At 66.0% G+C, this 55,849-nt stretch carries 54 protein-coding genes and 2 tRNA genes (1 of these 56 only partly in view); 27 read left to right on the top strand and 29 right to left on the bottom strand.

Translation table 11 applies throughout. The annotated features are described in order from the left end of the window. The 7 genes from AC5P6A_RS09945 to AC5P6A_RS09915 all read left to right on the top strand — a co-directional run. Window positions 1-248, top strand: partial view of a TonB-dependent siderophore receptor gene (locus tag AC5P6A_RS09945; protein WP_346715053.1) — the final stretch only. The gene continues 1,810 nt to the left of window position 1, outside the view; 248 of the gene's 2,058 nt are visible here — the last part of the coding sequence; its start codon lies off the left edge, out of view; its stop codon occupies window positions 246-248. Between the two features lie 182 nt (window positions 249-430). Beyond that, window positions 431-2,608, top strand: coding sequence for a YccS family putative transporter (gene yccS / locus AC5P6A_RS09940; protein ID WP_346715052.1), 2,178 nt, complete (start codon window positions 431-433; stop codon window positions 2,606-2,608). A gap of 141 nt (window positions 2,609-2,749) precedes the next feature. Then, the gene (locus AC5P6A_RS09935) at window positions 2,750-3,544 is read left to right on the top strand and encodes an SDR family NAD(P)-dependent oxidoreductase (protein WP_111098931.1); all 795 of its coding nucleotides are present in this window, start codon (window positions 2,750-2,752) and stop codon (window positions 3,542-3,544) included. Between the two features lie 99 nt (window positions 3,545-3,643). Then, window positions 3,644-5,533 carry an MFS transporter gene (locus AC5P6A_RS09930; RefSeq protein ID WP_329843321.1) on the top strand — a complete coding sequence of 630 codons (1,890 nt, stop codon included), beginning with the start codon at window positions 3,644-3,646 and terminating at the stop codon, window positions 5,531-5,533. Between the two features lie 182 nt (window positions 5,534-5,715). After that, a complete protein-coding gene (locus AC5P6A_RS09925) occupies window positions 5,716-6,003 on the top strand; it encodes a CD225/dispanin family protein (RefSeq protein ID WP_005419784.1) in 288 nt (95 codons plus the stop codon). Between the two features lie 34 nt (window positions 6,004-6,037). Further along, entirely contained in the window at window positions 6,038-6,316 is a 279-nt protein-coding gene (locus AC5P6A_RS09920) for a CD225/dispanin family protein (RefSeq protein WP_005419785.1), read from the top strand. 43 nt (window positions 6,317-6,359) lie between these two features. Beyond that, window positions 6,360-6,785, top strand: a complete 426-nt coding sequence (locus tag AC5P6A_RS09915) for a DUF2752 domain-containing protein (RefSeq protein ID WP_155030222.1) — start codon at window positions 6,360-6,362, stop codon at window positions 6,783-6,785. A 563-nt stretch (window positions 6,786-7,348) separates the two neighbouring features. On the opposite strand, the gene ampE is transcribed toward AC5P6A_RS09915, so the two are convergent. From ampE to AC5P6A_RS09890, 5 genes are all read right to left on the bottom strand, one after another. Next, complete coding sequence (gene ampE, locus AC5P6A_RS09910) at window positions 7,349-8,236, bottom strand: regulatory signaling modulator protein AmpE (RefSeq protein ID WP_021203729.1); 888 nt, start codon at window positions 8,234-8,236, stop codon at window positions 7,349-7,351. Window positions 8,237-8,382: 146 nt separating this feature from the next. Then, window positions 8,383-9,288 carry an NAD(+) diphosphatase gene (gene nudC / locus AC5P6A_RS09905; protein WP_233653647.1) on the bottom strand — a complete coding sequence of 302 codons (906 nt, stop codon included), beginning with the start codon at window positions 9,286-9,288 and terminating at the stop codon, window positions 8,383-8,385. 160 nt (window positions 9,289-9,448) lie between these two features. After that, the gene (gene erpA, locus AC5P6A_RS09900) at window positions 9,449-9,841 is read right to left on the bottom strand and encodes an iron-sulfur cluster insertion protein ErpA (protein ID WP_329843323.1); all 393 of its coding nucleotides are present in this window, start codon (window positions 9,839-9,841) and stop codon (window positions 9,449-9,451) included. Between the two features lie 31 nt (window positions 9,842-9,872). Further along, the gene (locus AC5P6A_RS09895) at window positions 9,873-10,337 is read right to left on the bottom strand and encodes a bactofilin family protein (protein ID WP_006398829.1); all 465 of its coding nucleotides are present in this window, start codon (window positions 10,335-10,337) and stop codon (window positions 9,873-9,875) included. 4 nt (window positions 10,338-10,341) lie between these two features. After that, on the bottom strand, window positions 10,342-11,085 hold the full coding sequence (locus AC5P6A_RS09890; protein ID WP_019661496.1) for a DUF6776 family protein: 744 nt from the start codon (window positions 11,083-11,085) through the stop codon (window positions 10,342-10,344). 179 nt (window positions 11,086-11,264) lie between these two features. Between AC5P6A_RS09890 and AC5P6A_RS09885 the strand changes: the two genes are divergently transcribed. Genes AC5P6A_RS09885 through AC5P6A_RS09875 form a run of 3 tightly spaced genes read left to right on the top strand, consistent with a single transcriptional unit; the run spans window position 11,265 to window position 16,046 of the window. After that, window positions 11,265-11,882 (top strand): DUF4126 domain-containing protein, encoded by a 618-nt coding sequence (locus AC5P6A_RS09885; RefSeq protein WP_019661497.1) that lies wholly within the window; start codon window positions 11,265-11,267, stop codon window positions 11,880-11,882. A 44-nt stretch (window positions 11,883-11,926) separates the two neighbouring features. Beyond that, entirely contained in the window at window positions 11,927-13,813 is a 1,887-nt protein-coding gene (locus tag AC5P6A_RS09880) for an EAL domain-containing protein (protein WP_164144954.1), read from the top strand. A 1-nt stretch (window position 13,814) separates the two neighbouring features. Then, on the top strand, window positions 13,815-16,046 hold the full coding sequence (locus tag AC5P6A_RS09875; RefSeq protein WP_134735177.1) for an ATP-binding protein: 2,232 nt from the start codon (window positions 13,815-13,817) through the stop codon (window positions 16,044-16,046). Window position 16,047: 1 nt separating this feature from the next. Here AC5P6A_RS09875 and bfr read toward each other — a convergent pair whose 3' ends face one another. The 3 genes from bfr to AC5P6A_RS09860 form a co-directional block, all read right to left on the bottom strand. Next, on the bottom strand, window positions 16,048-16,518 hold the full coding sequence (bfr, locus tag AC5P6A_RS09870) for a bacterioferritin (RefSeq protein WP_005414691.1): 471 nt from the start codon (window positions 16,516-16,518) through the stop codon (window positions 16,048-16,050). A 141-nt stretch (window positions 16,519-16,659) separates the two neighbouring features. Further along, a complete protein-coding gene (locus AC5P6A_RS09865; RefSeq protein WP_019661500.1) occupies window positions 16,660-16,869 on the bottom strand; it encodes a (2Fe-2S)-binding protein in 210 nt (69 codons plus the stop codon). 108 nt (window positions 16,870-16,977) lie between these two features. Then, the gene (locus AC5P6A_RS09860; protein ID WP_019661501.1) at window positions 16,978-17,598 is read right to left on the bottom strand and encodes an RNA pyrophosphohydrolase; all 621 of its coding nucleotides are present in this window, start codon (window positions 17,596-17,598) and stop codon (window positions 16,978-16,980) included. A gap of 121 nt (window positions 17,599-17,719) precedes the next feature. On the opposite strand from AC5P6A_RS09860, the gene AC5P6A_RS09855 reads away from it, so the two are divergent. Both AC5P6A_RS09855 and AC5P6A_RS09850 read left to right on the top strand, forming a co-directional pair. Next, window positions 17,720-17,796 (top strand) — tRNA-Met (locus tag AC5P6A_RS09855). An 83-nt stretch (window positions 17,797-17,879) separates the two neighbouring features. Further along, window positions 17,880-19,442, top strand: a complete 1,563-nt coding sequence (locus AC5P6A_RS09850) for a tyrosine-type recombinase/integrase (protein WP_495222307.1) — start codon at window positions 17,880-17,882, stop codon at window positions 19,440-19,442. On the opposite strand, the gene AC5P6A_RS09845 is transcribed toward AC5P6A_RS09850, so the two are convergent. Together AC5P6A_RS09845 and AC5P6A_RS09840 are read right to left on the bottom strand one after the other, a co-directional pair. Further along, entirely contained in the window at window positions 19,439-20,149 is a 711-nt protein-coding gene (locus AC5P6A_RS09845; protein ID WP_478428711.1) for a hypothetical protein, read from the bottom strand. The two genes, AC5P6A_RS09850 and AC5P6A_RS09845, sit on opposite strands and share 4 nt — an antisense overlap. Then, window positions 20,146-21,510: a hypothetical protein gene (locus AC5P6A_RS09840; RefSeq protein ID WP_495222306.1), complete on the bottom strand. Its 1,365-nt coding sequence runs from the start codon at window positions 21,508-21,510 to the stop codon at window positions 20,146-20,148. Before AC5P6A_RS09840 ends, AC5P6A_RS09845 begins: the two co-directional genes overlap by 4 nt. A 120-nt stretch (window positions 21,511-21,630) precedes the next feature. On the opposite strand from AC5P6A_RS09840, the gene AC5P6A_RS09835 reads away from it, so the two are divergent. Together AC5P6A_RS09835 and AC5P6A_RS09830 are read left to right on the top strand one after the other, a co-directional pair. Further along, window positions 21,631-24,891: a site-specific DNA-methyltransferase gene (locus AC5P6A_RS09835; protein WP_495222305.1), complete on the top strand. Its 3,261-nt coding sequence runs from the start codon at window positions 21,631-21,633 to the stop codon at window positions 24,889-24,891. Between the two features lie 7 nt (window positions 24,892-24,898). Further along, window positions 24,899-27,721 (top strand): BPTD_3080 family restriction endonuclease, encoded by a 2,823-nt coding sequence (locus AC5P6A_RS09830; RefSeq protein ID WP_495222304.1) that lies wholly within the window; start codon window positions 24,899-24,901, stop codon window positions 27,719-27,721. Window positions 27,722-27,726: 5 nt separating this feature from the next. On the opposite strand, the gene AC5P6A_RS09825 is transcribed toward AC5P6A_RS09830, so the two are convergent. Continuing rightward, window positions 27,727-28,404: a recombinase family protein gene (locus AC5P6A_RS09825; RefSeq protein WP_495222303.1), complete on the bottom strand. Its 678-nt coding sequence runs from the start codon at window positions 28,402-28,404 to the stop codon at window positions 27,727-27,729. Between the two features lie 803 nt (window positions 28,405-29,207). On the opposite strand from AC5P6A_RS09825, the gene AC5P6A_RS09820 reads away from it, so the two are divergent. After that, window positions 29,208-29,282: transfer RNA gene (locus AC5P6A_RS09820), tRNA-Gln, on the top strand. Between the two features lie 284 nt (window positions 29,283-29,566). Here AC5P6A_RS09820 and rpsI read toward each other — a convergent pair. Both rpsI and rplM read right to left on the bottom strand, forming a co-directional pair. Further along, entirely contained in the window at window positions 29,567-29,959 is a 393-nt protein-coding gene (gene rpsI / locus AC5P6A_RS09815; protein WP_019661502.1) for a 30S ribosomal protein S9, read from the bottom strand. A 2-nt stretch (window positions 29,960-29,961) separates the two neighbouring features. Continuing rightward, a complete protein-coding gene (gene rplM / locus AC5P6A_RS09810) occupies window positions 29,962-30,390 on the bottom strand; it encodes a 50S ribosomal protein L13 (RefSeq protein ID WP_005414692.1) in 429 nt (142 codons plus the stop codon). Between the two features lie 197 nt (window positions 30,391-30,587). On the opposite strand from rplM, the gene coq7 reads away from it, so the two are divergent. Beyond that, window positions 30,588-31,232 carry a 2-polyprenyl-3-methyl-6-methoxy-1,4-benzoquinone monooxygenase gene (coq7, locus tag AC5P6A_RS09805; RefSeq protein ID WP_019661503.1) on the top strand — a complete coding sequence of 215 codons (645 nt, stop codon included), beginning with the start codon at window positions 30,588-30,590 and terminating at the stop codon, window positions 31,230-31,232. Window positions 31,233-31,316: 84 nt separating this feature from the next. Here coq7 and AC5P6A_RS09800 read toward each other — a convergent pair whose 3' ends face one another. Both AC5P6A_RS09800 and speD read right to left on the bottom strand, forming a co-directional pair. Beyond that, the gene (locus tag AC5P6A_RS09800) at window positions 31,317-31,637 is read right to left on the bottom strand and encodes a DMT family transporter (protein ID WP_005419816.1); all 321 of its coding nucleotides are present in this window, start codon (window positions 31,635-31,637) and stop codon (window positions 31,317-31,319) included. Between the two features lie 167 nt (window positions 31,638-31,804). Next, complete coding sequence (gene speD, locus AC5P6A_RS09795; protein ID WP_019661504.1) at window positions 31,805-32,599, bottom strand: adenosylmethionine decarboxylase; 795 nt, start codon at window positions 32,597-32,599, stop codon at window positions 31,805-31,807. A gap of 149 nt (window positions 32,600-32,748) precedes the next feature. On the opposite strand from speD, the gene crp reads away from it, so the two are divergent. Together crp and AC5P6A_RS09785 are read left to right on the top strand one after the other, a co-directional pair. Beyond that, window positions 32,749-33,438 (top strand): cAMP-activated global transcriptional regulator CRP, encoded by a 690-nt coding sequence (gene crp, locus AC5P6A_RS09790; RefSeq protein ID WP_010482649.1) that lies wholly within the window; start codon window positions 32,749-32,751, stop codon window positions 33,436-33,438. A 62-nt stretch (window positions 33,439-33,500) separates the two neighbouring features. Continuing rightward, entirely contained in the window at window positions 33,501-34,262 is a 762-nt protein-coding gene (locus tag AC5P6A_RS09785) for a sulfite exporter TauE/SafE family protein (RefSeq protein WP_346474725.1), read from the top strand. A 77-nt stretch (window positions 34,263-34,339) separates the two neighbouring features. Here the strand turns inward: AC5P6A_RS09785 and AC5P6A_RS09780 are convergent, their stop codons facing one another. The 10 genes from AC5P6A_RS09780 to AC5P6A_RS09735 all read right to left on the bottom strand — a co-directional run bounded on the left by AC5P6A_RS09780 (window position 34,340) and on the right by AC5P6A_RS09735 (window position 42,906). Beyond that, window positions 34,340-35,056, bottom strand: coding sequence for a haloacid dehalogenase-like hydrolase (locus tag AC5P6A_RS09780; RefSeq protein ID WP_019661506.1), 717 nt, complete (start codon window positions 35,054-35,056; stop codon window positions 34,340-34,342). Next, on the bottom strand, window positions 35,053-35,847 hold the full coding sequence (gene trpC / locus AC5P6A_RS09775) for an indole-3-glycerol phosphate synthase TrpC (RefSeq protein ID WP_019661507.1): 795 nt from the start codon (window positions 35,845-35,847) through the stop codon (window positions 35,053-35,055). Before trpC ends, AC5P6A_RS09780 begins: the two co-directional genes overlap by 4 nt. A gap of 75 nt (window positions 35,848-35,922) precedes the next feature. Beyond that, a complete protein-coding gene (gene trpD, locus AC5P6A_RS09770; RefSeq protein ID WP_111113252.1) occupies window positions 35,923-36,954 on the bottom strand; it encodes an anthranilate phosphoribosyltransferase in 1,032 nt (343 codons plus the stop codon). A 16-nt stretch (window positions 36,955-36,970) separates the two neighbouring features. Next, window positions 36,971-37,558, bottom strand: coding sequence for an anthranilate synthase component II (locus AC5P6A_RS09765; RefSeq protein ID WP_019661509.1), 588 nt, complete (start codon window positions 37,556-37,558; stop codon window positions 36,971-36,973). 2 nt (window positions 37,559-37,560) lie between these two features. Then, the gene (locus AC5P6A_RS09760) at window positions 37,561-38,340 is read right to left on the bottom strand and encodes an SIMPL domain-containing protein (protein WP_021202668.1); all 780 of its coding nucleotides are present in this window, start codon (window positions 38,338-38,340) and stop codon (window positions 37,561-37,563) included. Between the two features lie 67 nt (window positions 38,341-38,407). Further along, window positions 38,408-39,883: an anthranilate synthase component I gene (gene trpE / locus AC5P6A_RS09755; protein WP_346715044.1), complete on the bottom strand. Its 1,476-nt coding sequence runs from the start codon at window positions 39,881-39,883 to the stop codon at window positions 38,408-38,410. Between the two features lie 309 nt (window positions 39,884-40,192). Beyond that, window positions 40,193-41,122 carry a lipid kinase YegS gene (yegS, locus tag AC5P6A_RS09750; RefSeq protein ID WP_346715043.1) on the bottom strand — a complete coding sequence of 310 codons (930 nt, stop codon included), beginning with the start codon at window positions 41,120-41,122 and terminating at the stop codon, window positions 40,193-40,195. A gap of 224 nt (window positions 41,123-41,346) precedes the next feature. Then, a complete protein-coding gene (locus tag AC5P6A_RS09745; protein ID WP_026347198.1) occupies window positions 41,347-41,829 on the bottom strand; it encodes a GNAT family N-acetyltransferase in 483 nt (160 codons plus the stop codon). Between the two features lie 12 nt (window positions 41,830-41,841). After that, complete coding sequence (rpe, locus tag AC5P6A_RS09740; RefSeq protein ID WP_241874740.1) at window positions 41,842-42,519, bottom strand: ribulose-phosphate 3-epimerase; 678 nt, start codon at window positions 42,517-42,519, stop codon at window positions 41,842-41,844. Window positions 42,520-42,576: 57 nt separating this feature from the next. Continuing rightward, entirely contained in the window at window positions 42,577-42,906 is a 330-nt protein-coding gene (locus AC5P6A_RS09735; protein WP_008265098.1) for a J domain-containing protein, read from the bottom strand. 141 nt (window positions 42,907-43,047) lie between these two features. Between AC5P6A_RS09735 and AC5P6A_RS09730 the strand changes: the two genes are divergently transcribed. The 8 genes from AC5P6A_RS09730 to AC5P6A_RS09695 all read left to right on the top strand — a co-directional run bounded on the left by AC5P6A_RS09730 (window position 43,048) and on the right by AC5P6A_RS09695 (window position 50,851). Continuing rightward, window positions 43,048-43,974: a phosphoribosylaminoimidazolesuccinocarboxamide synthase gene (locus tag AC5P6A_RS09730; protein ID WP_021202666.1), complete on the top strand. Its 927-nt coding sequence runs from the start codon at window positions 43,048-43,050 to the stop codon at window positions 43,972-43,974. A gap of 136 nt (window positions 43,975-44,110) precedes the next feature. Further along, complete coding sequence (locus AC5P6A_RS09725) at window positions 44,111-44,596, top strand: Mpo1 family 2-hydroxy fatty acid dioxygenase (RefSeq protein WP_159360655.1); 486 nt, start codon at window positions 44,111-44,113, stop codon at window positions 44,594-44,596. A 332-nt stretch (window positions 44,597-44,928) separates the two neighbouring features. Further along, entirely contained in the window at window positions 44,929-47,757 is a 2,829-nt protein-coding gene (locus AC5P6A_RS09720) for a monovalent cation/H+ antiporter subunit A (RefSeq protein WP_346715042.1), read from the top strand. Continuing rightward, a complete protein-coding gene (locus AC5P6A_RS09715) occupies window positions 47,757-48,149 on the top strand; it encodes a Na+/H+ antiporter subunit C (protein ID WP_019661517.1) in 393 nt (130 codons plus the stop codon). The genes AC5P6A_RS09720 and AC5P6A_RS09715 overlap by 1 nt, the downstream gene beginning before the upstream one ends. Further along, window positions 48,146-49,681: a monovalent cation/H+ antiporter subunit D gene (locus tag AC5P6A_RS09710; RefSeq protein WP_180876470.1), complete on the top strand. Its 1,536-nt coding sequence runs from the start codon at window positions 48,146-48,148 to the stop codon at window positions 49,679-49,681. The genes AC5P6A_RS09715 and AC5P6A_RS09710 overlap by 4 nt, the downstream gene beginning before the upstream one ends. After that, window positions 49,678-50,184 carry a Na+/H+ antiporter subunit E gene (locus AC5P6A_RS09705; protein WP_021202662.1) on the top strand — a complete coding sequence of 169 codons (507 nt, stop codon included), beginning with the start codon at window positions 49,678-49,680 and terminating at the stop codon, window positions 50,182-50,184. The genes AC5P6A_RS09710 and AC5P6A_RS09705 overlap by 4 nt, the downstream gene beginning before the upstream one ends. After that, window positions 50,181-50,465 (top strand): K+/H+ antiporter subunit F, encoded by a 285-nt coding sequence (locus AC5P6A_RS09700; protein WP_005411334.1) that lies wholly within the window; start codon window positions 50,181-50,183, stop codon window positions 50,463-50,465. The genes AC5P6A_RS09705 and AC5P6A_RS09700 overlap by 4 nt, the downstream gene beginning before the upstream one ends. Beyond that, window positions 50,462-50,851 (top strand): Na+/H+ antiporter subunit G, encoded by a 390-nt coding sequence (locus tag AC5P6A_RS09695; protein WP_012481450.1) that lies wholly within the window; start codon window positions 50,462-50,464, stop codon window positions 50,849-50,851. The genes AC5P6A_RS09700 and AC5P6A_RS09695 overlap by 4 nt, the downstream gene beginning before the upstream one ends. An 83-nt stretch (window positions 50,852-50,934) precedes the next feature. On the opposite strand, the gene AC5P6A_RS09690 is transcribed toward AC5P6A_RS09695, so the two are convergent. Both AC5P6A_RS09690 and AC5P6A_RS09685 read right to left on the bottom strand, forming a co-directional pair. Continuing rightward, window positions 50,935-51,900, bottom strand: a complete 966-nt coding sequence (locus tag AC5P6A_RS09690) for a sodium:calcium antiporter (RefSeq protein WP_227845018.1) — start codon at window positions 51,898-51,900, stop codon at window positions 50,935-50,937. 73 nt (window positions 51,901-51,973) lie between these two features. Beyond that, entirely contained in the window at window positions 51,974-52,630 is a 657-nt protein-coding gene (locus AC5P6A_RS09685) for a hypothetical protein (protein ID WP_180876467.1), read from the bottom strand. Window positions 52,631-52,755: 125 nt separating this feature from the next. Between AC5P6A_RS09685 and AC5P6A_RS09680 the strand changes: the two genes are divergently transcribed. Beyond that, complete coding sequence (locus AC5P6A_RS09680; RefSeq protein ID WP_021202659.1) at window positions 52,756-53,295, top strand: hypothetical protein; 540 nt, start codon at window positions 52,756-52,758, stop codon at window positions 53,293-53,295. Between the two features lie 48 nt (window positions 53,296-53,343). Here AC5P6A_RS09680 and hmgA read toward each other — a convergent pair whose 3' ends face one another. Both hmgA and hppD read right to left on the bottom strand, forming a co-directional pair. Then, window positions 53,344-54,651: a homogentisate 1,2-dioxygenase gene (hmgA, locus tag AC5P6A_RS09675; protein ID WP_346715040.1), complete on the bottom strand. Its 1,308-nt coding sequence runs from the start codon at window positions 54,649-54,651 to the stop codon at window positions 53,344-53,346. Window positions 54,652-54,736: 85 nt separating this feature from the next. After that, entirely contained in the window at window positions 54,737-55,849 is a 1,113-nt protein-coding gene (hppD, locus tag AC5P6A_RS09670; RefSeq protein WP_021202657.1) for a 4-hydroxyphenylpyruvate dioxygenase, read from the bottom strand.

Below are 55,849 nucleotides of genomic sequence, written 5' to 3'. Positions count from 1 at the left end.
GGGTGGACGGCCTGGAAACGTATGCGGCCGTGCGCTACTACGGCGATGTCTGGTACGACGCCGACAACACCCTGAAGCTGCCCGACTACACGCTGGTGAATGCCGGCGTCGGCTACCGGCTGCTTGCCTCGGGCCACCCGGTGACCCTGCGTGCCAGCGTCGAGAACCTGGCCAACCGGAAGTACTGGTCCAACGCTGGCGCCGGCCTGCCGCGTACGTTCGCGGTGAGCGTTCGGTTCGACATGTAACCCCGGCAACCCCGTAGTGCCGGCCGCCGGCCGGCTCCTCGCACCTTCGTCCGGGCGCATGAAGAGCCGGGCAACGGCCGGCACTACCGCGTATCGAGCGGAAAATCATCCACGCGTGGCGTGGATCTACCATTTCACGCGTGGCCCGCAATAATGGTGGAAGACCCTTCCACCGAGCCTGCATGTCCGCCCGCCAATCCCGCCTCAGCCGCCTGTGGGCCCACGAGAAGGCCAGCTATGGCCTGCGGGTGTTCATCGCCCTGGCCGCAGCGCTTGCCGTGTGCTGGCAGCTGGACGCGCTCACCGCCCTGCCCGGCGTGTTTCTCGGCATCATCGCCAGCGCCATCGCCGAGACCGACGACAACTGGTGGGGCCGCACCAAGGCGGTACTGCTGTCGCTGCTGTGTTTCTGCCTTGCCGCAGCATCGGTGATCTGGCTGTTCCCGTGGCCGTGGATCTTCATTGGCGCGCTGGCGCTGTCCACCTTCGGCCTGACCCTGCTCGGTGCGCTCGGCGAGCGCTATGCGTCGATCGCCCAGGCGACGGTGACGCTGGCGATCTACACCATGATCGGCCTGGAGCAGTATGGCGCCGGCGACCTGCACAGCGCGCTGGACGCGGTCAGCCACCTGCTGGCCGGTGCGGTCTGGTATGGCCTGCTGTCGATCCTGTGGACCGCGCTGTTCGCCAACCGTCCGGTGCGCGAACGCGTGGCGCGGCTGTATCAGGAACTGGGCCGCTACCTGCAGCTGAAGGCCGCGCTGTTCGAGCCGGTGAGGGAAGCAGACCTGCAACGTCGCCAACTCGACCTGGCCGAACAGAACCGGCGTGTGGTCGGTGCGTTGAACGAGGCCAAGACCGCGATCCTGGCCCGCTTCGGCCGTTCCGGGCGGCCGGGCGTGAACTCCGGCCTGTACCTGCGTCTCTATTACATGGCACAGGATTTCCACGAGCGCGCCAGTTCCTCGCACTACCCCTATGGCGCGCTGGTCGACGCCTTCTTCCACAGCGATGTGCTGTACCGCTGCCAGCGCCTGCTCGACCTGCAGGGCCAGGCCTGCGCGCGCCTGGGCGAAGCGATCCGCCTGCGCCGTCCGTTCGTGTATGGCGAAAGCAACCAGCAGGCCGGACGCGATCTGGCCGATGCGCTGGCCTACCTGCGTGACCAGCAGCGCCCGCAGTGGCAGCGCCTGCTTGGTTCTCTGGACCTGCTGGTGCACAACCTGCGCAGCATCGAGCGCCGCCTGCTGGACGCCGAGCGCTCCGAGGCCAGTCTGGACAACGTCGACACCCGCCTGCGCGACAGCAACCCGCACACGTTGCGCGAGATGGGCGTGCGCATCCGCCAGCAGCTCACGCCCGGCTCGGTGCTATTCCGCCATGGCCTGCGCATGGCGCTGGCGCTGATCGCCGGCTTTGCCGCGATACGCCTGTTCAATGCACAGAACGGCTCGTGGGTGCTGCTGACCATCGTGTTCGTGTGCCGCCCCAACTTCGGTGCCACCCGCCAGCGCCTGGCGCAACGCATCGTCGGCACCGTGGCCGGCCTGGTACTGACCTGGGCGCTGTTGCAGCTGTTCCCACAGCTGCACGTGCAGCTGCTGATCGCACTGCTGTCGGCGCTGCTGTTCTTCTTCACCCGTACCGATCGCTACCTGGTGGCATCGGCGGCGATCACGGTGATGGCGCTGACCTGCTTCAACCTTATCGGCGACGGCTTCGTGCTGATCGTGCCGCGCATGGTCGATACGCTGCTGGGCTGCGCGATCGCCGCCGTCGCCGCATTCCTGATCCTGCCCGACTGGCAGGGCCGGCAGCTGCATCTCGTCCTGGCACGCGTGCTGGACACTGCGGCTCGCTACCTGGATTCGGTGCTGGGCCAGTACCGCAGCGGCATGCGCGATGACCTGGCCTACCGCATCGCCCGCCGCGACATGCACAACGCCGACGCCGCGCTGTCCACCGCATTGTCGAACATGCTGCGCGAACCCGGCCATGTGCGCCGCAATCTGGATGCCGGCTTCCGCTTCCTGGCGCTGTCCAACACGCTGCTGGGGCATCTGTCGGCGCTGGGTGCGCACCGCGACCAGGTGGACAGCTATGCTGGCGATCCACTGGCGCTGGCCGCGGGCGATCGCGTGCGCAAGGCACTTCAGCAGCTGGCGACGGCGCTGACCGCGCGGCAACCCGTTGCGGAAGATGACAACGACTCAGACCGCGCGGTGGCCGCCGAGCTGGAGCAGATCGACGAGGCGATGCCGCCGAAACTGCAGCTGATCCGTACCCAGATGGCGCTGGTGCTGCGGATGCTGCCGAAGGTGCGTGCAGCGGCCAATGAGGCAGTGACCAACCTGACCTGATTCCTTGTCGCTGGTCGGACATCCCATCCGCGCGTGGCGTGGATCTACTGCACCGTGTGCAACCGTGTGTTGCGCCTTGCGATGCATCCCGATCACGTTCCCGCGCGGATACTGGGTGATCCCCTGGTACTGGAATCCCCCATGAAGATCGAACTCGCCGGCCGCACCGCGCTGGTCACCGCCTCCACCGCCGGCATCGGCCTGGCGATCGCCCAGGGTCTTGCCGCGGCGGGTGCGCGGGTCATTCTCAACGGCCGCAGCACCGACAGTGTCGAACGCGCCCGCCAGCGCCTGCTCGCTACCGTTCCGGGTGCCGAGGTGATCGGCGTGGCCGCCGATCTCTCCGATGCGGCCGGCGTCGATACGCTGCTGGCCGGCCTGCCCAAGGTCGACATCCTGGTCAACAACGCCGGCGTCTTCGGCCCCGAGGACTTCTTCGAGACCGAAGATGCCACCTGGGAGCGTTACTGGCAGACCAACGTGATGTCCGGTGTGCGCCTGTCGCGGGCACTGCTGCCGGCGATGGTCGATGCCGGCTGGGGTCGCGTGCTGTTCATCTCCTCCGAATCGGCACGCAACATTCCCGCCGACATGATCCACTACGGGGTCAGCAAGACCGCGCAGCTGTCGCTGTCGCGCGGCCTGGCCAAGCGCGTGGCCGGCAGTGGCGTCACCGTCAACGCGGTGCTGCCCGGCCCGACCCTGTCCGATGGCTTCGCGGCGATGTTCGAGGATGAACGCCAGCGCAGCGGCAAGCCGCTGGAGCAGATCGGCCGCGAGTTCGTGATGGCACACAGGCCATCCTCGGTGATCCAGCGCACTGCCACGGTCGAGGAAGTGGCCAACATGGTGGTGTACCTGGCCTCGCCGCAGGCTTCCGCCACCTCCGGCGCGGCGCTGCGCGTGGACGGCGGCGTGGTCGACGATATCGTCTGAGGGTGCTGGCAGGTGTGCGGACCAACGGGTCCGCACCCACAGGTCCGTACCCACAGCAGATGGGCAGGAATGCTAGGCTGCGCCGGTCAAGGAGGCTCCATGTCCGGTCACAACCAGTTCGCCCTGCTGCGCCAGCGCCGTTTCCTGCCGTTCTTCGTGGTCCAGGCACTCGGCGCGTTCAACGACAACGTGTACCGGCAGGCGATCATCAGCATGTTGCTGTTCATGGCCGTGCCGGAGGAGGAGCTGGGGCTGTACGCCACGCTGGCACCGGCCATCTTCATCCTGCCCTACTTCCTGTTCTCGGCACTGGCCGGGCAGATCGCCGACAAACTTGAGAAATCGCGACTGATCGTGATCACCACCACCATGGAGATCGTGATCATGTCGCTGGCGGCCGCTGGCTTCCTCACCCAGAGCCTGCCGGTGCTGCTGGTGGCCCTGTTCTGCACCGGCATGCAGTCGACCCTGTTCGGCCCGGTGAAGTACTCGGTGCTGCCGTCGGTGCTCAAGCCCGAGGAACTGACCGGCGGCAACGGCCTGGTCGAGATGGGCACCTCGATGTCGATCCTGTCCGGCATGATCGTCGGCGGCCTGGTGTTCACCGTGGCCGGCAGCCACGGCACCGTGGTGGCGGCCTGCGCGATCATCGCGCTGGCGATCTGCGGCAACATCGCCGCGCGCCTGATTCCCAAGGTCGATGCCGGCGACCCGAACCTGAAGATCAACTGGAACCCGCTGCCGGAATCACTGGCGGTGCTGCGCATGGCGCGCCAGCAGAAAGCCGTGCGCAATTCGATCCTGGGCGTGTCCTGGTTCTGGTTCGTCGGCACCGTGCTGACCTCGCAGCTACCGGCCTATGCGGTGACCAACCTGGGCGGTGAGCCAACCCTGTACATCTTTGCGCTGGCCCTGTTCTCGGTTGGCACCGGCATCGGCTCGCTGCTGTGCGAGAAGCTGTCGGCGCGCACGGTGGAAATCGGCCTGGTGCCGCTGGGCGCGTTCGGCATGACCGCGTTCCTGCTCGACCTGTACTTCGCCCGCAGCGGCGAGGCGACCGTGCAGGGGCTGGCCATCGGGCCGTTCCTGCAGCAGCCGGGCAGCAGCCGCATCGTCATCGACCTGGTCGGCATCGGCCTGTTCACCGGCATCTTCGTGGTGCCGCTGTTCGCGCTGATCCAGAGCCGCACGCCGAAGGCGCAAATGTCGCGCGTGTTCGCGGCGCTGAACATCCAGAATTCCGGCTTCATCGTCGCTGCGGCCCTGCTGTCGCTGGCCGCGCACAAGCTGCTGCACTGGACCATCCCGCAGCAGTTCCTGGCGCTGGCCATCGCCAACGCGCTGGTGGCGATCTACATCTTCACCATCGTCCCCGAATTCCTGATGCGCTTCCTCAGCTGGCTGATGGTGCGCACGCTGTACCGGCTGCGCCCGCACGGCATCGAGGCCAACGTGCCCGACGAAGGCGCCGCGCTGCTGGTCTGCAACCATGTCAGCTACATGGACGCGCTGATCCTGTCGGCGACGATTCCACGCCCGGTGCGCTTCGTCATGTACTACCGGATCTTCAACATCCCGGTGATGCGCTGGATCTTCCGCACCGCCAAGGCGATCCCGATCGCCGGCGCGCGCGAAGACCCGGCGCTGATGCAGCGCGCGTTCGACGAGATTGACGCCGCGTTGGCCGAAGGTGAGCTGGTCTGCATCTTCCCGGAAGGTGCGCTGACCAGGGATGGTGCGATGGCCCCGTTCAAGTCGGGCGTTGAGAAGATCCTCCAACGGCGGCCGGTGCCGGTGGTGCCGATGGCCCTGCGCGGCATGTGGTCGAGCATGTGGAGCCGGCGCGACAGCCGCCTGGGCCGCATGCGGGTGCCGCGCCGTTTCCGTGCCACCGTCGAAGTGGTCGCGGCGCCGGCCGTGGATGGCCACAGCACCAGCGCCCCGGTGCTGGAGGCCCAGGTGCGGGCACTGCGCGGCGATCACGCCTGACGGAACCGGCCCGCCAGGCGGGCCCGGCGACCTCCCCCACATACGTCACCGTCCAGTGGCGTACGCGACATGTCGTGACTGTAAACGCATACATGCAACGTCGGTTGCGGTAGATTACGCACCCACAGGGGGGAGGTCCGGCCGAAACATCACGGCTGGCCACCAAGGAATGGAGTCTTGCTTTGAATCAACCACCACCGCTCAGCCGTCCGGTCTACATCCCCAACCATCTGGTCTGGGCGATCCTGACGACGCTGTTCTGCTGCCTGCCGTTGGGCGTGGTGTCGATCGTCTATGCCTCCCAGGTCGATGGCCGCCGCGCGGCCGGCGACCTGCCGGGGGCCTACAGTGCGTCGCGCAAGGCGGGCTGGTGGGCGGTGGCTTCGGCCGTGGCCCTGCCGGTCCTGTTGCTGTTGTGGTTCGGGCTGTTCGGCGGCTTGGCCGTACTGGGCGCTCTTTCCGACCAATGATCTACCACCACCACCCATCAAGGAGCTTGAACCCATGAATACCGCCACTCCGCAGGTCCCGAACAATCTGGTCTGGGCCATCCTGAGCACCCTGTTCTGCTGCCTGCCGGCCGGCATCGTGTCGATCGTCTACGCCGCCCAGGTCAACGGCAAGCTGGCCGCTGGCGACATCGCCGGTGCCCAGGAATCCTCGGCCAAGGCCAAGAAGTGGGCCATCTGGTCGGCCATTGCCGCCGTCGTGGTCGGCGTGCTGTACGGCATCCTGATCGTCGCTCTCGGCGGCATGGGTGCGATGAGCAACAGCGGCTACTGATCCGCGTGGACGGATCCGGCGCCTGCGCCGGATCCGTTGCTGCATGTCCGCACTGCCCACCCGATCCCGACTGGCCCGCTGGGCACCACTGCTGGCCGCCACCGGCCTGGCCGCCGGTGCCGCACTGGTGCTGCGCAACGTCAATCCGTATGTCGCCGGCAATCCCTTGCCGAGCTGCCCGCTCTACGCCCTGACCGGCCTGTACTGCCCGGGCTGTGGCAGCACGCGCTGCCTGTATTCCCTGGTCCACTTCGACCTGCCCGGCGCGATGGCGATGAACCCGCTGCTGGTCATCAGCCTGCCGTTCCTGTTGCTGATGCTGCTGAACATCGCCGGCATCCGCCCACGCCTGCTCGACCCGCTCATGCGGGTGCTGGCCAATCCTGTGTTCTGGCTCTGGGTGCTGCCTGGGTATGCGCTGCTGCGCAACCTGCCGTGGGCACCGTTTACCGCGCTGGCGCCGATCTAGGTTTCCAGCCAACGGCGCAGCCCCTCGTGGTGGGCGGCGTTCGTCGATCATGGGGTTGGCCGGGCGGGATGGGTTTGCGGGGGACGCCGTGAATCCGTCCGTGGAGGCTTGGCCGCGGCTTGCTCGTGTGCGCTGTCCTGCGCACCCGGCAAGACCGGGGTTGGGCGTCCTGCCCAACCCGCCCGAGGCATGCCTCGGACCCATGCCGCGGACACCCCCTCAAACCCATCCCGCCCGGCCACGGACAGTTTCCGTGCGCGTCCGCCACGGAAAAGAAAGAGAAGATCAAAAGCAGAAGCGGATCGCTTCGCTACGCTCGCTCGGAGCCAAGCATGGCTCGGCTCTGGAGAACGTCCGTGCGCGGAAAACTGTCGAAGGCGGGGTGGGCCGGATGGCGGGGGTGTGAGCCGCATGGATGCGGCGACCAAGCCTCCATGGACGGATTCACGGCGTCCCCCGCCATCCGACCCACTCCGCCAACCCGCAGCAATCCTGCCGTTGCTGTTGCTGTTGCTGTTGCTGTCGCCTCTGCAGGTGCAGGGCTGCAAGCCCTGCCAGAACACCTACGTCACCCAGCCTGCAATCACCAGCAACGCGAGGATCGCCAGCCACAGCAGCAGCATCCGCCAGACCAGGCTCATCGCATCACGCAGGTCCGGCAGCCGCTGCCACACCGGCAACAGCCCGGCCTCGGTGTAATCGTGCGCATCTTCGCGCAGCTCGGCGTTGACGCTGGCCCGCGCCACCGCGCCCAGGAACCCGATGGTGCCGGCCAGCCGCTCGCCATGCGCCTGGCGCCACGCCTTCCACGCCGTATCGAAGTTGCCCACCAGCGCCATCGAAAACGCCATCAGCTGCGCCACCGGCCACTCGATCCAGCCCAGCAGGCGCTGCGCCAGCGCCAGCGGCTCCACCGGCACGCGGGCACGCATCGGGCTTTCCGCCATCAGCGCCAGCAGCCGGTACCCCAGCGCACCGGCCGGGCCCAGCAGCAGGAACCAGAACAGCACCGCGAACCAGCGCCGCAGCGCGTTGAGCACGGTGGCCTCGACCAGCGACGGCACGTCTTCGCGCAGGCTGCCACCGGCCGCCTGCAGGTTGCGCACGGCGGCCTGACGCGTTGCGGCGTCGTCCGCATCGATGATCGCTTCGATATCACGATCCAGATCACGCGGCCCCCAGCACCAGGCCAGCACCGCCACGCCCAGCATCAGCGACGGCAGCCCGAACAGCACCCCGCGCAGCAGCCATGCCAGCAGCGCCATCAGCAGCAGCGGCGGCAGCAGTGCCAATGCAACACCGGCCGGTCCCTGCCACGCCTTTCCGCCATGCGCGTCCAGCCAGCCCAGCCAGCGCCGGAAGCCGTCGAAACGGCGCAGCGAGGCGGCAGCGGCCGGGGCAACATGGCCCAGGGCCAGTGCCACCAGCACGGCGGCCAGAGTGGTGAACATGGCAGGTCTCCCTACGAAACGGAACGCTCGGCGCCGTTACCTTACCTGTCGCAGCGGCGCCCCTCAGCGGTGAACCGGACTGTAACCCGGGCCGTGTTCAGGTGGCGGCAATACAGCGGCCACAACCGGCCCGGCCGCAGGCCGGTTCAGCCCTGCTGCTCGCGGTACCAGTGTTCGATCAGGCCGCGCGAAATCGAGATCGGCGGCGACAGGCGGATGCCCTGGCCATCGTCGTCCACATCGCGTGCCAATGCTGCGCCAACCTCATCGGCAGTGAACCAGCGCGCGTCTTCCAGTTCGCCATCCACAGTCGGCAGGTCATCCTGCGCCTGTGCACGGAAACCGATCATCAGCGCGCCGGGGAACGGCCACGGCTGCGAACCGAGGTACTGGCAGGCGGTCACCCGCACCTTGCTCTCCTCGTGCACTTCACGCACCACGGTCTGCTCGAACGTCTCGCCGGGTTCGACGAAGCCGGCCAGCACCGAGTAACGACGCGGGGCCCAGTTCGACTGCCGGCCCAGCAGCAGCCGGCCCTGGTTCTCCACGGCGACGATCACGGCGGGATCGACACGCGGGTAGTGCTCGGTGGAACACTGCGCGCAACGGCCGACGAAGCCGCCTCGGGCAAACGCCACGGCGCCGCCGCACACACCGCAGAAGCGGGTGCGCGAGTGCCAGTAAGACATGCCGCGGGCATAGCTGAAGGCAGTCGCATCGGCCATCGACCACAGCAGCGCGGCCTGGCGCAGGTCGAGGCGACGTGGTGCGGTGACGGTGACGCTGGCGGCTTCAACCGAGAACCATGCTTGTTCCCCGCGCAGGCCGAGGAAGATCGCGGAGCCGGGACCACCCCCGATGTCGGCGCCGGTCAGCGCCAGCGGCTGGTCGTCATCGCCGGTAAAGGCGCTGCCGTCCTGATCGAGCACGAGAATGCGCGCGCCCGGCCACAGGCGCGCCAGTGCATCGGCATCGTCGCGCAGGGCATCGGCGCGCTCCAGCGGTTCGCCAACGAAGGCGAAACCGGAAAGCGGCGAAGAAGTATTGGGCATCCGGCAAGCGTGCCGCCAATCGATGCGGGTGGCAAGGTCGGCGCTGTGCGCAATCTGCTGTTGTGTGCATGGAGGCACAGAGCATCCACGCACGGCGTGGATCTACGGATCCGCTCTGGCAGGTGCCAACCGTGGTTGGCACATCCTGGCCACAGGGCTCTTACATGCTGAAGCTGCTGCCGCAGCCGCAGGTGGTCTTCGCGTTCGGGTTGCGGATCACGAACTGCGCACCGGTCAGGCTCTCGGTGTAATCCACCTCGGCGCCCAACAGGTACTGCAGGCTCAGCGGGTCGACCAGCAGGGTCACCCCGCTGGTCTGTACCGCCAGGTCGTCCTCGGCACGGTTCTCGTCGAACTCGAACCCGTACTGGAAGCCCGAACAGCCGCCGCCCTCGATGTAAACACGCAGGGCCAGGTCGGGGTTGCCCTCTTCCTGGATCAGGGACTTGACCTTGGCGGCCGCCGACTCGGTGAAGTTCAGCGGGCGCTCCAGCGATTGGTAATCGGGCGCGGCAACCGGAGTGGCGCCGGGCAGGGAGACTAGCGTGCTCATGATGCCAGCATGGGGGTGCCGGGGATGGCTTTCAAGCCATCGCCTCGGCCAGCTTGCGGCGTGCAGCAGTGTCGCCCTTGCCGCCATTGGCCTCATCGCCTTCCGGCGCCGGCAGGGCCGCCATCGGGGCGCTGGCATGGATCAGGCGGCCGTTCAGCTGGGCGCCCGCATTCATCTCCACCACCTGGTAATGGACGTTGCCATTGACCCGTGCGCTCGGGGTCAGTTCGACCTTCTCGGTGGCGTGTACATCGCCGTCCAGACGGCCGCTGATGACCACCACCTGCGCGCGGATCTCGCCCTCGATCACGCCATGCTCGGCGACCGTCAGGGTCGCGCCACTGGCGCCTTCGGCGGCGATCACCTTGCCATGGATGCGGCCTTCCACGTACAGGCCACCACTGAATTCCACATCACCGCGGATCACCACCTGGTTGCCGATCAGGGCATCCACCACCAGCTGGCCTTCACGGTTGGATTTGCTGCTTCCGAACATCTGCCTACTCCCCTTTGGCGGCCGGCGCACCGGCCTGTTTCCAGTCGAATACCTGGGTGGTACCCCCCGTACCACTCCCCAATGTCACCCGCACGCGTTGCGGGGTGAAGTCAGCCGGCAGCATCACGCTGCCGGTGAGCTGCTGGAAGTACCGGAACGAGTAATCCTGTCCCGGTACCTTGCTGCGCTGGTGCAGATCATCCCAGCTGATCGTGGCCAGCTTGCCGTTCCTGACGCCTTCCACGGTGAAGCGCATCTGCCCCTGGCTGATGGCGCCGCGGTTGAGGTTCTGGGTCAGCACGGCGGTGTATTGCCACGTGCCGGCCGCTTCCGGGCTGAACTCGATCGAATGGGTGTTCAGGCCCTTGCGCTGGCTGGTCGAACCCACCAGGCGCTCATAGAAGGCAACGTCGGCACGCAGGCCGGCGATTTCCTCATCGCGCTCGGCCAGCGAGGACTGCACCTCGGTGTTGGCAGCGCGGCTGATGCGGTCGGAGGCTTCCAGCGTGGCCTGCTTCTGGCGCAGTTCGGTCAGCTGCGCCTGCAGCGTCTCGGCACGCTTCTCGGCGGCCTGCAGGCGCTGGCCCTGGGCATCGCGCGGGGTGGCCATCCAGCAGCCACCGAGCACGGCCAGCACCAGGCTGAGCAGCCAGATGCCGCCGATCACCAGCAGGCGGCGACGGTCGGCAGGCGGTTGCGGCGCGCCGGGCAGGCGGACCTGCACGCGCATGGGAGGACGGTTGGTCATGGGTGGTTTCCGGGGTATCGCAAGGGCGACACCGGTACGGCCCCTGTGGCAAACGACGGGCTAGTGTATGACAGGACGGGTGGGTTTCCTGCGCAGCAGCGAGCCACGGTCTGTGGCGTTCAGGCATGCCATCGTCGATAGTGTGGTCCCCTGCACAGTTCCGTCGCCGGAGCATCGCCATGACCGAAGCCCACCTGTTCGTGATCGGCATCCTGCTGGCCTGGCTGGCCGGCATCCGCGTCTACCTCACCGTGTTCGGTGTCGGCCTGGCCGGCCTGCTCGGCTGGGTCGACCTGCCACCGGCCCTGCAGGCTACTGAATCGTGGTGGGTGCTGGGCACTTCGGCGGCGCTGGCGGTGACCGAATTCTTCGCCGACAAGATTCCCGGCGTGGACTCGGCGTGGGACCTGGTGCAGACCCTGGCACGTGTACCCGCAGGTGCCTTCCTTGCCGCAGCCACGCTGTCGCCGGATGGGCAGCTGGGTACCGGCGCACTTGCTGCCGGTGCCGGTGTCGCGCTGGCCAGCCATGGACTGAAAGCCGGCACCCGTGCCCTGCTCAATACCTCGCCCGAGCCTGCCAGCAACTGGGTGGCCTCCGCCGCCGAGGACACCGTGGTGGTCGGGGGCCTGGCCCTGGCCCTGGCACACCCGTGGATCGCGCTGATCGTGGTGCTGGCCTGCAGCCTGGCGGGCGCGCTGCTGGTGTGGCTGGTCTGGCGCACCTTGTGGAAGGGCGTGCGCTGGCTGGCACGCAGTGCGTCGCCGGACGGTCCGCGCCAGCCGGGTACCGGTTGAACCTCGGGCTTGTCGCATAATGGACGCGAACACCAGGAGCACCGATGGCCGCAAACGAATCCCCCGCGGGCGCCCGCCCGGGACGCGCTGAATCCCCTCCGGCCGATCATTGGCAACGCTGGGCCGCGGAGCCGGCGAGCGCGGTCGCCGCAGTACCCGCAGTGGTTCCGCCGCTGGCCAGCTCCGACATGCCCGCATCGATCGGCAGCGCGCCACCGCCTCTGCCGGGCCCGGCCTTCCTGGCCGAGGCTGGCAACAACGACCAGGCGCCGTTGGCCTCCGATTCGCCATACCGCGTTCTGATCGTCGAGGACGACCGCGCCCAGGCACTGTTCGCGCAGAGCGTGCTGCACGGCGCCGGCATGCAGGCGATCGTGCACAGCGACGCCGATGGCGCGCTGCAGGCGATCAAGGAACACCGTCCCGACCTGATCCTGATGGATCTGCACCTGCCCGGACTGGATGGCATGCGGCTCACCGCACTGATTCGCCAGCAGCCCGGCCTGCAGCTGCTGCCGATCGTGTTCCTCAGCGGCGATCCGGATCCAGAGCGCCAGTTCGAAGTGCTCGACAGCGGCGCCGACGATTACCTGAGCAAGCCGATCCGCCCGCGCCACCTGATCGCCGCCGTGGCCAACCGCATCCGCCGCGCACGTGCGCAGGCCGCGACCCTGCCCGGTGCCAGCGGCGTACCGGCCACCAGCAATCCGGAAACCGGCCTGCCGACGCGCCATCACGTACTGCAGCAGCTCAACACCGCACTCGCCCACCGCGACCGGGGCGGTGTGTTCTTCATCGAAGTGGCCAGCGCGCTGGGGCTGCGCGAACGCTATGGTTATGCCGCCTTCGAGCGCCTGATGGTACAGGCCGGGCAGCGCCTGGCCGAGGCCGGCCATCCACACCTGCTGGCACGCCTGAACGACAACAGTTTCCTGCTGCTGGCCCGCAACGCCGACGAAGATGCCCTGGAAGGCATCGCCGCTTCCCTGCGCGAGCAGCTGTCGGCGCGTGCCTTCGTGATCCGCGACGACGAATCGGTGCACCTGCGCGGCGTGGTGGGTTATGCGCCGCTGTCGCCGGGCTTCGACGATGCCAACGCTGCACTGGAAGCGATCGAGCGCACCACCCTGCAGGCACGCCTGCTCAGCGCCGGTGTGGCGGGCCATGTGCACCGCCAGGCCGTCACCGAACAGGAGCACCTGGCACTGCTGGAAGGCCAGCTGGAGCTGGCCTATCAGCCGATCGTCGCCGTCGCCGGTGGCAACACCGCGCAGTACCAGCTGCTGCTGCGCCTGCGCCAGGCCGATGGCACGGTGCTGGCGGCCGGCCAGGTTATTCCGGCCGCCGAAGCGGCAGGCCGTATCGCCGACCTCGACCAGCAGGTGATGGACCACGCGCTGGGCCTGCTGGATCTCTACCGGCACGCCACGCCGCCGCTGAACCTGTTCGTCTCGCAGTCGCTGCGCACCCTGCAGCGCGACGCCTTCGCCGACTGGCTGCTGGAATCGCTGCAGCAGCGTGACCTGCCGGGCAGTGCGCTGGTGATCGACGTGCGCCTGCCCGACGCACTGATCCACACCGTGCCGCTGCAACAGTTCTGCCAGCGCATGGCCGGCCCCGGGGTGCGCTTCTGTCTGAGCCAGTTCGAGCCCAGCGGCGAAGCCGACGCCCTGCTGACCCAGCTGCCGCTGTCGTTCGTGCGCATGGCCGCGCGCTTCTCCAGCAGCCATGCCAACCCGGCCACGCGCGAGGAACTGCGCAAGGCGATCGAACAGGCACATGCGGCCGGGCTGCAGATCATCGGGCAGCAGATCGAGGACCCACAGGCCGCCGCGGCGATGTGGGTCGGCGGCGTCGATTACATCCAGGGCAACATGGTGCAGTCGGCCGGCAGCGACCTGAACTTCGACTTCCACAACGCGGTGCTCTGACGTGCCGCTGTGGGGCGTGCTGCTGGTTGCCCTTGCCGCGGCCGCCGTGGCGCTGCTGTTGGGCCTGCGCCTGCGCGCACGCAGCCGTGCACTGGCCCGGCTGCAACGCGCACACGATGCGCTCGCCGTCGAACGCGACCAGCTGCGCCGTACCACCGAACGCCAGGGCCAGCTGGAACAGCAGCTGCTGCAGGCCAAGCAGGCCGCCGAAGCAGCGGTGCTGGCCAAGGGCGAGTTCCTGGCCACCATGAGCCACGAGATCCGCACCCCGCTCAACGGCATCCTGCCGATGCTGGAGCTGATCGCGCACGGGCCGCTGGGCGAGGACCAGCGGCAGATGCTGGCCACCGCTTCGGCCAGTTCACAGCAGCTGCTGCGCATCGTCGATGACATCCTCGACTACTCACGGCTGGAAGCACAGGCGCTGGAACTGGAAATCACCAGCTTCAACCTGCGCGATCTGCTGGATGGCGTGGTGCAGCTGATGCAGCGCGCCGCCGACGCCAAGGGCCTGTCCCTGACCCTGCAGCTTGACCCGTCGGTGCGCCTGCCGGTGCGCGGCGACCCGGTACGCCTGCGCCAGGTGCTGAGCAATCTTCTGGCCAATGCCATCAAGTTCACCGCGCGCGGCCAGGTACAGCTGCGCGTGCAGCGGCTGGGCGAAGGCGCGGCCCAGCACCAGCTGCGCTTCGAGATCATCGACACCGGCATCGGCATCGATGAGGCACTGCAGGCACGCCTGTTCCAGTCCTTCAGCCAGGCCGATGCCTCGACCACGCGCATCTACGGCGGCACCGGCCTGGGCCTGGCCATCTGCAGGCGCATCATCGACCTGATGCACGGGCAGATCGGCGTGCAGTCCACGCCCGGCCAGGGTGCTACGTTCTGGTTCGAGATTCCGCTGCTGAAGGTGCCCGGCGACCTGCCGGCGATGGCCCGCGCGCCGACAGCGCTGCTGCTGTTCAGTGCCGATGCAATGCTGCAGAAACGCATCGAGCGCATCGCCGCCCACCATGGGCTGCAGGTGCAGATGCTGAGCCAGCTGGACGCCGTGGTCGAACAGCTGCGCACCGCGCCGCAACCCGGGCAACCGGCACCGGCGTGGCTGCTGGTCGATGCACGCGCGCGGCGCAGCGGCGAGGCGATGCTGCAGCAGGCACTGGCCGAGCGCGGTGACGACGACGCACTGCAAGTGCTCTGGCTGCAGGATGACGCACCAGCGCAACGTCCGCGCCAGCGCCAGCTGCCCACGCACTTCGACGATGCCGCACTGCATGCACTCCTGGCCGCACCTGTCACGCCTGCCCGTCCTGCCGCCCTGCTTTCCAGTGCCGGAGATGGGGTACCCGCGCCGGTGCTGCCGCCACTGCACCTGCGCGTGCTGCTGGTGGAAGACAATACGGTCAACCGGATGGTGGCCGAGCAGCTGCTGCGCGTATTCCAGTGCGAGGTGCGCAACGCCGTCGATGGCGAGCAGGCATTGGCCGCTCTTCGCGAAGGCGGCGTGGACATCGTGCTGATGGATTGCCAGATGCCGGTGCTGGACGGCTACGCCGCCACGCGCCACTGGCGTGCGGAAGAAGCGGAAATCGGGCGAGCGCGCCTGCCGATCATCGCGATGACCGCCAATGCCATGGCCGGCGACCGCGAGCGCTGCCTGCAGGCTGGCATGGACGATTACCTGTCCAAGCCGATCGCCCGCGCCACGCTGCATGCGCTGTTGAAGCGCTGGGGTGGCGGTAAAGCCGCATCACCTGCACGGCCTTCTGCAGAGCCGAGCATGGCTCGGCTGACGGCCAACAGCAGTGGGGCTCCATCAGCCGAGCATGGCTCGGCTCTGCAGGACGATGACAGCCGAGTGGGCTCCAAGCCACAACCGGTACTCGACCGCGATGTGCTGGACGAACTGCACGCGGTGATCGGCGACGCCGCCATCCAGATCGTGTCGGTCTTTCTTGACGATGCGCCAGCGATGGTGCAGCAGCTGCAGCAGGCCGCGCAGAGCGGCGACGAGCCCCGCCTGCAGGCGGTCGCGCACAGCCTGAAATCGTCGAGTGCGAACGTGGGAGCCCTGTCGCTGTCGGCGGTCGCGCAGCGCATCGAACGCGAGGCCCGTGGTGGCAGCCTGCAGCGCCCCGCGGTGGCGGTCGCGCTGCTGGTTGCCGAATTCGCCCGGGCACGTGTGGCGCTGACGGGCTACCTGGCGCAGCATCGTGCCGGCCAGGACAGCTGACTCACTCTTCCAGCTTGCTCAGCAGGTACTTGGGCTCGCCGATGCGCTCGATCAGGTCGAGCTGGGTTTCCAGCCAGTCGATGTGTTCTTCTTCCGAATCGAGAATCTTCACGAACAGCTGGCGGCTGACATAGTCGCCGACCGAATCGGCATAGGCGACGGCCTCGCGCAGGGTGACCACGCCGTCGCGCTCCAGCGACAGGTCGCACTGCAGGATCTCGGTCGGGTTCTCGCCGATGCGCAGCTTGCCCAGCGCCTGGAAGTTCGGCAGGCCTTCGAGGAACAGGATGCGGTCGGCGAGCATGTCGGCATGCTTCATCTCGTCGATCGATTCCTTGTACTCGTGCTCGGCCAGTTCCTTGATGCCCCAGTTCTTCAGCATCTTGGCGTGCAGGAAGTACTGGTTGATCGCGGTCAACTCGTTGTAGAGGACCTTGTTGAGGAATTCGATGACCTTGGTGTCGCCCTTCATGGGATGCTCCTGCACGCTGAAAACGCAGGCACTTTAACGCCTTGTCTGCGGCCGTGAAGGAACGCGAATCGTGCGCATTGGCCTGTGCGGCCGCGCGTGAAGGATGCGAAAGCGCGGCGTCAATGCGCCGCGAAGAAACGATCAGGCAACCTGGGCCAGGCCCAATACCGGCAGCGGCAGATCGTGGGTCGCACGCGCCTTGGCCAAGAGGTCCGCGGCCATGTCCAGGCAGGAACCGCAGGTCGCACCACAGCCGGTCCGCATGGTCAGTTCGGCCACCGTGCTGACACCATGGCTGGCGGCTTCGCGGATCTGGTGGTCGGTGACTCCGTTGCAGATGCAGACGTACACAGGCGGGAACCGGGCTGACAGGCCAGGAGCGGCCTGATGGCTATTCCAATGGAAACGAGAATGGTTGTCAATCAGAGACCTGAACCATTCTCGATACCGTTCAGCCCGTCAGCTGGCTGGGCCATCACCCGTGGCCTTCTTCGGCCAGTAGCCGCGCGTCCGCGGGCGCTTGCGCGGGCGGTCGTGGCCGGCCGTGTGGCCGGGCATCCAAGCCTCGGCGGCGCTCTTGGGCATGGCGGTTACGCCCTGTCCGGCGACCCCGCGCGCCAAAGGCGCCAGATGACGCAGTGCGCGCGCATAGACGCCGCGCTTGAACACCACCACATGCTCCACCGGGTACCAGAAATCGACCCAGCGCCAATGATCGAACTCGGGCGAGTCAGTGTGGTCCAGCTTCACATGGGATTCGTCGCCGGTCAGGCGCAGCAGGAACCAGACCTGCTTCTGGCCGATGCAGACCTGCCGCTCGTTGCGGCGGATGGCCCGCGCCGGCAGCTTGTAGCGCAGCCAACCGGGCGTGGCCCCGAGCACTTCCACATGCTCAGGCAGCAGGCCGGTTTCTTCCTGCAGTTCACGATACATGGCCTCGACGGGCGTCTCATCGGTGTTCATGCCCCCTTGCGGGAACTGCCAACCATCCCGGCGCACGCGTCGTGCCCAGAACACCTGGCCGTCCTGCCGCATCAGCACAATGCCGACGTTCGGTCGATAGCCGTCCGGATCGATCACGATGCGGACTCCTAAGAAAATCTACTGCCCGGGACTATCCCACGCCCTCTGTCGGCCCACAAGCACGGCACAAAAGTGTTGACAGGGACGGTACACATCCGCAGAATAGCGGGCTCACCAAGGCTATGTAGCTCAGCCGGTTAGAGCACAGCACTCATAATGCTGGGGTCGGTGGTTCGAGTCCACCCATAGCCACCAATGCATCGCAAGTCATTGATGCCTCGGGAGAATCTAGCACTTTCGCTCTCTTTAGCCCTACTGCTACAGCGAGTGCCCACAAAGTGCTACAGCGACGCGGTCAGATTTATACTTCGCGTATCGTCGTCCCCTCCCGTATCCGGGCCGTCTGGGGACGCACAGAACTCAACCGAAGCCTGCTAACCGGCGACCTCCGAGAGGCTCGCAGGCGCTTGATGTTGTGGGAAGCCCAAATGGGCGTCTTCCTGCACCAGATCGACCGGAACCTTCAGTCGATGACCCGCGAAGAAATTGACACCATCTACCGCCAGTACCTGGCAACGAAGTTTGATGAGATCGAGGCAAGGCTTTCCCAGCCTCTCGATGAAGACCAGAAAGACGGCACATCCTTCTACCTGAATGACGAAGCCCACCGCATCTCGGCGGCACTGGCCTTTGGGCAGGTGGACGAGCGCTTGCCGGAAGCCGCCCAGCTGGCCCCCAATGCAACCAGGGATACACAGCGCAGACTCGCAAGGCGCCTCTTGGAAGCGGACCTTAAGGCCACCGTGGCCGAGCTAAAGGCACTTGAAGGTGAACCCTTGGAGCTTCCCCAGGAAATCCTTGCCACCACTGGCGGGGCCAAGGATCGGACGCAAAACTCACCCCTGCTCTCGCAGGTGGTTCAACTCTATTGCGAGGAACATATTGGCCTGAAGAAGTGGTCGGAACGCACCGCCGAGCAGAGCCGCAAGATTTTCGAGCTGATCGTGGATTTGCTTGGGGACCGCCCCATTCACCAAGTTACCAAGGCCGAAATTCGCACCTTGGGTACGCAGATGCTTCAGCTGCCCAAGAACATGACCAAGATCTTCCCTGGCCTCACCCCTCGGCAGATCCTCGAAGCGGCAGCATCGCAGCCCGAGCTGCCGCGCCTGCAACCTCGCAGCATCAACAAGAACTATCAATACGTCCGTTCGCTATTCATCTGGGCAACAGAGCACGACCATCTGACCCAGAATCCAGCCACGATTTTGCGTGATGTCAACGAGGGACGCGCTCAGGATGCACGCAAGGCACTCGACGACGACGACGTGGCGAAGTTTATCAGATACACCAAGCAGCACGCCAAGGAGTCTTACGAGCTGTGGATACCTCGCATCATGGCCTATACCGGCTGCCGCATGGGCGAGGCAGCCAGACTGGAAAAGCGTGACGTCCGCCAAGTGGACGGATTATGGGTGTTCGACATCAATTCCGACCACCCGGAGAAGCGAGTCAAAACCGAGAACAGCCTGCGCCTGATCCCTGTGCATCCAAGGCTCATCGAGCTGGGGCTATTGGATTTTGTCAGCAGCTCCGCCGAAGGCTTCCTGTTCCCCCGCCGCATCCGGTACACCGATGACCCCAAGCGCAGCCCGGTGGACCTCCTGTCCAAGCAACTCAGCCGCTGGCTGCGAAAGGCCGGTGTGGAGGACAAGAAGAAGCAGGTGCAGAGCTTCCGGGAAACCATGGCCACCAAGCTAAAGGACCTGGGAACGCCGGAGTACCAGATCGCGGAAATCCTGGGGCACGAGAACAGCAACATTTCCACTGGCCGCTATGGCAAGCACACCAAGCTGAGCACACTGCACGAGGCTTTGGCCAAGGTCCACCTGCCGGTCTAACAAGCTGCAACGTGCAGGCGTACTGCTTCCAAGTGCGCCTGCAGCGGCCTCGCTGCCCGCGCCAGACCCGCCCCCAGGTGCCACAGCACCAGCCCTCTGCTGGCCGGGTACTTGTGCAACTGGACCACCTTCCGCCGGCCGGCATTGTCGTGCTGTTCCCACTGTTTGTGCGTACCACCAGCCAGCCGGTGTAGCCATTTGGCGGCCTGCACCAGTCGGTAGCGGGCCTTGCGGTCCGGCTGCGGGTCATCCTGGTAGCGCAGCTGTACAGCAATCCAGATGGACAGAAGGGCGCTGGGGTCTACCTGGCGCTCCCGCAGGCGCGCCCAGATCTTGCTCGCCCGCTCCGCCGGCGGCTTCCCGACCAACCGGAAGGCCTCCTCTGGTGCACCGCCGCGCATATAAAGAGTTACCAACGCCTCCCTAGCCTCCCTGACAGCCGGAAGATCCCGTTGTTCCTCTAGCCAACGCAGGGCAGCAACACGGTACGGCCGCAGCTCCGCAGCGGTGTAGCTGGGTTTTGAATAGCTGCCGTGGCGGCGGAAATGCTCGACATGGCGGCGGCAGTAAGCCTTGCTCAACCCGCTGCCTTGCTGCGCCATGGTGGGATGGCCGCAATCCAGCACTACGCAGGTTGCAAAGGCTGGATTGGCTTCTCTCATGCGCCGGTAGATGCCTTCCCGGCGTTTCTGGCGAACGGTGCTCATACGCTTATGCCCCCCACTAATGGGGACGACTGAGGATTCCCTATAGAGGAACGATGGAGCCCCGACGGTGGAGATCCCTCCACCTCCACCCTGAGTTGTTGACCCAGTACATCCTTAGAAGCCTCTTCAAGCGCCCGCTTGGCCACCTCCATCCGGTGGTCAGCGACGAGGATGCAGTCATGGACCGGTAGTGCCACCACACCGCGGTCTTTGAGCCGGAGCAGCGCCTCGACGATGATCTGGCTTTCGAGGTTCATCAATGCATGGGCCTGCCCCTTTTGGAAGAAGGGCACCAAGGCTGGGTGCCGCCGACTGATTCCCGCCACAACCGAATGCACCGTCTCGTGCTTGGCAAAGTGCGGCCTGGCCCCCTGCGGCATGCGCGACAGCATCTTGGTGCTAGCCAGTAGGGCGTTGAAAACCAGCTTCACGCCCTCGCGGTCGCCGCTCACCCCCGGTAGCTCGTAAAGGTCTCCATCGGGAGGCTCAATGCGCACAAGGGCATAGGCCGTCCTAACAGACATCTGGGCAAAATCCAGGCTGACCACGGGCGCGCCTTCGATGCGCAAGTAGTCCGCTCGGTCTTTCTTGGACATGTTCTGCCAGAAGCCGTGGTAGAGACGCCCTCCTTCCTGCAATGAGCCGTTGTTGAAGATGCGCCTGAGATACCGCTGGCCCAGGTCCACCTCCTCCGCCCCGACATACGAGATGTCAGCCTGGGCGAGCCACAGGTTGATCTGCTGCATCTGAGCACGGAGAGCACAAACCTCCTGCGTGTCAGGCAACGGCAGGGTCTCCGCCACACCCCTCACCTTGTCGCCGCGGAGCACAAGCGGATCACCCATGAGCGCCTGGTTGCGCCCGATGTCCTCGTAGTGGATTTCGAGGTCGTCGATCCTGGCGGCCAGCCAAGGACTGGCCCGGATCATCGTGCGTTCTCCACCGAACCAGGATGCGTAGTAGCCGGGCTGCAGCTCGGCCGCGGCCACTTCCGGGTGGCATAGCAATTTCACGAGGTTCGGGAAGGCCTCCGTGAGGAAGGGGGCACGGCGTGCTTGGCCGGACAAGGCACCCTTGCTCATCTCGACCGTGAGCCAGGCATCGGGATCACCCAATGCCCGGTGGGCCAGGTCGCAGACAAGCGCCTCAGCGGCTGACTCATGGCGCTCCTGATCGGCTTTTCGACGCCGGCGCTGCCGCCTCTCCGCCTTTTCTACTCGCTCAAGCACTTCGGCAACGAGCTGCTTGCTCTTGGACGTTGCGGCATTCTTGGCCGGGTCAAAAAGCCTGGGCTTCTCGGCGCGGCTTTCGGGCGAGACCGCCCCAGCAGCCACATCCACGCAAAAATCGACCACCCTCATACGCACGAACAAAAAACAAAAGGAACGAGAGGACACACGCTGCCCCGCCCCGGAGGCGCGCCGGGCCAATCGTGTGGCTGCCGTCGTATTCTATCGGGGCTATCATAGGAATCCACAACCATGGACAAGGCAGCTGCTGCCGATATTCGTAATGCCCTTTTGGAGTTGCTGCCGGAGGACGGGACCACCCTGGGAAACCTGAAGCTGCGTACCCAGATTGCTGCCATGCTCGGCGCCGAGGTGCCTGAAGACGACTACTCGGCCGCACGGGATGCCTTGGTGGCCGAGGGGCTGCTAGCCAAAGGCCAAGGCCGTGGCGGCTCGGTGCGGAAGCTAGTGGACCACGCGGCGCCGCTGACCTTGCAGGTGCAGGAGAAGCCCGCTGGTGCAGATGCTCCGAAGCCGATGCAGCCAGGACTGACGCTGGCCCAGGCCAAGCGTGCAAAGGCCGAGGTCAAGGCCAAGCGTACCGACGAAGACAACCAGGTCATCGCCTACCGGCACGACCAGAAGCGCCGCAACAATCCCGACGTTGGCGTGGTCACCCCGGACAACGATCCTGAGCAGCCCAGGACGCAATGGGCCTACGACCCGCACATTGACCCTGCCTTGCAGTTCGATGTTGGCCGCGCACAGATTGAAACCCTGATCGACGACGCCCTGGCCAGCGGCGACGAGGCCACCATGCGCGCCGCGCTGGAACAGCTCAAGCGCCAGGCCGCGCCCTACCTCAACTGGACCGGCAAGGCCGAGCGCACCAGCTTCGAGGTGGACACCGTCAGCCTGCACGTCCACGAGCGCATCGACCCGGCCAGCATCCTGGCCGTCATCCAGAAGCGCATGAAGACCGATGCGGGTAAGACCGCCACTGGCGACATGTTCCGCGCTTGGTTCGAGGAGCCGCTGCCGCTGCGCGAGGCGGTGGACTTCTATAAGCACGATCGCGGCTGGAGCAACCGTCTGGTGGCTGGCGACAGCCTGCTAGTGATGAACAGCCTGCTGCAGAAGGAGGGCATGGCTGGGCAGGTGCAGATGATCTACATCGACCCGCCTTACGGGATCAAGTACGGCAGCAACTTCCAGCCGTTCGTCAACAAGCGAGACGTGAAGGACCGGAGCGACAACGACCTGACCCAGGAACCGGAAATGATCAAGGCGTTCCGGGATACGTGGGAGCTGAACATCCACTCCTACCTAACCTACCTACGCGACCGCCTGCTGATGTCGAAAGAGTTGCTGCATGAATCGGGCAGCGTGTTTGTACAGATCTCGGATGAGAATCTGCATCATGTTCGCGAACTGATGGATGAAGTCTTCGGCGCGGATAACTTTCTGTCCATCATTTCTTTCACGAAAGCAGCCGGCGGACTGCAGGCCTCGAACCGGATCGGCGCGATTCTTGATTACATCGTCTGGTATGCAAAGGACGCGACGCGCGTTAAGTACAACCCGCTGTACTCGGAAAAGAGCGATCCCGCTGCGGATGGGTACACGTTGCTTGGGTTGCCGGGCGGCTACTACAGGACTGTTAGTGAGAATCGGAAGCTGACCGGGGGTGAGGTTGATCCCGGGACTACGAACTGCATGTCGGTGCTGCTGACTAAGCCTGGACCTGGTTCCAAGTTTGACGTTGAAGCAAACGGCAAGATCTTCGATTCAGGTAATCGTTGGTGGGGAACTACGCCAGAGGGCATACAGCGTGTCCTAAAGTCGCTTCGCGCGGCCGTTTCTGACGGCGCCATTCGCCTTGCTTCTAGATTTCAGGAATTTCCCTACACTTCGTACTCGAATTTGTGGTCTGGATTCGGTGGAGCAGCCAACCCTGTGTATGTAGTACAAACCAATGAAGTCATCGTGCAACGCTGCATGCTGATGACGACCGACCCCAGCGACCTTGTTCTAGATCCCACGTGCGGCTCTGGCACCACCGCTTTCGTCGCGGAGAAATGGGGCCGCCGATGGATCACCTGCGACACCTCGCGGGTGGCGGTCACCCTGGCCAAGCAGCGGCTGATGACCGCCAGTTATGACTACTACGACCTCAAGTACCCGCACGAGGGCCTGAAGGCCGGCTTCATCTACAAGACCGTCCCGCACGTCACCCTGAAATCCATCGCCAACAACCCTGAGATCGACGACCTCTGGGAGCGCATGCACCCGGCCATCGAGCAGGCGTTGGGCCAGCTCAACGCTGCACTGGCCGGCACCCGAATCCCGTTCAAGGTCACCGAAGGCGGACGCAAGGGCGAAGACATCGCCTTCGACGCCAAGGGTATCCACACGCTGCCCACTGGCGAGCAGGTGCCTGCCAACGCCCTGCTGGAATGGGAGGTGCCGTTCGACTTCCCGGCAGACTGGCCCGCCGCTGCCCGCACCGCGTTCGACGCATTCCACGCCGCGCGCCAGGCGATGCAGAAGAAGATGGACGACTCCATCGCCGCCCACGCCGACCAGGAAGTGCTGTACGACCAGCCGCAGGTGGCCAAGGACAAGCTGCGCATCACCGGCCCGTTCACTGTGGAGGCGGTGCCGTTCCCCAGCGTGATGGTGCTGGACGAGGCGCAGCCCACGGCCGAGGCCGACGCCAGCATCGCCCGCAGCGGCGAATCCGCCCGTCAGCACCGCTGGCGCGACGAGTTGTTGAAGGCCGGCATCCGAGGCAAGGGCGGGCAGATGCTTCGCTTCGCCGAGCTGGAGAGCCTGCCCGACACCCCGCACCTGCACTGCACCGGCCATCTGGACACCGGAGAGCGCGTGGTGGTGTGCTTCGGCCCGGAGCACGCCGCACTGGAGCAGCGCACGGTGGAGTTGGCCATGCGCGAGGCCGGCGATCTGTTCCCGCGGCCGAAGATGATCGTGTTCTGCGCCTTCGCCTTCGATCCGGAAGCCGCCAAGGACATCGACGCCACCAAGGGCATCACCGCCCTCAAGGCGCAGATGAACACTGACCTGCTCACCGAAGACCTGAAGAAGAACGCCCGCCACAACCAGAGCTTCTGGCTGATGGGTCAGCCGGAAGTGGAGGTCCGCCAGCAGAAGGACGGCCGCTACGTGGTGGAAGTCCATGGCTTCGACTACTTCGATACCGCTACCGGCGAGCTGAAGTCCGGCGGCAAGAAGAACATCGCGGCCTGGAGCTTGGACACCGATTACGACGAACGCAGTCTGTTCCCCCGCCAGGTGTTCTTCCCCATGGCCGGCAAGAAAGATGGCTGGCACAAGCTGAAAAAGGACATCAAGGCCGAGCTGGACGAGAGCAAGCTGGATAAGCTGCATGGCACCGTCAGCTTGCCGTTCGAGGCCGGGGACAACCGCAAGATTGCGGTGAAGATCGTCGACGACCGCGGTATCGAGTCGCTGAAAGTCATGGCGCTGAGTTGAGCACGGCATGACGACTCCCAAATCCCTGATCATCAACACGCCTTTTGAGGCGCCTCGCTGGCACTGGATAGACCACCAAGGTGGCCTGAAGCTGACCGAGGGACGCCGTCCAGCTGGCTACGAGATCTTCGACACCCGCCATAACACACGCCGCACCGAGCGCCTCGACCTGGTGGAGCGCATCCGTGAACGCGTCGGCGAATGGCGTGCCTCGGCCTACCCGGGCGTAACCACCGTTACCCGCAGCCTGCTTGAACACTGGCACAACGCCAGCGCTCGCCAGCATCCGTTCTACTTTTGCCAGCTGGAAGCCATCGAGACACTGATCTGGTGGATCGAAGCGCCGGCCGATTTCAAGCAAGGCATCTACGTGCCGGGCGATGGCGGACCATGGCAGCGGCTCTGCAACAAGATGGCAACGGGCACCGGCAAGACGACGGTGATGGCTATGCTCATCACTTGGCAGGTGTTGAACGCACTGGCTTACCCGAAGCGCAACAAGGATTTCTCCCGCGCCATCTTCCTGGTTGCCCCCGGCCTGACGGTGCGCGAGCGCCTGCAGGTGCTCTATCCGGGGCACCCGGACAACTACTACGACCTGTTCGGCCTGTGCCCGAATGAGGCAATGCGCAGCAAGTTGAATCAGGCCGAGGTGCTGGTAGAAAACTGGCACACGCTGATGCCGCTAAAGCAGCAGGATCGGTCGGTGGTCAGGAAGGGACCGGAGAGTGACAAGGCATTCGTCCGCCGAGTGCTCGGGAAGCTGGCGCAGCATAAGGACATCGTTGTAATCAACGACGAAGCCCACCACGCTTATCGGCAGTCCCCCGATGACAAGCGCAGCCGCGACGTGAAGCGCCGGGCTGAGGAAATGGGCCTGGACCAGGAAGAGGCCACCCGCTGGATTGAAGGCCTGGACCGCATACACAAGGAACTGCGCATACAGCGTTGCTTCGACCTGTCCGCCACCCCGTTCGCCCCGACCGGGCGCAGCAACACAGAAGGCGGCCTGTTCGAGTGGATCATCTCCGACTTCGGCTTGAACGATGCCATCGAGGCGGGCCTGGTGAAGACCCCGCGGGTGGTCGTGCGCGACGGCGTAGTGCCGGATACGCAGACACTCAAACCCAAGCTCTATCACCTGTACCGCGACCCGGCTGTCCAGGAAGACCTTGGCCGCCGCGGGGCACAAGTCCATGAGCCGCTGCCTCCATTGGTGCAGCAGGCCTACACCCTGCTCGGAGCCGATTGGCGCAAGACTGCCGAGGCTTGGGCAGAAGCAGGCCACACCTCCCCTCCGGTGATGCTGACGGTATGCAACGTGACCTCCACCGCCGCGCGCGTGGAGCGATTCTTCACCGAGGGTGACGTGCATTGGCCTGAGATGCGCGACGCCAACCGCACGCTCCGGGTTGACTCCCGCGTGTTGGAGAAAGCCGAGATCGGCGAGAAAGCTAGCGCCGACAAGGACTACGAGGAGCGGCTGCGGGCGATTGTCGAGGCCGCTGCCATCCCATCCGACCGAAAGAGCGAGCTGCTGCAACTGCGGAAGGAAGAACTGCTGCGCGAGATCGTCGACAACGTCGGCAAGCGTGGGACAGCCGGCCAGGACCTGCAGAACGTCATTTCCGTTGCGATGCTCTCCGAGGGCTGGGACGCCAAGAACATCACCCACATTATGGGCCTGCGCGCCTTCACCAGCCAGCTGCTGTGTGAGCAGGTAATCGGCCGCGGACTGCGCCGTGTCGGCTATGACACGGAACCTGTGGTCTGCCCCGACGGTGTCGAGCGGCAGTTGTTCGTCCCAGAGTTCGTCAACGTCTTCGGCGTACCGCTGTCGGTGTTCCAAGACCTCAGTGGCGAAGGCGATCCGCCACCGCCGCCCAAGCAGAGCACCCAGATCGAATCCCTGCCGGAACGGAATAGCTTGGAGATGCGCTGGCCAAACGTGGTGCGCGTGGACGCCATCGTGCGGCCGGGCCTGACTCTCGACTGGCAAGCAATGGAACCTTTGCAGCTAGACCCTGCAGCCACGCCGCTGGCGGCAGAGATGGCACCGGCACTGGGTGGCGCCAATGCGTGGGACCAGATACAGGCCATCGACCTGGAGCTGCTGCCCGACGAGTTCCGCCTGCAACGGCTGGTGTTCCAGGCCGCGCGCCAAGCGTATGGGCAGATGCAGGACCAATACACCGGCACGCCGGAGTACCTGGCGTTCCAGTTGATCCACCTGATCGATGAGTTCCTCGCATCCGACAAGCTGGTGGTGCCCTCGCTGTTCCACCAGGAGCCGCTGCGCAAGCGCATCCTGGTATCCCTGAACATCAACGCGGTGGTCCAGCACCTGCTGCGATACCTGTTGCAGCAGAACCAAGAGCGCATCGAGCCGGTGTTCGACGAGGAGTTCCCGGTCGGTTCAACGCGATACATGCGCACCTGGTACACCACCAAGACATGCCAGCCAGCGCAGAAGTCGCAAATCAGCCACGTGGTGGCTGACGGCGCTTGGGAAGCCCATGCAGCCAACCTGCTGGAAAGCAGCCCGTTGGTGCAGGCCTACGCAAAGAACGACCACTTGGGCTTCCAGGTCTACTACATGTGGAACGGGGCCAAGCGCCGCTATATCCCCGACTTCCTGGTCCGCCTCGCTAACGGCAAGACACTGGTGTTGGAGATCAAGGGCGTCGACGACGACCAGAACCGCGCCAAGCGCTCGGCACTGGACGCATGGGTAAAGGGCGTGAACCAGAAGGGCGGCTTTGGCACCTGGGCGTGGGACGTGGCCTTCGAGCCCCACCAGATCCAGGACATCCTGGCAGCCCATGGTTGACTGAGTTACTGGACGGAGAGGCGGTCCAGCAGGTTGCGGACCGATGACTTGTGCCACGTGCCACCACGTGGCGTGAGCATGCCTCTCTCGTTCAGGGCTTTTGCTATGCCTCCCAGCGAGGAAACCCCCTCTGCTGCCAGCGCGTCAACCACCGGGCGCAGCTGGTTTGCATGGTGATCCGCCTTGCCGCGGAGGGTCGCCACGGCGTCGCCATTGCCCCTCTGGGCACGCTGCAGGGCAACCGCCCCGTTGGGATTCCCCAGCTTCCTGCCGCGCGCCTTTGCGGCCTGTAGGGCTTCCTTGGTGCGCTTGGAAATCGCCTCGCGTTCCTGCTGGGCGACCAAGGCCATAATGCCGACGGTCAGCTCGTTGGCGTCGGGCATGTCCGCCGCGATGAACCGAACTCCGCTGTCCCGCAGCGTGAGCAGGAAGGCCGCGTTCCGGGACAACCGGTCCAGCTTGGCAATCAGCAGCGTTGCGCCGGTCACCTTCGCCAAGTGCAAGGCACGGGCTAGCTCCGGGCGATCCGCCCTCTTGCCACTCTCCACCTCGGTGAACGCTTGGATGACCTCGGCTCCCCGCTGCCGGACAAAGTCGGCAATGGTGGCCTGCTGAGCTTCCAGGCCGAGCCCGCTGCGCCCTTGACGGGCGGTGGAGACTCGCATGTAGACTACGACGCGCACGGTACAAAATCCCCTAACCAACGTTAGGCTATTTTGTACCATCATTCATCATCGTCAGACAAGAACTCCGTGGAAAAGCAAATCACGTCCAGACGCCCCCACTCGAACGGGGCCGAGCTACGCCGGGAAGTAGCTCAGCTTCGCCAAGAGGTAGCCTGGCTGAAGCGGCACTATCAGCAGACCGTACGGGCGGCCATTGACGTCCTGCCCTTTGAAGCACGTTCTCATTACCTCGGCCTAGACAACCTGAACTCGCAAGATGAACTGAATCAATTCCTCTATGACCTACGTAGGCTGGTCAAACAAGAGGCGGAACTGCTGCCGCCAAAGTTCCCCGGCGATGATGACCGCGTAGCTTGCCCCTTGTGCGTCAGCCACGCACGAGGTCCCTACAGGGGGCGGGGTGATGGTTGGGGTGCAGAGAGAGGCATTGACTTGCACCTACAACGAGATGCCGGAGAGAACGGCTGCCACATCATGCAGGTGCTACGCGAACACGCGGTTCGTGAGTACCGCAGCAGAGAACACAGTCTTGAGAGGTAAGCCCCCCCCTGGGGGGGGTGAGGCCAAACAGTCGCTATCTAAGATGTCTTCACGGAAATTTTCGCTAGACCTTTCGGCCTCACATCCGTATAATTTGCTACATCAGGTGCTACAGCTTCCCTTCTGAAGCACTTCGTAAGCCAGCAAAATTGCTAGGTTTAGGCTGTGTGTGGTGGCTATCTGCCAAATCCACCCATAGCCACCACACTGAAAATGAAGTTGTTTTTCAGCGTGATAAGTGAGAAAATCGTTGTACGTTTTGCCCCGTCGCCAAGCGGTAAGGCACCTGACTCTGACTCAGGCATTCGGTGGTTCGAATCCATCCGGGGCAGCCAAATTAAAAAGCAAAAGGCCAGATCGAAAGATCTGGCCTTTTGCTTTTTAATTTGGTCACGCATTCCACCTTATCCCCGCGCCTGTCGGCGCACCCCCTTGAACAACAAGGGGGCTCTTCTCCAGAGAGAGGCCCGGGGTCGGACATGCAAAAAGACGGGTAGTGCCGGCCGCTGGCCGGCAACCACGAAATGCCTGACTCCAAAACGACAAAAGCCCGGCCGAAGCCGGGCTTTTGCTTTTCCATCCAGCGGGCCCCCGAAGGAGCCCAACCAGGCGCAGCAGATCAGCGCTTGGAGAACTGGGTGGCGCGGCGGGCCTTGTGCAGACCGACCTTCTTACGCTCGACTTCGCGGGCGTCGCGGGTCATGAAGCCAGCCTTGCGCAGCTCGGACTTCAGGCTTTCGTCGTACTCGACCAGCGCACGGGCGATACCCAGACGGATCGCACCGGCCTGGCCGGTGGTGCCGCCGCCAGCGGCGGTGACCAGGATGTCGAAGCTTTCGGTGTTCTTGGTCAGCTCGAGCGGCTGGCGCACGATCATGCGCGCGGTCTCACGACCAAAGAACTCGTCCAGCGGACGACCATTGACGGTGATGTTGCCCGAACCCTTGCGCAGGAACACGCGAGCGGTGGAGGACTTGCGGCGGCCAGTGCCGTAGTTTTGAGTGATAGCCATGATTAGATATCCAGAACCTGCGGCTGCTGTGCGGCGTGCGGATGCTCAGTGCCGGCGTAGACCTTGAGCTTGCGGTACATCTGGCGACCCAGCGGGCCCTTCGGCAGCATGCCCTTGACGGCGATCTCGATCACGCGCTCCGGGTGGCGCTCCAGCGCCTGGGCCAGGGACTCGGTCTTCAGGTTGCCGATGTAACCGGTGAAACGGTGATACATCTTGTCCTGCAGCTTCTTGCCGGTGACGGCAATCTTTTCTGCATTGATGACGACCAGGTAGTCGCCGGTATCAACGTGCGGGGTGTAGACCGGCTTGTGCTTGCCACGCAGACGGCGGGCCAGCTCGGTGGCGAGACGGCCCAGGGTCTTGCCCTCGGCGTCGACGAGGTACCAGTCGCGCTGGACGGTCTCGTTCTTGGCAGTGAAAGTGCTCATGAAGAACTCTAGGTTAGGTCGGGCTCATTGCGGCGAAAGGCTCGCCGGAACTCTGCCACGCGTTGTGAAAAGGTGAAGCGCAAGAGGCGGGATTGTACTGGCCTTGCCAGCCACTTGCAAGTGGACCGTCAGGCCGGGTTGGCACGGACGCAGGGCCGGGCGAGAATCGGGGGACTTCCGCCCCACCGCGTACTGCCATGACCGTGCTCCGCCAGACCACCCCGCTGGACCACCTGCTGACCGAGGCGCAGCGCGCCCTGGATACGGTGTTCGGCAACCCACCGGCGGCCCGCCCCTACCCGGCTGCGGAGACCGACGAGCCCGGCATGGGCAGCGCCGAGCGCCGCCATGCCGCCGGCCTGATGCGGATCAACCACGTCGGCGAAGTCTGTGCGCAGGGCCTGTATTTCGGCCAGGCCGCCGTGGCCCGCGACCCGGCCACGCGTGAACACCTGCTGGAAGCGGCCCAGGAAGAGACCGACCATCTGGCCTGGTGTGCCACCCGGCTGGCCGAACTGGACAGCCGTCCCAGCCTGTTCAACCCGCTGTGGTACGCCGGCAGCTATACCATCGGTACGCTGGCCGGGCTGCGCGGTGACGGCTGGAACCTCGGCTTCGTGGTCGAGACCGAGCGCCAGGTGGAGGCCCACCTGGACGAGCATCTGGTCGACCTGCCGCCCGGCGACCTGCGCAGCCGCGCGGTCATCCAGGTGATGAAGGAGGACGAGGCCCGCCATGCCGAGCACGCCGAGCAGGCCGGCGCACGCCGCCTTCCGTTCCCGATTCCGGGCGCGATGGCACTGGCCTCCAGGGTGATGAAGACCATCGCCTACCGCATTTGAAGGGTCGCCCGCACCAACGGTGCGGGCCTACCAGGAGGTGCGGGGGGGCCGACGGTGGGGCCCGACCGTTGGTCGGGCCATCAATCAGTTGGGCGAGACCAGCTTCAGGCCGATCACGCCGGCTACGATCAGGCCCACGCAGGCCAGGCGGGCCGGCGATGCGCTGTCGTTGAACAGGTAGATGCCCAGCACCGCCACGCCCATGGCACCGATGCCGGTCCAGATCGCATAGGCCGTGCCGACCGGGATGCTCTTCATCGCCTGGCTCATCAGGTACAGGCTGATCAGGGCGGACACCACCGTGGCAACGGTGGGCAGGGGTTTGCTGAAGCCTTCGGAGTACTTCATTCCGAGGGCGAAACCGATCTCGAACAGGCCGGCCAGCAGCAGGTAGATCCAGGGCATGGGTGGGGGCTCCTTACCTTTTGGGGAAAAAACGAAACGGCCCGGTGTTTTCACACCGGGCCGTGGGTCGGTACATCACCATGGAGCCAATCGCGCGTGCGACGCCAGTTCCACGGGGCGGGTCGTCCCGCCTGGGTGGCGATGCCTGCGGGCATCGCACATGGGGCTTACTCGGACAGGTTCCGGCCGTGGAACAACTCTTCGATCTCGCGCTTGAGCAGCGCCTCGATCTTCATGCGCTCCTTGAACGACAGGTTCCTGGCCTTTTCCTCGAACAGGTACTGGTCCAGGTCGAAGTCCTTCAGGTGCATCTTCGTGTGGAAGATGTTTTCCTGGTAGACGTTGACGTCGAACATCTCGTAACGCGACTTGATGTTCTTGGCCAGGAAGTTCTGGATCGAGTTGATCTTGTGGTCGATGAAGTGCTTCTTGCCCTTCACATCACGGGTGAAGCCACGGACGCGGTAGTCCATGATCACGATGTCCGATTCCAGGCTCTCGATCAGGTAGTTCAGGGCCTTCAGCGGGGAAATGACGCCACAGGTGGCCACGTCGATGTCCGCGCGGAACGTCGCGATACCTTCCTGCGGATGGGTCTCCGGGTAGGTATGGACCGTGATGTGGCTCTTGTCCATGTGCGCGACCACGGCGTCGGAGATCAGCTCCTTGCCGGCCAGCTTCTTGTCGATCACCGGTTCTTCGGAGATCAGGATGGTCACCGAGGCACCCTGCGGGTCGTAGTCCTGGCGGGCCACGTTCAGGATGTTGGCGCCGATGATCTCGGCGACATCGGTCAAGATCTGAGTCAGCCTGTCGGCGTTGTACTCTTCATCGATGTATTCAATGTAACGCTGACGCTCCTCTTCGGTGCGCGCGTAACACACGTCATAGATGTTGAAGCTCAGCGCCTTGGTGAGGTTGTTGAAACCCTGCAGCCTCAGGCGAGGCAACGGCTTGACCACGGCGGTCGATTCCTGTGTAAGAAGGGAAAGGGGGAATTATGGGGCAAACTGCCCCCGGGGGGAACGTGAAGAGCGCTCACATCTGGCACACTGTTTGCCCTTAACAATTGCGCTGGTTAAGCTCCGCTATCGACCCCGTGAATCCGTTCATGCGCAGAGGGAGCGCTCCTATCGTGTCAACCGTGCGCCTAGCTAGCAGTCCACTGGCCTTGGATATCGCCACAATCGATCGTTTCCTGGCGCACAGCCACAGGCGGCGATACCCCACCCGTACCGACGTCTTCCGGCCCGGGGACCCGGCGGGAACCCTGTATTACGTCATCAGCGGCTCGGTTTCGATCATGGCCGAGGAAGATGACGATCGCGAGCTGGTGCTGGGCTACTTTGGTGCCGGCGAATTCGTCGGCGAGATGGGCCTGTTCGTCGAATCGGACCGCCGCGAGGTGATCCTGCGGACCCGCACCGCCTGCGAGCTGGCTGAAATCAGCTACGAGCGCCTGCATCAGCTGTTCCTCGGCCCGCTGTCGGCCGATGCCCCGCGCCTGCTGTATGCGCTGGGCCAGCAGATTTCCAAGCGCCTGCTCGACACCAGCCGCAAGGCCAGCCGCCTGGCGTTCCTGGACGTGACCGACCGGATCGTGCGCACCCTGCACGACCTGGCGCAGGAACCGGAGGCGATGAGCCATCCGCAAGGCAGCCAGCTGCGTGTATCGCGGCAGGAGCTGGCGCGCCTGGTCGGCTGCTCGCGCGAGATGGCCGGCCGCGTGCTGAAGAAACTGCAGACCGACGGCCTGCTGCATGCCCGCGGCAAGACCGTGGTGCTGTACGGCACCCGTTGACCGTTGAGCACCCGGTGGGTGCGGACCTTGGTCCGCACTCCCTGGCGCGCTAGGCTCGGTGCATGGAGCTGAGCAGCGAATTCTGGTGGTTCATCCTCATCGGCCTGGGCGCACAGCTGGTCGACGGCGCGCTGGGCATGGCGTTCGGCCTGGTGTCCTCGTCGGTGATGCTGAGCATGGGCCTGCCGCCGGCGCAGGTCAGCGCCAGCATCCACACCGCTGAAGTGTTCACCACGGGCGCCTCGGGGGTGTCGCACCTCGCAGCCGGAAATGTCGATAAGCGCCTGTTCCTGCGCCTGGCCCTGCCCGGCGCAGTGGGCGGCGCCCTGGGCGCGTACGTGCTCACGCAGCTCCCAGGCGAGATCATCCGGCCACTGATCTACCTGTACCTGCTGGTGCTGGCGATCATCATCCTGGCCCGCGCCGCTGGGCGCTGGATGCCCAAGGGCGAGATCCGCCGGGTGCCGGTGCTGGGCTTCTTCGCCGGCCTGCTCGACGCCAGCGGCGGCGGTGGCTGGGGGCCCATCGCCACGTCCACCCTGCTCGCCCGCGGCGGCCAGGCGCGCACCACCATCGGAACAGTCAACGCAGCCGAGTTCGTGGTCACGTTGACGGTGTCAGCGACCTTCCTGTTGTCGATGGGCGTGCAGCACCTGCAGATCGTCGCCGGCCTGCTGATCGGCGGCATGATGGCCGCGCCGGTGGCGGCGATCCTGGTCAAGCGGGTGAAGGAGCGCTGGGTGCTGGTGGCCGTGGGCGTGCTGGTGCTGAGCATCAGCCTGTTCCAGATCGGCCACGCGGTGTACGGGCATCTGGGCCGCTGAGCGCTTGCCGGGCATGGCCCGGCGGATCATTCACCGTGAGATGGGGTCAGAGCCCCTTCGGGGATCTGACCCTTGGATCAGGCCTTGTCGCCACCACGGTCCACGCAGCCCCAGTTGAGGATGCGGGTGCCGGCGGGCAGCACGCGGCGGAAGAACGCCACCCGGCCCGGCTTCGGGTTCACCACCACCGGTGCCTTGGCCGCCAGCAGCAGCGGCAGGTCGGCGGTGCTGTCGGAGTAGGCGATATCAATATCGCCGTAGCCGCGCTCGCGCAGCATGCGCATTTTCTCCTCGTTGTGGCAGTGACGGGTTGGACCGACGCCGCCCAGCCGTGGGCCGACCTCGGTACCGATCACCGGCACATCCTGATGGGCCACGAAGGCCAGGATCGCGCGTGCAAGCTCCGGCGGCGCACCTGTGGCAACCACCACGCGGTCGCCCTTGGCCCGGTGCGCGGCGAACACCTCCAGCGCCTGCGGCAGCAGCTTGGCGCGCATCTGCGCCTCGTTGCGCAGCACATAGGCGTCGATCACCTTGTTGAAATCGCGCGCACGGTGCAGGCCGAAACTGCCGATCCACACGTAGACCGAAATGCCGGCACGACGGGTCGGCAGCAGCGCCACCATCGGCCCGGCGATCGGCGTGACCAGCAGCGCCGCCAGCATGCGCAACGGGTTGCGCTTGATCAGCGAGGCGAACAGATGGGTGCCCGAATCGCCGTCGTAGAGGGTGTGGTCGAAGTCGAAGACCACCAGCGGCGCATCCTCGCGCGGCGTCGGATAGTGCGTTTTCATGCCGCGAAGAATAGCTGACGCAGGCCCTCGCCCGGCTCTTCCACGCGCATGAAGGCCTCGCCCACCAGGAACGCGTGGATGCCGGCATCACGCATCAGCGCCACGTCCTGCGGCCCCAGGATGCCACTCTCGGTGACCAGCAGGCGGTCGCGCGGCACGGCCTGCTGCATGTCCAGCGTGGTCTGCAGCGACACCTCGAAGGTGCGCAGGTTGCGGTTGTTGATGCCGATCATCGGTGCCGGCACCTGCAGCGCACGCTCCAGTTCGTCGATGTCGTGCACTTCCACCAGCACGTCCATGCCCAGCGACAGCGCCAGTTCGGACAAGGTGGCCAGCTGGGTGTCGTCCAGCGCGGCCACGATCAGCAGGATGCAGTCGGCGCCCAGCACGCGCGCTTCGTACACCTGGTAGGCGTCGATCACGAAGTCCTTGCGCAGCACCGGCAGCGTGCAGGCCTCGCGGGCCTGCTGCAGGTAGGCGTCGGCACCCTGGAAGAAGTCCACGTCGGTCAGCACCGACAGGCAGCTGGCACCGCCGAATTCGTAGCTGACGGCGATGTCGGCCGGGCGGAAGTCCGGGCGGATCACACCCTTGGACGGGCTGGCCTTCTTCACCTCGGCGATCACCGCCGGGTCGCCATTGGCCACCGCCGCCTGCAGCGCGCGCACGAAGCCGCGTACCGGCGGGGCGCTGGCCGCGGCGGCCTGAAGCTCCTCGAGCGGGCGCTGGGCGCGGCGCTGGGCCACTTCTTCGGCCTTGCGGGCCAGGATCGTCTGCAGGATGTCGCTCATCGTCTTCGGGTCGGTGCGGGGGCGGTGAGGACGGCCATTATCGGGCCATCGACGGGGTCAGGCTGAACCGCGCGCTCAGGCAACCAGCGCGCGGGTGGTTTCCACATACTGCTGCAGGCGCTGGCGGGCGCTGCCATTGGCGATGGCGGCACGGGCACGGGCCAGGCCATCGCCGATATCGCTGGCCACGCCGGCAACGTACAGGGCGGCACCGGCATTGAGCGCCACGATGTCCAGCGCCGGGCCCGGCTCGTTGTCCAGCACCGCGCGCAGCATCTGGATGGACTGTTCCGGGCCGTCCACGCGCAGGTTGCGGCTGGCCGACATGGCGATGCCGAAGTCTTCCGGGTGGATCTCGTACTCGCGGACCTTGCCGTCGCGCAGCTCGCCCACCAGGGTGCCCGCCCCCAGCGAGATCTCGTCCATGTTGTCGCGGCCCCAGACCACCATCGCGCGCTCGGTGCCCAGTTCGCGCAGCACGCGGGCCTGGATGCCCACCAGATCGGGATGGAACACGCCCATCAGCACAGACGGCGCGCTGGCCGGATTGGTCAGCGGGCCGAGGATGTTGAAGATGGTGCGCACGCCCATCTCGCGGCGTACCGGCGCGACCACCTTCATCGACGGATGATGGATCGGCGCAAACATGAAGCCGATGCCGGTCCGCTCGATGGCCGCGGCCACCTGATCCGGCTGCAGTTCGATCACCGCGCCCAGCGCTTCCAGCGCATCGGCACTGCCGGACTTGGACGACACGCTGCGATTGCCATGCTTGGCCACGCGCGCGCCGGCGGCGGCCGCGACGAACATCGAGCAGGTGGAGATGTTGAAGGTGTGCGAGCCATCGCCACCGGTACCGACGATATCAACCAGGTTGGAGGTATCGGCCACCGGCACTGGCCGGGCGAATTCACGCATCACGGTGGCCGCCGCGGCGATTTCGTCCACGGTCTCCTTCTTCACGCGCAGGCCGGTGAGGATCGCGGCGGTCATCATCGGAGACACATCGCCGCGCATGATCTGCCGCATCAGGTCGACCATTTCGTCGAAGAAGATTTCGCGGTGCTCGATGGTGCGATGCAGGGCTTCCTGGGGGGAGAAGCTCATGGGTATGCTCCTTGGATCAGGCCGCCGGGCGCTGGAGGAAATTGCGCAGCAGCGCGTGGCCGTGTTCGGTGAGGATGGATTCGGGGTGGAACTGCACGCCTTCCACCGGGAACTGGCGGTGGCGCAGGCCCATGATCTCTTCGATCGAGCCGTCCTCGTTCTCGGTCCAGGCGGTCACTTCCAGGCAGTCGGGCAGACTGTTCTTGTCCACCACCAGCGAGTGGTAGCGGGTGGCCTGGTAGCGGTCCGGCAGGCCGGCGAACACGCCCTTGCCTTCATGGCGGATCGGCGAGGTCTTGCCGTGCATGATGTTGCCGGCGCGGATGACGGTGCCGCCGTAGACCTGGCCGATGCCCTGGTGGCCCAGGCACACGCCGAGGATCGGCGTGGTCGGGCCCAGGCGTTCGATCAGCTCCAGCGAAACGCCCGCTTCGTTGGGGGTGCACGGGCCGGGCGAAATGACGATGCGCTCGGGCTTCTGCGCGGCGATCTCGTCCACGCTCATCACATCGTTGCGCACCACCTTCACTTCGGCGCCCAGCGTCTGCAGGTACTGCACGAGGTTGTAGGTGAAGCTGTCGTAGTTGTCGATCATCCACAACATGGTCAGGTTCCGTCGCTTATCAGGAAAATGGCGTACACGTTTTCGGTGTAGGTGATGGGGCCGGCTTCAATGGATTCGGGCTCAGCAGGCGCGGGCGCGGAGGCGGGCGCGTAGCTGCCGGTCACCGAGATCCTGTCGAGGTCCCCGCCGTCCTCGCCCTGCTGCGGCCATTGCCCGGCCCGGATGCCGTAGGCGAAGTCCGGCGCCACATCGGAGATGCTGTACAGGCCACGCACTCTTGTTCCATAGGCCTTGGCCAGGCCCTGCGCGGACTCGCGGGTCTGGGCCGCTGCCTCGCCCTTGAGTTCGCGGCGCAGCGCCACTTCGCCCGAATAGGTCGGCGCCAGGCTGCTCACCTGTACGTTCTCGTTGGCCTTCAACGCCCCCAGCACATCCTGCATCGCCTTCACGCTGGCGAAGCTGGCACGCAGCTGGCGCGATACGCGGGTACCGATGAAGACCTGCCGGTTCTGCTCATAGCGCGTGGCCGGGCCGATCCGCAGGTTGTCCGCACGCACGCTGCCGTCCACCGCCTTGTGCTGCTTGAACAGTGCCAGCACGCGGGCAACGTTGTCCTGCACGCGGCGGCGCGCGGCGTCGGCGTCCATGTCGGTCTCTTCGATGTTCAACTGCAGGCCGAACCGGTCCGGCATCACCGTGCGGCTGCCCTGCCCCTTCACCAGCAGGTGCGGCTGCGAGGGAATCGTGTTGGCCTGCGCCCACGCAGACGGGGCCATCGTGGCCAGCAGTGACGACCACAGCAATGCGCTCAGCAGCTTCATGCGGTACTCCTTGTCTTGAATGAGAACAGCGGAAGGTGCCGCGGCGCAGGCCACGGCACGGGGAGGATCACAGGCCCTTGGCGGCCTGGGCGACGGCGCGGAACAGCGCGCGGCCCTTGTTCATCGTCTCATCCCATTCCTTGTCCGGGTCCGAGTCGTAGACGATGCCGGCGCCGGCCTGCACGTACAGGCGGCCGTCCTTGATCACCGCGGTGCGGATCGCGATCGCGGTATCGGCATCGCCGTGCCAGCCGATGTAGCCGATGCTGCCGGCGTAGACATTGCGCTTGATCGGTTCCAGCTCGCGGATCACTTCCAGCGCGCGGATCTTCGGCGCGCCGCTGACCGTGCCGGCCGGGAAGGTGGCACGCAGCACGTCGGCATAGCTCAGGCCCGGCTGCAGCTGCCCGGTCACTTCGCTGACGATGTGCATCACGTGGCTGTAGCGTTCGATCACGAACTGCTCGCCCACCTCCACGGTACCTGCCTTCGAGACGCGGCCGGCATCGTTGCGGCCCAGGTCGATCAGCATCAGGTGCTCGGCGCGTTCCTTCGGATCGGCCAGCAGCTCGGCTTCCAGCGCCAGGTCCAGCTCGGGCGTGGCGCCACGCGGGCGGGTGCCGGCGATCGGGCGCACGGTGACTTCGCCGTCCTGAAGGCGTACCAGGATTTCCGGCGATGAACCGACCACCTGCAGGTCGCCGACATCCAGGAAGTACATGTACGGCGACGGGTTCAGCGCACGCAGCGCGCGGTACACATCCACCGGGCGCGCCTTGAACGGCACGCTCAGGCGCTGGCTGAGCACCACCTGGAAGATGTCACCGGCGCGGATGTATTCCTTGCTGCGCTGGACCGCATCGACGAAGCCTTCGCGGGTGAAGCCGGAGACGAAGTCGGACTCGTCCAGCACGTCGCTGTTGAGCGGTGCGGGATAACCGGCGCCGGGCGCGCGCAGCTTGGCAGTCAGCGCATCCAGGCGTGCCTGGGCCTGCTCGAAGGCGCCCTCGACCCGTGGGTCGGCGTGCACGATCAGGTACAGCCGGCCCTTGAGATTGTCGAACACCGCCAGCTCGTTGGAATCCAGCAGCAGGATGTCCGGCGTGCCCAGCTCATCGCGGCCGGCCGGCGAGGCCAGGCGCGGCTCGATGTAGCCGATGCACTCGAAACCGAACCAGCCGACCAGGCCACCGGTGAAGCCCGGCAGGCCTTCCAGCTTCGGCACCGAGTGGGCGCTGCGCAGCGCCTCGACTTCGGCGAACGGGTCGGCCACTTCGCGGGTGTCCGCCACCTGGCCGTCTTCGCGCACAGTCAGCGTGTGGCCATGGAAGGCGTACACGCGACGCGCCGGCAGGCCGATGATCGAGTAACGACCAAAGCGCTCGCCGCCTTCGACGGATTCAAACAGGTAGGTATTGGGGCCGTCGGCGAGCTTCAGATAGACCGAAAGCGGCGTGTCCAGGTCGGACAGCACTTCACGGACGACGGGAATGTGGGTGTGGCCTTCAGCGGCCTGCTGCTGAAACTGAGCGTGCGAGTTCAAGACGACTTTCCTTCCGGGACACAGCGTTATGGGGGCGGACGACGGCAACGGGCCACCATCGCCACCAACGGCGTGCGGAAGAAAGGGTATGCGGGGTCGTCAGGCTGGACACCCCCTGACTGTATCGCAGCCGGGGCGGGAGGGGAACCCTGGGAAACTGAACCACGGGAAAGCACAGGGCTCATGGCGGGGACCGGTGGGGGACCGGCGCGGGAACCGGTGGAGTCGACTGTTAGTCGACTGCTCTTCGTCCCGACGGTAAAACCGGCGCTACACGCGTAAGTCGACTAACAGTCGACTCTACCCCGCCTACCCCGCCAGCAACGGGCAACCGACCGGCAGGTGCATGCGCACCCTGCCCGGCACGCACTCGATGCGGAACTGGCGGGCCTGGACTGGTTCGCCGTCCAGGTTGAGGGTCAACGGGCGCTCGGACTCCACCTGCAGCCACGGCAGCCGCGCACGCGTGGCCAGCTGTTCCAGCGCCGCCTGGGTGCCCGACTTCAGCATCTGGCCGAGCGTGGCGGCGACCTCCCCTTCCAGTTCCGGAAGCACGGTGACATCCAGCAGCCCATCGTCGATCACGGCCTGCGGGCACAACTGCTGGCCACCGCCGGCCTGCCGGCCATTGCCGATGCCCAGGGCGATGAAGTCGCCTTCCCACGCGAAATCCGGGCCGGACAGCCGCGCGGTGATCGGCTCGATGCGGCCCAGCTTGGCGATGCCGGTGATCACATAGGCCAGCCCGCCCAGCATCTTCTTCAGGCCGGCATCGGTCTCCACCGTCACCTGCGTGCCGAAGCCACCGCTGGCGAGATTGGCGCACCACCATTGCGTGCCATCGGCGTCCACGCGCAACAGGTCAATGGCGTGCGGCGTCGCCTGCCCGATCAAGGCGAAGGCCTCCTTCGGCTCAGTGGGAATGCCGGCAGCAGTCGCGAAATCGTTGGCGGTCCCCATCGGAATCAGCGCCAGCGAGGGCAGCGCATCTGCCGGCTCCTCACGATGTGCCAGTGTCTCGGCCACCGCACTGAGCGTGCCATCGCCACCGGCGGCCACGATCACGTCCACGCCATGATCGATCGCCTCGGCCACGTAGCGTTCGGCGTCACCGTCTTCCCAGGTCACCCGCACTTCCAGCTGCACGCCCTGTCCGCGCCAATGGCCGACGGCGTCGCGCAACTCATCGTTGCCGGCGGATTTGCCGTTGAGGATCAGGCGCCAGCGCGGGGTGGTCATGCAGAGCTTCCAGGGATGCGGTGGCACAGGCTAGCAATGCGCTGTTTGCCCGCGGTGAATGTCACGCAGATGTCATTCAGCTGCTGGAGAATGGAAGGCCATAGCAGGGACGACGGATGGAGGCAGGATCAGCCTCCCACGCATGCAGCGAGGCCACGCCAGTGATTGGCGTGGCCTTTTTTTTGCCGGCCGTAGATCCACGCCATGCGTGGATGCATTTCACGTCAACCGTTGGCGAAATCGTGCAGCGCCTGGCCCTGCAGCCGGTACACGGTCCACTCGTCCTGCGGCTTTGCGCCGGCGGCGGTGTAGAACTCGATGGCCGGGGTGTTCCAGTCCAGCACCGACCATTCGAAACGACCGCAGCCTTCGGCCACGGCCTGGCGGGCGATGTACTTCAGCAGTGCCTTGCCGGCGCCGCCGCCGCGCTTCTCCGGGCTGATGTAGAGGTCTTCCAGGTAGATGCCCTTGCGGCCCAGCCAGGTGGAGTAGTTGTAGAAATACACCGCATAGCCGATGGCCTCACCGTCGGCTTCGCAGATCAACGCGCGGGCAGTCGCATCGGCACCGAACAGGCTTTCGGCAATACCGATCTCATCGGTCTGCACCGAATGCTCGGCCTTCTCGTAGATGGCCAGTTCGCGGATGAAGCGCAGGATCAGGCCAGCGTCGGCCACGGTGGCCGGGCGGATGTTCAACACGGCCACCGTACCCATGGCTCAGCCCCTTGCCGCAGCAACGTTCGCGCGCATCTGCGCGATCACGTCCTGGTAGCTGGTCCTGGCGTTGAAGATGGCCGAACCGGCAACGAAGGTATCAGCGCCGGCGGCGGCGATCTCACCGATGTTGTCGGCTTTCACGCCACCGTCGATCTCCAGGCGGATGTCCTTGCCGCTGGCATCGATCATCTTGCGCACCATCTTCAGCTTGTCCAGCGCCGAGGGGATGAAGGCCTGGCCGCCGAAGCCCGGGTTGACCGACATCAGCAGCACCAGGTCCAGGTCATCCAGCACCCAGTCGAGGATGTCCACCGGGGTGGCCGGATTGAGCACGATGCCCGGCTTGCAGCCCAGCGAGCGGATCAGCTGGATGGTGCGGTGCACGTGGCGGCTCGCTTCCGGATGGAAGCTGATGTAGGTGGCACCGGCCTCGGCGAAGTCCGGGATGATGCGGTCCACCGGCTCGACCATCAGGTGCACGTCGATCGGCGCGGTCACGCCGTGCTTGCGCAGCGCCTGGCAGACCATCGGGCCGATGGTCAGGTTCGGCACGTAGTGGTTGTCCATCACGTCGAAGTGGACCCAGTCCGCGCCGGCGGCGAGGACGTTGTCGACTTCCTCGCCGAGACGGGCGAAGTTGGCAGAGAGAATGGACGGGGCGATGAGGCAGTTGGACATGGCCGGGGCCTTCGGAACGGGGAAAGGATTCTCCCGCCCGCAGGCGGGACTGTCGGATCAGCGCTTGCGCAGGGTCTTGATGCGGTCGTAGGCGGCATTGATCCGCCGCGACTTCTGCTCGGCCTGCTGCTGCAGCTCGGGGGCGGCGCCGCCAAGCTTGTCGGGGTGGTACTGCGAGATCAGCTTTCGGTAGGCGCGCTCGATCTCGGCATCGGTGGCCTCGGAGGTCAGCCCCAGCTCCCGGTACGGGTTCTCCTTGTTCAGGCGGAACCAGTCCGAATCAAAGGCATGGCCGATCAACAGGCCGACTACCGCGCCGAACAGCGGATTGGGCCGGAACAGCAGGGCCCCGGCGATGAAACCGAGCAGTTTTCCGTACCAGCGCATGGCGCCCCAGGGTCGACCGGCGAAATGGATGCTCATTTTACGTCACAGCGGGCCCGGACCGCTTTACACTAGGCCGCCCGCTGGTCAGCGGGCCCGCCGGGTCCGCTGGGCAGCCGTATCGACAACGCCCCAGGAGTGCCCGTGCCAACCACGCTGTTGCAATCCGATCTCCCCGGCCTGCCCTTGCGCCATCGCGGCAAGGTGCGTGATGTGTTCGATATCCCGCGCGAGCGGCTGCCTGCAGGGACCCCGCCGGGCGACTACCTGCTGATGGTGGCCACCGATCGCCTGTCGGCGTTCGACGTGGTCCTGCCCGACCCGATCCCGGGCAAGGGCGAGATGCTCTGCCAGGTCTCCAACTTCTGGTTCGCCAAGACCGCGCACCTGATGCCCAACCACCTGACCGGCATCGACGTGGCCAGCGTGCTGCCCGAAGGCGTGGACCCGGCCCTGTATGCCAAGCGCGCGGTGGTCACCCGCAAGCTGAAGCCGGTGCCGGTGGAAGCGATCGCCCGCGGCTACCTGATCGGCAGCGGCTGGAAGGATTACCAGCGCACCGGCAAGGTCAGCGGCATCGATCTGCCCGACGGCCTGCGCCAGGCCGAGCAGCTGCCCGAGCCGATCTTCACCCCCTCGACCAAGGCCGCCGTCGGCGACCACGACGAGAACATCGATTTCGACGCGATGGTGAAGCAGGTCGGTGCGGACCTGGCCGAGCGCGTGCGCGACGCCACCCTGCGCATCTACAAGTTCGCCGCCGATTACGCCCGCGAACGCGGCATCCTCCTCGCCGATACCAAGTTCGAGTTCGGTACCGACGCCGATGGCCGCCTGTACATCATGGACGAGATGCTGACGCCGGATTCCTCGCGTTACTGGCCGGCCGACGAGTACGAAGTGGGTACCAGCCCGCCGAGTTACGACAAGCAGTTCGTGCGCGATTACCTGGAGACGCTGGACTGGGGCAAGACCGCCCCGGGCCCGACCATCCCGGCCGAGATCATCGAGCGCACCCGCGCCAAGTACGCCGAGGCGCTGCAGCGCCTGGCCGGGATCAGCGTCGACTGATCCGCCTGCGCCCCCGGCCGGACAGGCGGGGGCACTCTGAAGGGGTAGTGCCGGCCGCTGGCCGGCAACCTCGGCGAATCCGCAGCCAGGCATGGCCTGGCTCTACTGTCGGCCCTGGCGGGAGTATGCTGGCCGCATGCAGACATCCACCGAGCTTGCGCGGCCGATCGACCGCTATTTCGCCAGCTACTCCGACGACCACCGCAATGTGATCAACCAGCGCATCCACGTGGTGGCGGTCCCGGCGATCCTGTGGTCGGTGGTGGCCCTGCTGTGGTGCCTGCCGCCGCTGATCACCTGGTTCCAGTACGGCATCTGGTCGGCGTTCGCGATGTTCAGCGCCTGGTGCTTCTACAACAAGCTGTCGCGCCCGCTGGGCATCGGCATGCTCATCCAGTTCTTCGTGTTCGGCTGCCTGTGCCGCCTGCTGGAAGCCGAAATCGGCCTGCAGGCCCTGCGCTGGCTGGCGGTGGGCGTGTTCGTGGTGGCCTGGGTCGCGCAGTTCATCGGCCACACGTTCGAGGGTCGCAAGCCCAGCTTCCTGACCGACCTGACCTACCTGCTGATCGGCCCGGCCTGGGTGATGGCCAAGTTCTATCGCAAGCTTGACTGGCGCTACTGATCGCGGGCGGCCGACAGCGGCCGTCGTTTCCTGAACGGGCGAATTCCATCACCCACACTCCACGGTGGCCCTGCCAGCCTGCGCCGGTGACTCGCTCCCCGCTTCCCGTCCGTTGACGGCAGCCCCTGTGCGACAGGGCCTGCGGTCTCCCTGCGTGGGCGTAGGGTGTCCCCCGAGAGCAACCCGGGAGGGACCGCAGGAACGTGATGTTGCGCCGCAGAAAAAATGAATCAGCGAATGTTACATGCAATTGATCGCTGTTCGATGGGTTTCGGCGACATTTCGCAGCCTGTTATTCTCCCTGACCCGCTCGTGAATCATGGATTCCCTGCATGCTCCCCAGCCTGCCCCTGCTGCTGGCCCTGCCGTTCCTGATGGCAGCGGCTGTTGCGGCCTTCCCCCGTAGTTCGCGCTCGACTGCTGCCTGGCTGGCGGCGCTGGCGCCGTTGGGCGGGCTGGCCATCCTCGGCTGGCTGACCCCGGCGGTGCTCGATGGCCAGGTGGTTCGCACCCTGGTGCCCTGGCTGCCACAGATCGGCCTGGACTTCACCCTGCGCCTGGACGGGCTGGCGTGGATGTTCGCCGGGCTGGTACTGGGCATCGGCGCGCTGGTGGTGCTGTACGCGCGCTACTACCTGAGCCAGCAGGACAACGCGCACCGCTTCTACTGCTACCTGCTGCTGTTCATGGGCGCCATGCTGGGCATGGTGCTGTCGGGCAACCTGCTGTTGCTGATGATCTTCTGGGAAATGACCAGCATCAGTTCGTTCCTGCTGATCGGCTTCTGGTCGCACCGTCAGGACGCCCGCGAAGGCGCACGCATGGCGCTGGTGATCACCGGTGGCGGTGGCCTGGCCCTGCTCGGTGGCGTGCTGCTGATCGGCCGCATCGTCGGCAGCTTCGACCTGGACGTGGTGCTGGCCGCTGGCGAGCAGATCCGCGCCAGCGCGCTGTACCCCTACGCCCTGTTCCTGGTACTGGCCGGCATCTTCACCAAGAGCGCGCAGTTCCCGTTCCACTTCTGGCTGCCGCACGCGATGGCGGCGCCGACCCCGGTCTCGGCGTACCTGCACTCGGCCACCATGGTAAAGGCCGGCGTGTTCCTGCTGGCGCGGCTGCATCCGGCACTGGCCGGCAGCGACCTGTTCTTCTACACGGTCAGCGGCATCGGCGCACTGACCCTGCTGATCGGCGCCTGGAATGCGATCTTCCAGCATGACCTGAAGGGCCTGCTGGCGTACTCGACCATTTCCCACCTGGGCCTGATCACCCTGCTGTTCGGCCTGTCCACGCCGATGGCGGTGGTGGCCGGCGTGTTCCACATCCTCAACCACGCCACCTTCAAGGCCTCGCTGTTCATGGCCGCCGGCATCATCGACCACGAAACCGGCACCCGTGACATGCGCAAGCTCGGAGGCCTGCGCAGGCTGATGCCGTTCACCAGCGCGCTGGCGATCATTGCCTCGCTGGCGATGGCCGGCATCCCGCTGCTCAACGGCTTCCTGTCCAAGGAAATGCTGTTTGCCGAGGCGATCACGGCCGGAGGCCCGGGGATCATGCGCACGGCGGTGTCGATCGCCGCGCTGCTGGCCGGCGTGTTCGGCGTGGCCTACAGCCTGCGCTTCGTGCACGACACCTTCTTTGGCCCCGGCCCGCACGACCTGGATCGCGTGCCGCATGAGCCGCCGCGCTGGATGAAGGTACCGGTGGAACTGCTGGTGGTGATCTGCGTGGCAGTAGGCATCGCCCCGGCACTGACCGTGGCGCCGGTGCTGCATGCCGCTGCGGCGTCGATCCTCGGCAGTGCCATGCCCGAGTACAGCCTGGCGGTATGGCACGGCTTCAACCTGCCGCTGGCGATGAGCGCCATCGGCGTGATCGGCGGCGTGGCGCTGTACTTCGGCCTGCGCAAGCTGATCAACCTGCACGCCGTGACCAACGTCAGCACTGGCCGCAATGTGTTCCATGCGCAGCTGGACGCGATCTCCGCGCTGGCCATGCGCCTGACCAACGGCATCGCCAATGGCAGCCTGCAGCGTATGCTGCTGGGCCTGGTGCTGGTGGCCATCACCGTGGCCGCCGCGCCCTACATCGCCAACCCGGCCTCGCCGAACTGGACCGCGCCGCAGCCGATCCCGCTGCTGGGCTGGGCGCTGTGGCTGGTGATGATGGCCTGCGCCGTTGCCACCCTGCGCATCTACAAGCAGCGCCTGCTGGCGGTGCTGCTGGTCGGCGGCGTCGGCCTGATGGTGGCGCTGACCTTCGTGTTCCTGTCCGCACCCGACCTGGCCCTGACCCAGCTGCTGGTGGAGATGGTCACCCTGGTGCTGATGCTGCTGGGCATGAACTACCTGCCGGCGCAGTCCGGGCCGGAACGTCCGCGCTGGCGCAAGCGCCGCGATGCGGTGATCGCGATCATCGCCGGCGCCGGGCTGGGTGCGCTGGCCTATTCGGCGATGACCCTGCCGCCGAACACCATGGCCGGCGAACTGCTCGCCCGTGCCCTGCCCGAGGCCTATGGCCAGAACGTGGTCAACGTGATCCTGGTCGACTTCCGCGGCTTCGATACCTTCGGCGAGATCACCGTGTTCGGCATCGCCGCGCTGGTGGTGCATGCCCTGCTGCGGCGCACGCGGATGGCACCGGAGCAGATCATGCCCGGCCCTCCGATCAAGCTGCCGGTACCAGCCGACCTGGCCCAGATCATGTTCCCGCTGACCCTGACCGTATCGATCTTCCTGTTCCTGCGCGGCCACAACGCGCCGGGCGGTGGCTTCATCGCCGGCCTGGTGCTGGCGGTGCCGCTGCTGATTCAGTACGTGATCCAGGGCACCGCATCGGTGGAATCGCGCTTCGGCTTCGATTACATCCGCTGCATCGGCATGGGCCTGCTGATCGCCCTGCTCAGCGGCAGTGCCTCGATGCTGTTCGGCGTGCCGTTCCTCACCAGCGGCCACCTCGATCTGCACCTGCCGCTGATCGGCGACGTGCCGCTGGCCAGTGCGATCGGTTTCGACATCGGCGTCTACCTGGTGGTGTTCGGCGGCGCCATGCTGATGCTGTCGATGATGGGCACGATCAAGCCCTCGCGTACCCGCACCGCCCGCAAGGGCGAGATCGACCTGCAACGCCGTTCGGCCCGCACCGGGGAGATGCACTGATGGAACTGGCCCTGGCCACCGCGATCGGCGTGCTGACCGCCATCGGCATCTACCTGCTGCTGCGCGCGCGCAGCTTCGATGTGATTCTCGGCATGACCTTCCTGTCCTACGCCACCAACCTGCTGATCTTCGCCGGTGGCCGCGTGGTGCTGGGCAAGGCGCCGGTGCTGCAGGAGGGCGTGGACAGCCACCTCGGCAACTACACCGATCCGCTGCCACAGGCGCTGGTGCTGACCGCGATCGTGATCGCCTTCGCGATGACCGCAGTCAGCATCGTGCTGGCCATGCGCAGCCGCAGCGACAACCACAGCGACCATGTGGACGCCCACGAGCCCGACGATGACCTGCACGATGAGCGCGTGCCGCCGCGCCAGGGCGAGGACCGCGCATGAACCACCTGGTGATCCTGCCGATCCTGATTCCCCTGCTGGGCGCTGCGCTGTCGCTGTTCGTCGAACATCGCCGCTACGGCCCCAGGGTGCAGCGCGCCGTCGCGTGGACCGCGCTGTCGGCGCTGGCGCTGGCGGTGGGCCTGCTGTTCGCGTCGACCGCGGGCGGTGACATCAATGTCTACCTGCTGGGCGACTGGCCGTCGCGGCTGGGCATCGCGCTGGTGGCCGACCGGCTGTCGGCGTGGATGCTGCTGACCACCCTGCTGCTGGCCATTCCCTGCCTGCTGCACGCCTGCTCGGGTTGGGACCGCCGCGCACCGCACTTCCATGCGCTGTTCCAGTTCCAGCTGGTCGGCCTCAACGGTGCATTCCTGACCGGCGACATCTTCAACCTGTTCGTGTTCTTCGAGGTGATGCTGATCGCCTCCTACGGCCTGCTGCTCAGTGGTGGCCGCGGCCTGCGCATGCGCATCGGCCTGCACTACGTGGTGTTCAACGTCACCGCCTCGACCCTGTTCCTGGTCGCGCTGGGCCTGCTGTACGCCACGCTGGGTTCGCTGAACATGGCCGAGCTGTCGCAGCGCATCGCCGAAGTACCGCCGGCGCAGCTGACCCTGGTGAAGGCGACGATGGGCCTGTTGCTGCTGGTGTTCTGCGCCAAGGCCGCGCTGATGCCGCTGTACCTGTGGCTGCCGGAAGCCTATTCGCGTGCGCCAGCAGCGGTGGCTGCGCTGTTCGCGATCATGACCAAGGTCGGCCTGTACTCGGTGCTGCGCATCCAGATGCTGTGGTTCGGCGATGACGCAGGCGCGATGGCCGGCTATGGCCGCGACTGGCTGCTGTGGGCCGGCGTGGCGACGCTGGTGCTCGGTGGCCTGGGTGCACTGGCCGCGACCCGCCTGCGCGTCCTGATCTCGTACCTGGTGATCGTGTCGGCGGCCACGCTGTTCATCGCCTTCTCGGTGGGCACGCCGCAGGTACTCTCGGCGGGCCTGTACTACCTGCCGCACAGCAGCTTCGTCGCCGCCGCGCTGTTCCTGATCGCCGACCTGATCCGCCGTCGTCGCGGCGGTGCCAGCGACCGCAAGGAAGTGGTGGCACCGATGCCGGGCAAGGAAACCCCAGCGGTGCTGTTCCTGATCGGGGCAGTGTCGGTGGCCGGCCTGCCGCCACTGTCCGGCTTCCTGGCCAAGGCCGCGCTGCTGGCCGGCATGCCGGCGCAGTACACCGGGCCGGTCTGGACCGCCGTGCTGGTCAGCAGCCTGCTGGTGATCATGGGCCTGACCCGCGGCGGCATCCGCCTGTTCTGGCGCGTGCCGCCGGTCGATCCAGAAGCACCGAAGCCGCGCAAGGCTCCCCTGCGCCGGGTAGAGCTCTACGCCGCCTGCCTGCTGCTGGCCTACGGCATCGGCATGACCCTGGCCGCTGCACCGTTGATGCGCTACACCGACGCCACCGCCGCACAGCTGCTGCATCCCAGCGAGTACGTGCAGCAGCTGCGCGCGACCACGCCGGAGATCCGCCAGCCATGACTGCCCAGCACTCCCTGTTCCGTCGCCTGATTCCCTCGCCGATGCTCAGCATCATGGTGGTGGCGTTCTGGCTGCTGATGTCCGACAGCTTCACCCTCGGCCAGATCGTGCTGGGGCTGGTGCTGGGCGTGGTGGTGCCGCTGTTCGCCGCGCGCCTGGACCGCGAGTTCGCGCGCATCGGCACCCTGCGGCCGCTGCCCAGACTGGTGTGCGTGACCCTGTGGGACATCCTGATGTCCAACATCCGCGTCGCCCTGCAGGTGCTGGGCCCGGAGAAGAACATCCACCCGGGCTTCATCTGGCTGCCGCTGGACATCGCCAACATCCACGGCATCGCCGCGCTGACCAGCATGATCACCCTGACCCCGGGCACGGTCTCGGCCGCGCTCAGCGACGACCGCAAGTTCCTGCTGGTGCATGTGCTGCACCTGGAGGATCCACAGGACCTGATCGATACGATCAAGCGCCGTTACGAGGCGCCGTTGATGGAGATCTTCCCATGACCGGTTTTGAAGTCATCCAGACCACCCTGGTGGTGTGCATGCACGTGGTTGGCCTGGCCATGCTGCTGGCCACCTGGCGCCTGCTGCGCGGGCCGACCGTGCCCGACCGCATCCTCGCACTGGACACCCTGTCGGTGACCGCGATCGCCGAGCTGATGCTGTTCGGCATGTACCTCAATTCACCGATCTACTTCGAGGCGGCGTTGATCATCGCCATGCTCGGCTTCGGCAGCACCGTGGTGCTGAGCAAGTTCGTGCTGCGCCGGGACATCGTCGAATGATCACTGCCATCCAGATCGGCCTGTCGATCCTGCTGCTGTTCGGCTGCTTCTTCATCCTGGTGGGCGCACTGGGCCTGGTGAAGCTGTCGACCTTCTTCAAGCGCCTGCACGCGCCGACCAAGGCCAGCACGCTGGGCGTGGGCTGCGTGTTGGTGTGCTCGGTCTGCTACCACATCTTCCTCGGCCAGGACCCGCAGCCGCGCGAGCTGCTGATCACCGTGTTCCTGTTCATCACCGCACCGATCAGCGCGCACATGATGGCCAAGGCCGCGCTGTCGCTGCTGATGGAGACCCGCCCCACCCTGCCGGGCAACGAACGTGCCGCCGAGGAGCAGCTGCCACCGCCGGAACCGGTGCGGGAAGAAGAAACCACGCAGAACCGGTAGAACCGGCCGCTGGCCGGCAATGTGACGCCCGGTAGGTGCCGACCGCTGGTCGGCACGAACAGCAGCCGAGCATGGGCTCGGCTCTACAGCGCCGGTGCGCCGACCAGCAGCAGTTCCAGCACGAACCAGCCGACAAACGCGACCAGCAGGATCACACCTTCGCCGCGGCTGATCTTCAGATCGCCAAGCAGCATCGGGTACAGCACCAGCGCGAACGCCAGCAGCGCCGGCAGCTCCAGGCGCACGAACGAGGCCGGCAACGCCAGCGGCTGCAGCACGGCCATCGCACCAATCACCAGCAGCAGGTTGACCACGCTGGAACCCAGCACGTGGCCCAGCACCATGTCGCCATGCCCGCGACGCGCGGCGGCGATGGCGGTGGCCACCTCCGGCAGTGCGGTACCGATCGCCACCGGCAGCAGGCCGACCAGCAACGGCGTCCAGCCCAGGGCGACGCCAAAGTCGGCGGCGGCGCCCACCACCAGGCGCGCGCCCCAGTACAGCGCCAACGCGGCAATCAGCACGCGCAGCACGTTCAACGGCAGGCTGGTGCGGCTCAGTGCGGACTCGGCGATGGCCACCTGCACCTCCGCGCTCTCGCTGCGACCACGGCGCAGCAGCAGCACCTGCACCACGATGAAGCCGGCCAGCAGTATGCCGCCCTCCCAACGTGCCAGGCCGCCATCAAGCCCGAACAGGATCAGCAGCACACCCGCCGCCAGCAGCGACCACCACAGCACCGTCTGCAGGCGCGCGCGCAGCAGCAGGGGCGCAGCCATGGCCGCCACGGCCAGGGTCAAGCCCAGGTTGACGATGCTGCTGCCCACCGCGTTGCCCAGTGCCAGCTCCGGTTGGCCCATCGCCAGCGCGCGCGCGTTGACTGCCAGTTCCGGCAAGGAGGTGGTCACCCCGAGCAGCAACAGCCCGGCAGTGAATGGGCTGGCCCCGAAACGCTGGGCCAGGCCGGACACGGCCTTGACGATGGAGTCCCCGCCCAGCGCCAGCAGCAGCAGGCCGAGCAGGAACCAGGCAATGGCAATGGCGATCATCGAGCACTCCCCCAGCAATGGTGGCGCGATTCTACGCGTGGCCCGAGCGCATGGCTGGGCGGTGGATCAAGGATCAGCCACAGCCTTCGGCGTAATCGACCTGTGGGGTCTTGCCGACGCGCCAGGCACTGACCCGACCATCAGCGCCGAGCGCGAAGTCGATGACCGCACCACCCTCCTGCGCCGGGCGCACGCGCAGGTGCTGGGCCTTCTCGTCGTACTTGTCAGGGCCGACATCGGCCCGCTCCGGGTACAGCACCTGCAGCTCACCCAGGGTCATGCCGACCTTGCCGCCGCCTGGTGCGGTGATGGCGGCGCTGCGCACGTCGTAGCGCACCAGCTTGCGGCCTTCGATCATCAGGCGCGGCTCTTCGGCATCCTGCGGGCGCAGGAAGTAGCAGCCGTCGTTGCTGTCGTCAGCCGGCAGCGGCTTGCCGGCCGCATCGGCGCCCAGACCCTGCAGCGGCGTGCCGAAGCCACTGCGGACCTCGGCGATGCCGGCGCCCAGCGCGGCGCCGCCGAAGCCATCCAGGCGCGCGGGACTGTCCTCGCGAAGGTCGTTGGCGGGGCGGGTTGCCAGATCAGGATCGGCCGACTGCGCTGGCCCGGTCGCCGAGGCGGTTTCGGCCGGGGTGTCGCTGCCGCTACCGGCCGCCCCCTGCTTGTCGGGGCCCGCACCGCAGGCGGCGAGCGAAAGGAGCAACAGACCAGCAATCGGGAGGTGCTTCATCGGTGCGGTTCCCTGGCACGAAGATGGCTGCACGCTAACCCATCCGGTGTGCAGGCGCTGCATTGTCATCGCGGTTTCATCGCCCTCGTTCAGGCTCGGCGAGCACCGATCTGGCCGTCCCTTCCATGCAACCGCGCAAGACCGATCTCGCCCGAACCGCGCTGCAGGCCCACCGCGCGCCGCTGGACATGCGCCAGCGCCGGCTGCTGATCCTGTGCGACGGCCAGCGTACCGTCGCCGACCTGACCGGTCTGCTTGGACAGGATGCGCCGGCGATGGTCATCCAGCTGGTGCAGGCGGGCTATCTGGCGACCGGCACGGCAACGGCGGCGGCACCCCCTCACGCCGCTGCCGAACCGGCCAATGCGGCGCTGGTGAAGGTGCCAACGAACGCCAGCGCCACGCCGGTCGAACGTCGCCGTTCGCTGGTGGCAGCGCGCATCTACCTGCTGGGTATCCTTGAAATGCAGCGGCATCCGCAGGCAGCGGCGCTGTTCCGCGATCTGCAGCGGGCGCGTGCGGAGGATGAGGTGCTGCAGCGGCTGCAGTCGGCGATGCAGCTGCTGCCCGCGCTGACTTCGGATGGCTATTGCCAGCGCGTGCGCCAGCGCCTGCTGGAGGCGTTGCCGCTGGAGCATTGCGACGCCTTCGCCGAGGTGGCGTAAGCGCAGGTTCCGGCGCATCGTGCCGACCAACGGTCGGCACCCACCACGCTAGCGGGACGACCGGAAATTGTTGCGCAGGCCGTTCCAGCACTGCTGGTAGTCGCCCTGGCGGTGGCCGGCGGCCAGTGCCTGTGCGGTCGGGTGGATCACCGCGCGGGTCTCGAACATGAAGGTCATCGTGTCCTTGATGACATCGGCCTTGGAAAGGTCGGCATTGGACGCCTTGTCGAAGGTCGGTGCATCCGGGCCGTGGCCGCTCATGCAGTTGTGCAGCGACGCGCCGCCCGGCACGAAGCCTTCGGCCTTGGCATCGTAGGCGCCATGCACCAGGCCCATGAACTCGCTGGCGATGTTGCGGTGGAACCACGGCGGACGGAAGGTGTTCTGCGCCACCAGCCAGCGCGGCGGGAAGATCGCGAAGTCCATGTTGCTGGTGCCCGGGGTGTCGCTGGGCGAATGCAGCACCAGGAAGATCGACGGATCCGGGTGGTCGTAGCTGACCGAACCGATGGTGTTGAAGCGACGCAGGTCGTAGCGGTACGGCGCGTAATTGCCGTGCCAGGCCACCACGTCCAGCGGTGAATGGTCGATCGGTGCACGCCACAGGCGGCCTTCGAACTTGGCGATCAGTTCGAAGTCGCCATCCACATCCTCGAACGCCGCATGCGGGGTTTCGAAGTCGCGCGGATTGGCCAGGCCGTTGGATCCGATCGGGCCGAGGTCGGGCAGCTTCAGCAGCGCACCGTAGTTCTCGCAGATGTAGCCACGGCTCGGGCCATCGGGCAGTTCAACGCGGAAGCGCACGCCGCGCGGGATCACCGCGATCTGCTGCGGCTCGATCTCGATCACGCCCAGCTCGGTCAGCAGGCGCAGCGCGCCCAGCTGCGGCACGATCAGCAGCTCGCCGTCGGCGTCGTAGAAGTAGCGGCCGACCATGTCGCGGTTGGCAGCGTACAGGTGGATGCCCACGCCGGCATGCGCATCGGGCGAGCCGTTGCCACCCATTGTGTACAGGCCTTCGACAAAATCTGTCGGCAGCTCCGGCAGCGGCAGCGGGCTCCAGCGCAGCTGGTTTGGCGAGGCCGGCTGAGCGCCAAAATCACACTGCAGCTGCGACTGCGCGAAGGGGGTGAACTCGCCATGGGCCACCGCCGGGCGGATCCGGTACAGCCAGCTACGGCGGTTGCTGCCGCGCGGCGCAGTGAAGGCGGTGCCGGTCAACTGTTCGGCGTACAGGCCGTGGGCCACCTTCTGCGGTGAGTTCTGTCCGACCGGCAGCGCGCCGGCGACGGCCTCGGTGGCGAATTCGTTGCCGAAGCCGGACTGGTAGCCGCGGGCGGTGATGGCGGGGGACATGGGAACTCCAGAGATTGCCGGCCAGCGGCCGGCACTACCATTCGGACAGGCAATGTCGACCGGAAGCCGACATTGCCTGCAGACCTTACAGCACGCCGCGGCGGATCTGGTCGCGCTCGATGCTCTCGAACAGCGCGGTGAAGTTGCCTTCGCCGAAGCCTTCGTTGCCCTTGCGCTGGATGATCTCGAAGAAGATCGGGCCGATGCAGTTCTGGGTGAAGATCTGCAGTAGCTTGCGCTGGTGGGTTTCCGGATCGGCATCGATCAGGATCTTGTTCTTGGCCAGACGCGGCACGTCTTCACCGTGGTTCGGCACGCGCTGGTCGATCACCTCGAAGTAGGTCTCCGGCGTATCCAGGAAGTCCACGCCCTGCGCGCGCATCGCTTCGACGGTCTCGTAGATGTTCTCGGTGAAGCAGGCGATGTGCTGGATGCCCTCGCCCTTGTACGCGTCCAGGTACTCGTTGATCTGGCTCTTCGGGTCGGACGACTCGTTCAGCGGGATGCGCACGATGCCGTCCGGTGCGGTCATCGCCTTGGACACCAGGCCGGTCTTCAGGCCCTTGATGTCGAAGTAGCGGATCTCGCGGAAGTTGAACAGGCGCTCGTAGTAGTCCGACCACTGCTGCATGTTGCCGAAGTACAGGTTGTGGGTCAGGTGGTCGATGAAGGTCAGGCCGAAGCCGACCGGGTGCAGGTCGGCCCCTGCGATCGGCTCGTAGTCGCCGTCGTAGATGCTGCCGGCCGCGCCGTAGCGGTCGACCAGGTACAGCATGCAATCGCCGATGCCCTTGATGACCGGGGCGCTGACCGCCTTGCTGTCCGCCTTGAAGGCGATGGCTTCGGCACCGTTGCCCAGCGCGGTCTGGTAGACCTCCTGGCCCGGCTTCTTGAAGCGGATGGCGAAGCCGCACGCGCACGGACCGTGCTTCTCGGCGAAGTCGGCGGCGAACGAATCGGGGTCTTCATTGACCAGGAAGTTGACGTCGCCCTGGCGATAGACGGTAATCGGACGCTGCTTGTGCTTGAGCACCGCGCTGAAGCCCATCTTCCGGAAGTACTCGTGCAGCTCCTGGCCACGGCCGGCAGGGGCGGCGAATTCGACGAACTCGAAGCCGTCGATGCCCATCGGGTTCTCGAAGGTGGTGACCTGCATGCCGGGGTTGGGGTGCGAGGCGGTCGGGACTGCGGTATTCAT

The sequence above is a fragment of the Stenotrophomonas sp. YJH_SMC_20 genome (assembly GCF_059367845.1).
This window is presented reverse-complemented; position numbering and strand designations above follow the sequence as displayed.

What these genes read in the sequence shown, in the direction of transcription:
- AC5P6A_RS09700 (WP_005411334.1), top strand. Translation starts at nt 50,181, where the DNA reads ATGACCGGTTTTGAAGTCATCCAGACCACCCTGGTGGTGTGCATGCAC.
- AC5P6A_RS09915 (WP_155030222.1), top strand. Translation starts at nt 6,360, where the DNA reads ATGTCCGCACTGCCCACCCGATCCCGACTGGCCCGCTGGGCACCACTG.
- AC5P6A_RS09765 (WP_019661509.1), bottom strand. Translation starts at nt 37,558, where the DNA reads ATGTTGTGGATGATCGACAACTACGACAGCTTCACCTACAACCTCGTG.
- AC5P6A_RS09705 (WP_021202662.1), top strand. Translation starts at nt 49,678, where the DNA reads ATGACTGCCCAGCACTCCCTGTTCCGTCGCCTGATTCCCTCGCCGATG.
- AC5P6A_RS09685 (WP_180876467.1), bottom strand. Translation starts at nt 52,630, where the DNA reads ATGAAGCACCTCCCGATTGCTGGTCTGTTGCTCCTTTCGCTCGCCGCC.
- nudC (WP_233653647.1), bottom strand. Translation starts at nt 9,288, where the DNA reads ATGCCCAATACTTCTTCGCCGCTTTCCGGTTTCGCCTTCGTTGGCGAA.
- AC5P6A_RS09935 (WP_111098931.1), top strand. Translation starts at nt 2,750, where the DNA reads ATGAAGATCGAACTCGCCGGCCGCACCGCGCTGGTCACCGCCTCCACC.
- AC5P6A_RS09720 (WP_346715042.1), top strand. Translation starts at nt 44,929, where the DNA reads ATGCTCCCCAGCCTGCCCCTGCTGCTGGCCCTGCCGTTCCTGATGGCA.
- AC5P6A_RS09895 (WP_006398829.1), bottom strand. Translation starts at nt 10,337, where the DNA reads ATGTTCGGAAGCAGCAAATCCAACCGTGAAGGCCAGCTGGTGGTGGAT.
- AC5P6A_RS09920 (WP_005419785.1), top strand. Translation starts at nt 6,038, where the DNA reads ATGAATACCGCCACTCCGCAGGTCCCGAACAATCTGGTCTGGGCCATC.
- AC5P6A_RS09735 (WP_008265098.1), bottom strand. Translation starts at nt 42,906, where the DNA reads ATGCGCTGGTACGGAAAACTGCTCGGTTTCATCGCCGGGGCCCTGCTG.
- AC5P6A_RS09680 (WP_021202659.1), top strand. Translation starts at nt 52,756, where the DNA reads ATGCAACCGCGCAAGACCGATCTCGCCCGAACCGCGCTGCAGGCCCAC.
- AC5P6A_RS09930 (WP_329843321.1), top strand. Translation starts at nt 3,644, where the DNA reads ATGTCCGGTCACAACCAGTTCGCCCTGCTGCGCCAGCGCCGTTTCCTG.
- AC5P6A_RS09690 (WP_227845018.1), bottom strand. Translation starts at nt 51,900, where the DNA reads ATGATCGCCATTGCCATTGCCTGGTTCCTGCTCGGCCTGCTGCTGCTG.
- yegS (WP_346715043.1), bottom strand. Translation starts at nt 41,122, where the DNA reads ATGACCACCCCGCGCTGGCGCCTGATCCTCAACGGCAAATCCGCCGGC.
- AC5P6A_RS09835 (WP_495222305.1), top strand. Translation starts at nt 21,631, where the DNA reads ATGGACAAGGCAGCTGCTGCCGATATTCGTAATGCCCTTTTGGAGTTG.
- bfr (WP_005414691.1), bottom strand. Translation starts at nt 16,518, where the DNA reads ATGAAGGGCGACACCAAGGTCATCGAATTCCTCAACAAGGTCCTCTAC.
- yccS (WP_346715052.1), top strand. Translation starts at nt 431, where the DNA reads ATGTCCGCCCGCCAATCCCGCCTCAGCCGCCTGTGGGCCCACGAGAAG.
- AC5P6A_RS09695 (WP_012481450.1), top strand. Translation starts at nt 50,462, where the DNA reads ATGATCACTGCCATCCAGATCGGCCTGTCGATCCTGCTGCTGTTCGGC.
- trpD (WP_111113252.1), bottom strand. Translation starts at nt 36,954, where the DNA reads ATGAGCTTCTCCCCCCAGGAAGCCCTGCATCGCACCATCGAGCACCGC.
- rpe (WP_241874740.1), bottom strand. Translation starts at nt 42,519, where the DNA reads ATGTCCAACTGCCTCATCGCCCCGTCCATTCTCTCTGCCAACTTCGCC.
- AC5P6A_RS09800 (WP_005419816.1), bottom strand. Translation starts at nt 31,637, where the DNA reads ATGCCCTGGATCTACCTGCTGCTGGCCGGCCTGTTCGAGATCGGTTTC.
- trpC (WP_019661507.1), bottom strand. Translation starts at nt 35,847, where the DNA reads ATGAGCGACATCCTGCAGACGATCCTGGCCCGCAAGGCCGAAGAAGTG.
- AC5P6A_RS09840 (WP_495222306.1), bottom strand. Translation starts at nt 21,510, where the DNA reads ATGAGGGTGGTCGATTTTTGCGTGGATGTGGCTGCTGGGGCGGTCTCG.
- AC5P6A_RS09710 (WP_180876470.1), top strand. Translation starts at nt 48,146, where the DNA reads ATGAACCACCTGGTGATCCTGCCGATCCTGATTCCCCTGCTGGGCGCT.
- crp (WP_010482649.1), top strand. Translation starts at nt 32,749, where the DNA reads ATGCGCAGAGGGAGCGCTCCTATCGTGTCAACCGTGCGCCTAGCTAGC.
- hppD (WP_021202657.1), bottom strand. Translation starts at nt 55,849, where the DNA reads ATGAATACCGCAGTCCCGACCGCCTCGCACCCCAACCCCGGCATGCAG.
- rpsI (WP_019661502.1), bottom strand. Translation starts at nt 29,959, where the DNA reads ATGGCTATCACTCAAAACTACGGCACTGGCCGCCGCAAGTCCTCCACC.
- AC5P6A_RS09780 (WP_019661506.1), bottom strand. Translation starts at nt 35,056, where the DNA reads ATGAAAACGCACTATCCGACGCCGCGCGAGGATGCGCCGCTGGTGGTC.
- AC5P6A_RS09785 (WP_346474725.1), top strand. Translation starts at nt 33,501, where the DNA reads ATGGAGCTGAGCAGCGAATTCTGGTGGTTCATCCTCATCGGCCTGGGC.
- AC5P6A_RS09715 (WP_019661517.1), top strand. Translation starts at nt 47,757, where the DNA reads ATGGAACTGGCCCTGGCCACCGCGATCGGCGTGCTGACCGCCATCGGC.
- erpA (WP_329843323.1), bottom strand. Translation starts at nt 9,841, where the DNA reads ATGAGCACGCTAGTCTCCCTGCCCGGCGCCACTCCGGTTGCCGCGCCC.
- hmgA (WP_346715040.1), bottom strand. Translation starts at nt 54,651, where the DNA reads ATGTCCCCCGCCATCACCGCCCGCGGCTACCAGTCCGGCTTCGGCAAC.
- AC5P6A_RS09885 (WP_019661497.1), top strand. Translation starts at nt 11,265, where the DNA reads ATGACCGAAGCCCACCTGTTCGTGATCGGCATCCTGCTGGCCTGGCTG.
- coq7 (WP_019661503.1), top strand. Translation starts at nt 30,588, where the DNA reads ATGACCGTGCTCCGCCAGACCACCCCGCTGGACCACCTGCTGACCGAG.
- AC5P6A_RS09845 (WP_478428711.1), bottom strand. Translation starts at nt 20,149, where the DNA reads ATGAGCACCGTTCGCCAGAAACGCCGGGAAGGCATCTACCGGCGCATG.
- AC5P6A_RS09830 (WP_495222304.1), top strand. Translation starts at nt 24,899, where the DNA reads ATGACGACTCCCAAATCCCTGATCATCAACACGCCTTTTGAGGCGCCT.
- AC5P6A_RS09725 (WP_159360655.1), top strand. Translation starts at nt 44,111, where the DNA reads ATGCAGACATCCACCGAGCTTGCGCGGCCGATCGACCGCTATTTCGCC.
- AC5P6A_RS09760 (WP_021202668.1), bottom strand. Translation starts at nt 38,340, where the DNA reads ATGAAGCTGCTGAGCGCATTGCTGTGGTCGTCACTGCTGGCCACGATG.
- AC5P6A_RS09880 (WP_164144954.1), top strand. Translation starts at nt 11,927, where the DNA reads ATGGCCGCAAACGAATCCCCCGCGGGCGCCCGCCCGGGACGCGCTGAA.
- rplM (WP_005414692.1), bottom strand. Translation starts at nt 30,390, where the DNA reads ATGAGCACTTTCACTGCCAAGAACGAGACCGTCCAGCGCGACTGGTAC.
- ampE (WP_021203729.1), bottom strand. Translation starts at nt 8,236, where the DNA reads ATGTTCACCACTCTGGCCGCCGTGCTGGTGGCACTGGCCCTGGGCCAT.
- AC5P6A_RS09890 (WP_019661496.1), bottom strand. Translation starts at nt 11,085, where the DNA reads ATGACCAACCGTCCTCCCATGCGCGTGCAGGTCCGCCTGCCCGGCGCG.